Source organism: Streptomyces sp. NPDC001663, assembly GCF_042893105.1.
Classification (GTDB): domain Bacteria; phylum Actinomycetota; class Actinomycetes; order Streptomycetales; family Streptomycetaceae; genus Streptomyces.
The window spans coordinates 848039-903299 of the sequence record NZ_JBIAUR010000002.1; the positions used below are offsets into that span (position 1 = coordinate 848039).

Below are 55261 nucleotides of genomic sequence, written 5' to 3' on the forward strand. Positions count from 1 at the left end.
GACACGGGGTCTTCGACCACAGCTTCAGAACTTCAGGCAGGCCCTTGACGGCAGGTCCTTGAAACGGATCTCTCCGTGTGCCCCCATGAAAGTAGGGCCCGCACACCCTCAGCGGGCGTACGGGCCCTTCATCCCCAGGCTCGGACGTTCATGGGCTCGGGTCAATGGGCCGAGAAAGTCCGTTCCTGAAAGGGGACGGCTGACAGAAAAGGGGTGTTGTCAGGCCGCCGCCTCGGGGTTCTTGGAGAGACGGGGAGCGGGAACGGTGTCCGCCGTCTCCGGGTAGTGGCAGGCCGTCAGATGGCCGGGCTTGTTGCCCTCGACCTGGACCAGCGGCGGGGCCTCGCTCGCGCACTTGTCCGTCGCCTTCCAGCAGCGGGTGCGGAAGCGGCAGCCGGAGGGCGGGGAGATGGGGGACGGGACGTCGCCGACCAGGCGGATGCGCTCGCGGGCCGGTGTCTCGTCCACCGTGGCCTCGGGTACGGCGGACAGCAGGGCCCGCGTGTAGGGGTGGCGCGGGTTTTCGTACAGGTCGTCGCGGTCGGCGATCTCCACGATCTTGCCGAGGTACATGACCGCCACGCGCTGCGAGAAGTGCCGTACGACGGCGAGGTCGTGGGCGATGAAGACGAAGGCGATGCCCAGGTCCTGCTGCACCTTCTGGAGCAGGTTCACGACCTGCGCCTGAATGGAGACGTCGAGGGCCGAGACCGGCTCGTCCGCCACGATCAGCTTCGGCTCCAGGGCCAGGGCGCGGGCGACACCGATGCGCTGGCGCTGGCCGCCGGAGAACTCGTGCGGGAAGCGGTTGAAGTGCTCGGGGTTCAGGCCGACGATCTCCAGGAGTTCGCGTACGCGCTTCTCGCGGCCGCCGGCCGGGGTGATGTCGTTGATCTCCATCGGGCCGGAGATGATCTTGCCGACCGTCTGGCGGGGGTTCAGGGACGCGTACGGGTCCTGGAAGATCATCTGGATCTCGGACCGGATCGGCGCCAGCTGCTTGCGGCCGGCGTGCGTGATGTCCTGGCCGCGGTACAGGACCTTGCCGCCGGTCGGCTCCAGCAGCCGGGTGATCAGGCGGCCCGTGGTCGACTTGCCGCAGCCGGACTCGCCGACCAGGCCCAGGCTCTCGCCTTCGGCGACCTGGAAGTCGAGTCCGTCGACCGCCTGCACGGCGCCGACCGTGCGCCGGATCGGGAAGCCGCCCTTGATCGGGAAGTGTTTGGTCAGCCCGGAGACGTCCAGGAGGGGGGTGGTGTTGCTCATGGTCGTGAAATCCCGTCTCTTGTCCGTCAGTTGTGCCGGGACACGGCAAGGTCGGCGAAGAACTCCGCACGCTGGTCCGGTGAGAGGTGGCAGGCCGAACCCCGGCCCTCCAGCACCTTCAGCACCGGCTGTTCGGTGGAGCACAGGCCGCCGGAGACCTTCTCGGCGAAGGTGCAGCGCGGGTGGAAGCGGCAGCCGGACGGCGGGTTGAGCAGCGAGGGCGGCGAGCCCGGGATCGGGTTCAGCGGCACGTCGACCGGACCGTCGAGGCTCGGCATCGAGCTCAACAGGCCGAGTGTGTACGGGTGTTGCGGGGTGCGCAGCACCTCCTGCTTCGTACCGCGCTCCACGCACCGGCCGCCGTACATCACCAGCACGTCGTCCGCGATGTCGGCGATGACACCGAGGTCGTGCGTGATGAAGACGATCGCGGTGCCGAATTCCTGCTGCAGATCCTTGAGCAGGTCCATGATCTGCGCCTGGACGGTGACGTCGAGCGCGGTCGTCGGTTCGTCGGCGATCAGCAGCTCGGGGTCGCAGACCAGCGCCATGGCGATCATCGCGCGCTGGCGCATACCGCCGGAGAACTGGTGCGGGTAGTCGTCCACGCGGATGTCCGGCTGCGGGATCCCGACCCGCCTCAGCATCTCGATCGCCCGGTCCCGGGCCTCCTTCTTGGAGGCACCGGTGTGCTTGCGGTACGTCTCGCCGATCTGCGCGCCCACGGTGTGGTACGGCGACAGCGAGGCCAGCGCGTCCTGGAAGATCATGGACATCTTGTTCCCGCGCAGCTGCTCCAACTCCCGCTCCTTGGCGGTGAGCAGGTCCTTGCCGTCGAGCAGGATCTCGCCGTCGATCGCCGTGCGGGCGCGGTCGTGCAGGCCCAGGATCGTCAGGTTGGTGACGGACTTGCCGGAGCCCGACTCGCCCACGATGCCGAGGGTCTTGCCCTTGGCCAGGTCGAAGGAGAGCCCGTCGACGGCCTTGACGGTGCCGTCCTCGGTGGAGAAGTGGACCTTCAGGTCCCTGACGGAGAGGAAGGGCTGCTGATCGGTGCTCGTCACGGAGACGCTCCTGGGGGGTGATGCGGAGGTAGGGGACAGGGCGGAGGTCAGGCGAGCCGGATCCGCGGGTCGATGAGGGCGTAGACGGCGTCGACGACGATGTTGAAGAGCACGATCGCGCCGGCCGACAGCATGGTCACGCCCACCAGCATGGGCAGGTCGCTCTTCTCCACGGACTGCACCGCGAGCCGGCCGACGCCCTGGAGGCTGAACGTGTACTCGGTGATCATCGCGCCACCGATGAGCGTGGCCAGGTCGATGCCGAAGATGGTGACGATCGGACCCATCGCGCCGCGCCAGGCGAACCGGAAGAAGACGTTGCGACGGGACAGACCCTTGGCCCGGGCCGTGCGGACGTAGTCCTCACTGAGCGTCTCGACCAGCTGGGAGCGCGTCATACGGGTGTAGTTGGCGGTCCAGATCAGGGACAGCACCAGCCACGGCAGCAGCAGGCCGGAGGCCCAGGCGGCCGGGTTCTCGGTGAGGGGCGTGTACGAGGGGTTGTCCAGGATGCCGAGCTTCGCGACGAAGAAGTACATCGCGATGTAGCCGACGAAGTAGATCTGCAGCGACGAGGCGACCAGCGACGCCGAACTGGCCACCTTGTCCTGCCACTTGCCCTGCTTGACGGCGGCCAGCATGCCCGCGCCGATGCCGAAGACGAGGAAGACGACGGACGAGCCGAAGGCGAGGGAGAGCGTCAGCGGCAGTCGGTCCAGGATCGTCCCGAGGACCGGCTCCCGGTTGGCGAAGGAGTAGCCGAGGCAGGGCGCGTCGCAGTGCCCGAAACCGGCGTAGTCGCGTCCGACGAAGAGGCCCTTGAGCCAGCCCCAGTACTGGACCGGGATCGGGTGGTCGATGCCCAGGTTGTGCCGGATCTGCGCGAGCATGTCGGGCGTGCAGTTCTTGCCGCAGGACATCGTGGCGGGGTCACGCGGTACGGCGTAGAAGAGCCAGTAGGTGACGGCGCTGATGATCAACAGGATGACCAGCGCGCCGAGGACTCGGCGGACAAGGAAGCGGAACATGGGGCGTGACTTTCCGGACGGGGCGCCGTCGCCGGGGAGTTGAGAGGGGGGTGGGCCGCAGGGGGCGGCCGTCGAAACGGCCGCCCCCGACGCGCTTACTTCTTGACGTAGAGCTTGGTGAGCGCGACGCAGGTGTTGCCGGCGTCGTACACCACGTTGCCGACCTTGGATCCGTACATCCAGTTGCGGATGGAGTGGTAGTCCGGGACGACCGCGGCCAGCTCCATGATCTGCTTGTCGATGGCGCCCCAGGCCTTGTTGGCCTTGGCCGTGTCAGCGATGGTGGAGGCCGTGTCGATCGCCTTGTTCACGCTCGGGTCGTTGAGCTGGGCGTAGTTGCTACGGCCGTCGCCGATGTTCTTGCCGCTCCAGCAGGGGTAGAAGACCGAGTAGCCGTTCGGCCAGTCCGGGCTCCAGCCCGCCGCGAACAGGTCGTAGTCGTTGTCGATCTTGCCGATCTGAGTGTAGAAGGTCGACTTGTCAACCTGCTTGTTGACCACCTTGAAGCCCGCCTCTTCCAGGGCGCTCTTGATGGCCACGGCCTGCTTCACGGCGTTGTCGGACTGCTGGTAGGCGATGACCAGCTTCTGGCCGACCTTGCCGGCTTCCTTCAGCAGGGCCTTGGCCTTCGCCGGGTCACCGCCGGGCTTCTTGTCCGTGCCGTAGAGGTCGAACTTCTCGTAGCCGGGGGTCACCGGGGAGAGGATCGTGGTGGCCAGCTCGCTGGTGGACGCGCCGCCGCGGATGGTCTGCAGCTGCTGGTGCGGCCAGGCGTAGTTGATGGCCTGACGGACCTTGACGTCCTTGATCCGAGTGGTGTTGATCGGCCAGTAGTAGGTGACCGTGTCGACCTGGGTGAGGACGCGCTTCTTCAGCGTGGCGTTGGTGAGCACCTGGGCGGTGCGCTCGGGGGCGACCTCGTTGAAGATCGACACCGTGTACTGGTCGTTGCCCTTGTCCGCGATGTAGCGGTCGGTGGAGGCGACCGGCTCGAAGCCGAACTGGAAGATGAACTTGTCCGGGTAGGCGTTGCGGATCGAGTCCGTCTTCGGGTCCCAGTGCTCGTTGCGCACGTACGTCAGCGACTTGCCGACCTGGCGGCTGTCGATCTTGTACGGGCCGAGGGAGTACGGACGCTTGTCGTACTTCTCCTTGGTGTCCTTCTTCTTCGGCACGAGACCGTAACCCGGCATGGCGAGCGTGTAGTTGAAGTCGGCGCGGGCCTCGGTGAGGCGGAAGGTGACGGTCTTGCCGTCGATCTCGATGGAGTCGAGGCTCTTGCCGTCGTAGGGGCCCTTGTACTTGTCGCCGCCGACCAGCCACTGCTGGACGTAGCGCGGACCCTCGGTGACGAAGGAGGCGAAGAGGCGCTCGAAGGTGTGGCGGACGTCGTCCATGGAGAGGTCGGCGCCGTCCTCCCACTTGATGCCGTCCTTGATCGTGAACGACCAGGTCTTGCCGCCGTCCTTCATGGTGCCGGCGTCGGTGGCGACGTCGCCGACCAGCGTGCAGCCACCCTTCTCGTCGATCTTGTAGCCGGTGAGCCCGCGCAGGATCGGCCGGGAGATGGCGCCCTCGGTCGAGACATAGATCTGCGCCGGGTCCAGGTGGTCCATGTCGAACTGGTCGAGCGAGTAGATCGTCCCGCCCTTGACCGCACCCTTGACCTCAGGCGCCGGACCCGTCGAGTCGGCCTTGGTGCCGACCGGGATGTTCATGGTCTTGGCGCCGGTGACCGAGGGGACCTTGTTGCTCGACGAACCGCTGCTGCTGCCGCTGCTGCAGGCACTCAGCACGGTGGTGCCGGCCGCGGCCACACCGGTGGCGATCAGGAAGTTTCTACGGGAAAAGGACATGCTGAGCCTGCCTCGTGGATTTTGTCGGGACGGACGTGACCAGCCGGACGGCGTCGATCCGGGCCGGGATGGGACTGGGGGTTACCGCTTGGACTTCGGGTCGAGCGCGTCGCGCACCGAGTCGCCGAGCAGGTTGAAGGCGAGGACGAAGATCACCATCGACAGGCCCGGGAAGAGCATGAAGGTGAAGTCCTCGGTGTAGAACTGGGCGCCTCGGCCGATCATGACGCCCCAGTCGGGGGTCGGGTCCGTGATGCCGACCCCGAGGAAGGCGAGGCCCGCCTCGGCGGTCACATAGGTCGGAAGCATGAGCGTGGACTGGATGATGATCGGGGTCCACAGGTTCGGCAGCAGCTCCTTGAACACGATGCGCATCGGTGAAGCGCCCGTGACCTTCGCGGCCTCGACGAACTCCCGCTCGCGCAGGCCGAGTACCTGGCCGCGCAGCAGTCGGGCGATCGATGCCCAGCCGAAGGCGGACAGCACGATGATCAAGGAGGCGGCGATCAGACCGGTCGGGATGTTGTCGTCGGCGGCGACGAAGAAGCCGTACACGACCGGCATGAACGCGATGAAGAACAGCGTGGACGGGAACGACAGCACGATGTCGATGATCCGGCCGACGAGGTAGTCGGTCCTGCCGCCCAGGTAGCCCGCCGTTACGCCGATGATGACGCCGAAGAGCGTGGTGAGCAGGGTCGCGGCGGTGGCGATGCCCAGCGAGGTACGGATGCCGTAGAGAAGGAACGTGAAGACGTCCCGGCCGAGCTGGGGCTCGATGCCGAACCAGAACTCGGAGCTGATGCCGCCGTTGGCGCCCGCCGGGTACGAGAACGCGTTCAGCAGGCTCGGGTCCTTGCTGGAGTACGAGGTGTACGGGTCCTTGCCGTACAGCTTGGCGATCAGCGGCGCGGCGATCGCGATCACGAAGAAGAAGATCACGATGTAGGCGGATATAACACCCGTGCGGTCACGCTTGAAGCGAGTCCAGGCCAGACGCCCGGGGGAGCGGCTCTCGTTGCCCTTAGGGGTGGAGGGCGAAGGTGACTTCTCGACGCTTGCGTCGGTCACCTCAAGCGGGGCAGCCGCCGATGGAGTTGGGGGGGTCATGGTGCTCCTGGCCCAAGGGAGGGTCTGATGACTCCGCAGGGCGCTCCCTACGGGCTACGCCGGACTTTTTCAACGCAATTCGTTCAAGGTCAATAAAATCTGGGTCGGCTTGGGTTTCTCTTTACCTTCTTGACTCGTGCTTGACTGTTCTGTAGCTACGCGTGTAGCACGTTGTAATCGATCCGTGTCCCGATTCGGGCCAACTACGCGAAACGGGCAACGAGTTCGATATGCGGATGCCTCCGTATCGAAATCCGTACATCTTGACGTAGCAATCCAACGGTTCGGCATCGGATGGTGAAGATCCATTGCGCTCCGCGTGGAAGATTCATTGTCGCGCAAGGCCGGCGGGTGATCTTCGTGGGGCCCCCGTGCGGCCGTCCGGATGGTGAGCCCCCTCGGAAGATCCCCTAATGGCCTCGGCGCGTATGCGACATGAACCTTTTGAGCCGATATTGGCCGGTAACGGAACCGGTAACGGACCGGCGGTCACGAGGAGGCACTCCATGCGCGGAGCCACGCACGCCAGATGGGTCGTGGGCGCGGCGGCGGTCGCGCTCGCCGCGACGGCCTGTGGAGGCGGCGGCAGCGACAGCGGCAGCGGCAGTGGGGACAGCGGCGCGGTGCTCAGCTCCTCCTGGGGTGACCCGCAGAATCCGCTGGAGCCGGCCAACACCAACGAGGTGCAGGGCGGCAAGGTCCTCGACATGATCTTCCGGGGGCTCAAGCGGTACAACTCCAAGACCGGCGCGGCCGAGGACATGCTCGCCGAGAAGATCGACACCACGGACTCGCAGAACTTCACGGTCACCGTCAAGAGCGGCTGGAAGTTCAGCAACGGCGAGGCCGTCACCGCCAAGTCCTTCGTCGACGCCTGGAACTACGGCGCCAGTCTCAAGAACAACCAGAAGAACGCGTACTTCTTCGGGTACATCGAGGGCTACGACAAGGTCCATCCGGAGAGCGGCAAGCAGACCGCCGACACGCTCTCCGGCCTCAAGGTCACCGGCGGCCAGACCTTCACCGTCAAGCTCACCCAGAAGTTCTCGACCTTCCCGGACACCCTCGGCTACCCGGCCTTCGCGCCGCTGCCCCAGGCCTTCTTCACGGACCACGCCGCGTGGATCAAGAAGCCGGTCGGCAACGGGCCGTACACAGTGGACTCGTACACCAAGGGCTCGCAGATGTCCCTGCGGAAGTGGGACGCCTACCCCGGCACGGACAAGGCGCAGAACGGCGGCGTCGACCTCAAGGTCTACACCGACAACAACACCGCCTACACCGACCTGATGGCCGGCAACCTCGACCTCGTCGACGACGTCCCGGCCGCCCAGCTCAAGAACGTCAAGAGCGACCTCGGGAACCGGTATCTGAACACGCCCGCCGGCATCATCCAGACGCTCGCCTTCCCCTTCTACGACCCGGACTGGAACAAGAGCGGCTCGGAGAAGGTCCGCCAGGGCCTGTCCATGGCGATCAACCGCGAGCAGATCACGAACACGATCTTCCAGAAGACCCGCACTCCGGCCACCGACTGGACCTCACCGGTCCTCGGTACGAAGGGCGGCTTCCAGGACGGGCTGTGCGGGGGCGCCTGCGAGTACAACCCCTCCGAGGCGAAGAAGCTGGTCAAGGAGGGCGGAGGGCTCCCCAACGGCCAGGTCAAGATCACGTACAACGCGGACACCGGCTCGCACAAGGAGTGGGTGGACGCCGTCTGCAACTCCATCAACAACGCGCTCGGCAACGACAAGGCGTGCGTCGGCAACCCGGTCGGCACCTTCGCCGACTTCCGCAACCAGATCACGCAGAAGAAGATGTCGGGCCCGTTCCGGGCGGGGTGGCAGATGGACTACCCGCTCATCCAGAACTTCCTGCAGCCGCTCTACTACACCAACGCCTCCTCCAACGACGGCCACTGGTCCAACAAGGACTTCGACAACCTCGTCAACCAGGCCAACACCGAGACCGACACCACCAAGGCGATCGGCATCTTCCAGAACGCCGAGAAGGTCGTCCGCGACAACATGGCGGCCATCCCGCTCTGGTACCAGAACGGCAGCGCCGGCTGGTCCGACCGGCTCTCGAACGTCGCGCTCAACCCGTTCAGCGTGCCGGTCTACAACGAGATCAAGGTCGGCTGACGGCCCATGGGACGGTACGTGGTCCGGCGTCTGCTCCAGATGATCCCGGTGTTCATCGGGGCCACGCTGCTGATCTTCCTGATGGTGAACGTGATGGGCGACCCCATCGCGGGCCTGTGCGGCGAGCGGCAGTGCGACGCGGCCACGGCCGCCCAGCTGAAGAAGGAGTTCGGCCTCGACAAGCCGGTCTGGCAGCAGTACCTGACCTACATGGGGAACGTCTTCACCGGCGACTTCGGTACGGCGTTCAACGGCCAGAAGGTCACCGAGCTGATGTCGACGGCGTTCCCCGTCACCATCCGGCTGACGATCGTCGCGATCCTCTTCGAGATCGTCATCGGCATCACGCTGGGCGTGATCACCGGCCTGCGGCGCGGGCGGCCCGTCGACACCTCGGTCCTGCTGACCACCCTCGTGGTCATCTCCGTACCGACCTTCGTCACCGGCCTGCTGCTCCAGCTGCTGCTCGGCGTCGAGTGGGGCTGGATCAAACCGTCGGTCTCCACGGAGGCCACGTTCGGCGAGCTGATCGTGCCGGGCCTGGTCCTGGCCTCGGTCTCCCTCGCCTACGTCACGCGGCTGACCCGCACCTCCATCGCGGAGAACCGCCGCTCCGACTACGTCCGTACGGCCGTCGCCAAGGGGTTGCCGCGCCGCCGGGTGATCGTCCGGCACCTGCTGCGCAACTCCCTGATCCCCGTGGTCACCTTCATCGGTACGGACATCGGGGCGCTGATGGGCGGCGCGATCGTCACCGAGCGGATCTTCAACATCCACGGCGTCGGCTACCAGCTCTACCAGGGCATCCTGCGCCAGAACACCCAGACCGTCGTCGGCTTCGTGACCGTACTCGTCCTCGTCTTCCTGGTGGCCAACCTGCTCGTCGACCTCCTGTACGCCGTACTCGACCCGAGGATCCGCTATGCCTGAGCAGTACGAGTCCGAGGGCGCCATCTCCTCCGCGGGCATGGGCGGCGCGATGGACCTGGCCGTGACCGAGGCGGAGACCCTGGAGAGGACACCCGGGGGACCGGACGGCACGGGCCCGGCGGGCAAGCCGCGCTCCCTGTGGTCCGACGCCTGGCGCGACCTGCGCCGCAACCCCGTCTTCATCATCTCGGGGCTGGTGATCCTCTTCCTCGTCGTCATCTCCATCTGGCCGTCGCTGATCGCGTCGGGAAATCCACTGAAGTGCGACCTCTCCAAGGCGCAGGAGGGCTCCCAGCCCGGCCACCCCTTCGGCTACGACGGCCAGGGCTGCGACGTCTACACGCGCACCGTGTACGGGACCCGCATCTCCATCAGCGTCGGCGTTCTGGCCACGGCCGGCATCGCGGTCCTCGGCTCGATCCTGGGCGGGCTCGCCGGGTACTTCGGCGGGGGCTGGGACTCGCTGTCGTCCCGGATCACCGACATCTTCTTCGCGATCCCGGTCGTGCTCGGCGGTCTCGTCCTTCTCTCCGTGGTGACCAGCAACACGATCTGGCCGGTCATCGGGTTCATGGTGCTGCTCGGCTGGACGCAGGTCTACCGCATCGCACGCGGCTCGGTGATCACCGCCAAGCAGAACGACTACGTTCAGGCCGCCCGCGCCCTGGGCGCTTCCGACTCCCGCATCCTGCTGCGCCACATCGCCCCGAACGCGGTCGCCCCGGTGATCGTCGTGGCGACCATCGCGCTCGGCACGTACATCGCCCTGGAGGCGACCCTGTCGTACCTCGGTGTCGGCCTGAAGCCCCCCACGGTCAGCTGGGGCATCGACATCTCGGCGGCCTCCGCCTACATCCGCAACGCCCCGCACATGCTCCTGTGGCCGGCCGGAGCGCTGGCGGTCACTGTGCTCGCCTTCATCATGCTCGGCGACGCGGTGCGCGACGCCCTCGATCCGAAGTTGAGGTGAGGGCGTGATGGTGCTGGAAGTGCGTGGTTGCCGTTGCACGCGCCGCGGACGGACCTCGGGACGCGGACCTGTCGTGCGCCCTGCCCGCCCGGTGGCGGCCCTGGAGTGTGCGGGCGCTCACGGTGTCCGCGCTCATCATGCTCGGCGACGCGGTGCGCGACGCCCTCGATCCGAAGTTGAGGTGAGCCGTCGTCATGTTGCTCGAAGTGCGTGATCTGCATGTGGAGTTCAGGACCCGGGACGGGGTCGCCAAGGCCGTCAACGGGGTCGACTACGGCGTGGACGCGGGGGAGACCCTTGCCGTGCTCGGGGAGTCCGGGTCGGGGAAGTCCGTCACCGCGCAGGCCGTGATGGGGATTCTCGACATGCCGCCCGGGAGGATCACGGGCGGCGAGATCATCTTCCAGGGGCGGGACCTGCTCGAGCTCAAGGAAGAGGAGCGGCGCAAGGTCCGCGGTGCCGAGATGGCGATGATCTTCCAGGACGCGCTGTCCTCCCTCAACCCCGTGCTCTCCGTCGGCGACCAGCTCGGCGAGATGTTCGTCGTGCACCAGGGGATGTCGAGGAAGGACGCGCGGGGCAGGGCCGTAGAGCTGATGGAGCGGGTGCGGATCCCGGCGGCGAAGGAGCGGGTCAGGGACTACCCGCACCAGTTCTCCGGCGGCATGCGCCAGCGCATCATGATCGCGATGGCCCTCGCCCTGGAGCCGGCCCTCATCATCGCCGACGAGCCCACCACCGCCCTCGACGTCACCGTCCAGGCCCAAGTCATGGATCTGCTCGCCGAGTTGCAGCGCGAGTACAACATGGGGCTCATCCTCATCACCCACGACCTGGGCGTGGTCGCCGACGTCGCCGACCGGATCGCCGTGATGTACGCGGGCCGGATCGTGGAGTCGGCGCCCGTGCACGACATCTACAAGGCGCCCGCACACCCGTACACCAAGGGCCTGCTGGAGTCGATCCCGCGGCTGGACCAGAAGGGCCGGGAGCTCTACGCCATCAAGGGCCTGCCGCCCAACCTCATGAACATCCCGCCCGGTTGCGCCTTCAACCCCCGCTGCCCGATGGCCCAGGACGTGTGCCGCACCGACGTACCGCCGCTGTACGAGGTGGACGAGGACCGGCGCAGCGCCTGCCACTTCTGGAGGGAGTGCCTGAATGACTGAGCCGATTCTGGAGGTCAGCGGGCTGTTCAAGCACTACCCGCTCACCCGGGGCATCGTCTTCAAGAAGCAGGTCGGCGCCGTGAAGGCCGTCGACGGCGTCGACTTCACGCTAGGCAAGGGCGAAACCCTGGGCATCGTCGGCGAGTCCGGCTGCGGCAAGTCGACGGTCGCCAAGATGCTGGTCAACCTGGAGAAGCCGACGGCAGGGCAGATCCACTACAAGGGCGAGGACATGGCCAGGCTCTCGGGCAAGGCCCTGCGCTCCGTCCGCCGCAACGTCCAGATGGTCTTCCAGGACCCGTACACCTCCCTCAACCCCCGTATGACCGTGGGCGACATCATCGGTGAGCCGTACGAGATCCACCCCGAGGTGGCCCCGAAGGGAGACCGGCGCAGGAAGGTCCAGGACCTGCTGGACGTCGTCGGCCTCAACCCCGAGTACATCAACCGCTATCCGCACCAGTTCTCCGGCGGCCAGCGCCAACGCATCGGCATCGCAAGGGGGTTGGCGCTGCGCCCGGAGGTCATCGTCGCCGACGAGCCGGTCTCCGCGCTCGACGTGTCCGTGCAGGCCCAGGTGGTCAACCTGCTCGACCGGCTGCAGAGCGAGTTCGAGCTGTCGTACATCTTCATCGCGCACGACCTGTCGATCGTGCGGCACATCTCGGACCGGGTCGGGGTGATGTACCTGGGCCGGATCGTGGAGATCGGCGGACACGAGGAGATCTACGACCATCCCACGCACCCCTACACCCAGGCGCTGCTGTCGGCCGTCCCCGTGCCCGACCCGGAGGCCCGCGAGCACCGGGAGCGGATCATCCTCTCGGGGGACGTGCCGTCGCCGACCAACATCCCCTCCGGGTGCCGCTTCCGCACCCGCTGCTGGAAGGCGCAGGAGCGGTGCGCGCTGGAGGTGCCGCTGCTCGCGGTCCCGGCCGAGTTCCGGCACACGAGCGGCCCGGCGGCTCATGACTCCGCTTGCCACTTCGCGGAAGAGAAGCAGGTGGTTCCCCCGGAGGGAGAAAGCAACGGACCGGGGTGACATGGCTGCACCCCGGTCCGTTTACGGCACCCGCACGGCCGTACGTTCTTTAGACTGACGCGTCCGTATATCGGGATCGGGTCGGTCAAGTTGCCTGCGTGTTAACGCGGTTGATGCGCATTTGTGTGGCTATGACAGCCCCAGGGAGCGCTTCAGGAAGTCCAGTTGGAGCAGTAGCAGGTTCTCGGCGACCGACTCCTGTGGCGTCATGTGCGTGACGCCGGACAGCGGCAGCACCTCGTGCGGACGGCCGGCGGCCAGCAGGGCCGAGGACAGCCGCAGGGAGTGGGCGACCACCACGTTGTCGTCCGCGAAGCCATGAATGACCATCATCGGGCGGTGCGGCTCGGCCGCGTCCACCAGACCCTCGTCGTCGATCACCGAGTTGCGGCGGTAGACCTCGGGCTGCTTGCCCGGGTGACCGATGTAGCGCTCCTGGTAGTGGGTGTCGTACAGCCGCAGATCCGTGACCGGGGCGCCGACCACGGCCGCGTGGAAGACGTCCGGGCGGCGCAGCGCCGCGAGCGCCGCCAGATAGCCGCCGAAGGACCAGCCGCGGATCGCGACCCGGCCCAGGTCGAGCGGGAAGTCGGCGGCGAGCGCCTGCAGCGCGTCCACCTGGTCCTGAAGGGTCACCGCCGCGACCTCGTCCCGGATCGCCTTCTCCCAGGCGGGGGAGCGGCCCGGTGTACCCCGCCCGTCGGCGACGATCACCGCGAAACCCTGGTCGGCGAACCACTGTGAGATCAGATGCGGATTGTGCGCGGCGACCACCCGCTGGCCGTGCGGACCGCCGTAGGGATCCAGCAGCACGGGCAGCGGCGTCTCGCCGTCGTGATCGCGGGGGAGCAGGACGGCGCACGGGATGCGCCGTGCGCCCCCTTCGGTGAGGATCACGCGCGGGGACATACCGGGATCTTCCGCGTACGAGGCAATGGTCGCCGTCTGCTTGCCGTCGTGCAGCACCTGCACACGGGCGCCCGGCCGGTCCGGGGTGGCGGACACCAGCACGGTCACGCCCCCGGAGCGCACCGCCGAGTGCACGCCGGGTTCCTGCGAGACGCGCTCCAGGCCGAGCTCGTTGACGCGGTAGACGTGTACCTCGCCGGTCTCCGGGGACTCGGCCTCTTCGCCCGCCGACGCGGAGATCAGTACGTCGTGGGCCGAGACGTCCAGTACCGCGCGGACGTGCAACTGCGGTCCGGTCAGCGGGCGTTCACCGACCGCGAGCACCCGCGCGCCGCCCTCGTCGGCGACACGCACGAGCTGCCCGGAAGGACTCCAGCAGGGCACCCCGGGGAAAAGATCAAGCCAAATTGGATCTTCGTCCGCGTGCACGAGCCGGGTCGCGCCCGTCTCGGTCTCGACGGCCAGGTACAGCTGACTGCGCTGGTCGCGCGCCTGTACGAGCAGCAGTGGCGCACCCGCCTCTGACCAGTGCACATGCGCCAGGTACGGGTAGGCCGCCCGGTCCCAGACCACCTCCGTGCGCAGCCCGTCCAGACCGATCACGAACAGTCGTACGTCCGCGTTGTCGGTGCCGGCCGCCGGGTAGGGGACGTGCTGTGGATCACGTTCCGGATGGGCGGGGTCGGAGATCCACCAGCGCTGCACCGGCGTGTCGTCCACGCGCGCGACCAGCAGCCGGTCCGAGGCCGGCGACCACCAGAAGCCACGCGAGCGGCCCATCTCCTCGGCCGCGATGAACTCGGCCAGTCCATAGGTGATGTTGGCCGACTCCGGCTCCGCGAGCGCCCGTTCACCCCCGCCCTCGGCCCCGACGACCCGCAGGGCACCCTGCGCGACGTACGCGACATGGCGGCCGTCGGGAGAGGGGCGCGGGTCGATCACCGGTCCCGGGACCGGGAGTTCACGTGCCGTGCCGGCCCGCAGCTCGGCCGCGAAAAGGCGCCCTGACAAGGCGAAAGACGCCAACTCCACGGCCGCGTCGGTGGCGTAGCCGACGATGCCGGCGCCGCCCTCGCGGCTGCGCTCGCGGCGCGCCCGCTCCTCGGGCGGGAGGTCCTCGGCCACCCCGCCGAGCAGGGCGCGCGGGTCGGCCGCGACGCGCTCCTGGCCGCCGGTCGCATCGAGAACCCACAGGGAACTCGCCCTGTCCGTACCGGAGGTGGAGCGCAGGAACACGACACGGGCACCGTCGGGCGCCACGGTGAACGCGCGCGGCGCGCCGAGCGTGAACCGCTGGGTGCGGGCGTGCCGGCGGGGGAAGGAGTCGGACGTCGTCGTCATGCCCCGACCATATTGGCCATGCGCCCCCTTGTGCGGCCGTGCGCCGATCGATGCGCGCGTACGGATAGTTATGATCACTAGCGCATAGTGGGTATGAACCTGCTGGTCCTTGTTGGTTTGTCTGCAGGGATTCGTTGCCCCTTGGTCCGACCCCCGCGTACTTGGGATCTTTGGAGGTGAGCCGCCGTGGCACTCTCGATTTCGGCGGTGGTGCTGCTGGCGATCATCGTCTTTCTGCTGATCAAGAAGTCAGGGTTGAAGGCCGGCCACGCGATCGTGTGCATGCTGCTCGGCTTCTACCTCGCCTCTTCGACGGTCGCTCCCACCATCAGCGAGCTGACGACGAACATCGCGGGGATGATCGGCAGCATCAAGTTCTGACCCGTCTAGGGTGGGCTCCATGACGGAACCACCCGCCCGGCGTCTGCTGCTGGTGCACGCGCACCCGGACGACGAGTCGATCAACAACGGCGCGACCATGGCCGCGTACGCAGCCGAGGGTGCCCGGGTGACGCTGGTCACGTGCACGCTCGGTGAGCGCGGCGAGGTCATCCCGCCCGAGCTCCAGCACCTGACCGGCACCGCCCTGGGCGAGTACCGGCTCGGCGAGCTCGGCGCCGCCATGCGCGAACTCGGCGTCGAGGACTTCCGTCAGCTCGGCGGCCCGGGCCGCTACCAGGACTCCGGGATGATGGGCATCCCCGACAACGACGACCCGGCCTGCTTCTGGCAGGCCGACGTCGACGAGGCGGCCCGGCACCTCGTCGAGGTGATCCTCGAGGTACGCCCCCAGGTCCTCGTCACCTACGACGACGACGGCGGATACGGCCACCCCGACCACATCCAGGCCCACCGCGTCGCCATGCGCGCCGCCGAACTGGCCGCCGCGGAGGGCTGGGAGATCCCCAAGATCTACTGGAACCGGGTGCCACGCTCCGTCGCCGAGGGTGCCTTCGCCCGGCTCGAGGCGGATCTGCCCGGTCTGTCCGCCGCCCCCTTCGCCGAGTCCGCGGCCGTCGGCGACGTCCCGGGTGTCGTGTCCGACGAGCGCATCACCGCCGAGATCGACGGCACCGCGTACGCCGCCGCCAAGGCCGCAGCGATGCGGGCGCACGCCACGCAACTCTACGTCGCCGAGCCGTACTTCTCGCTCTCCAACAAGCTGGGGCAGCCCCTGTTCACCACCGAGTACTACGAGTTGGTGCGCGGGGAGGGCGGAGCACCGCGGGAGACCGATCTGTTCGCCGGGCTCGACGTCGGCGCCGGCGTGAGGGAGGCGTCATGACCGAGCGTGGCTCCATGCTCGCCCAGCCGCTGCAGCGGCCCCCCGCCGGGCGGACGTTCCTGTACGTCGGCCTGTTCGTGCTCGGCGTGCTCGTCGGCGCCGCCGGTGCGCTGGTGCAGGCCGGCTGGTTCCCGGGCGGGCTGCTGCTCGCGCTCGCGGGCGAGGCCGGGCTGTGCCTCGGCGGCGGACGGGCCGTCGAGAGCCGCGGCGGGGCCATCGCGCCCGCCGCCGGCTGGGTGATCGCGGTCATCCTGCTCACCGCCAGCAGACCCGAGGGGGACTTCCTCTTCGGCGCAGGAGGCGGCTCGTACCTCTTCCTGCTCGGAGGCATGGCCGTCGCTGTGATCTGCGCCACCCTCGGTCAGGGGCGGCAACCAGGCGGCCGTGACGTCCGACTTGGCAAGTGACGTACCACTTCGCCGTTAAGCGCGCGTGCAAGTGCCGTGTGGGTTTCCCCGACGGTCGTGGGATACGCGCCAGAAGTGGCCAGTATGGTGGTGCGCGCCGCCGAGCCGCCCGCGTGTTCAGGTCGTGCGGGCGGCGGAGCCAACCGGGAGAACCTGCCTTGAGTCGTGAAACTGACACTCCGTCCTCCGGGCCCAACGGGCGCGGCCAAGCCGCATACCCGTCGGGCACGCCGCCGTACGGGACCCCCATGGCTTCCGACGCCGGTACGGATGCGGGCCGTTCGGCCGCGCAGCCCGAGGACCGAAAGACCGAGACCACGCTGACCACGCGGATCCGGATCAACATCCCCGGGTCGCGACCCATTCCGCCGGTCGTCGTGCGTACGCCCGTCGCGGACACCGAGAGTCCCGAGGAGACCGGCGAGACCGAGCTTCCGGCACCGGGCGCGACCCAGGCCATGAGCACCGTCGAGCCTCCCGCCGAGCCGACCCCGTCGGCCGAGGAGAAGACCAGCGACTGGTTCGCGCCCCGCAAGTCGGGCCCGGCCAAGGGCGGTCAGGGCGGCGGCACCACCAACGGGGCCGGTCTGCCCGGCGGTTCGGGCGCGGGCGCGCCCACCGGCGGCGCCGGGACGCCCGGCGGTGCGCGTCCCGCCGGTTCCGGCGCGGGTGCTCCCACTGGTGCGCGTCCGGGCACCGGCCGTCCCGGTGGCGTGGTCGGCTCCATGAGCGTGCCCGGTGGCCCCCGGTCCGGCGGGACGAACGGCGCGGGGCTCCCCGGCGCGACCGGCGGCCCGGTGGCCCCCGGCCATGGCGGCGGCACCGGTTCCTTCGACGTCACCGAGGCGCTGGCCGCGGGCCCGCTCGGCGGCGGTTCGCGTCCCGGCGGCGAAGCGCGCCGTGACGAGCTGCCGTACTTCTCGGAGGGCGAGCGCGGCGCACAGAACGGTCAGAACGGGCAGAACGGCCAAGGCGGTTACGGCGGCGCGAGCGGCTTCAACGGGCCGAACGGCCGTGGCGGTCAGGGCGGCGCCCAGGGCCCCGCGGGCCCGACCGGCGGCCCGGTCACCGGAGACGGCCCGCTGGCACCGCCCCTCGGCGGCGGACCCGCCGGACCCGGCGGCCCCTCCGGCATGGGCGGCCCGCACGGCGCCGGCCTCGGCCCCGGCGGCGGTCTCAGCGACGACACCGCGATCCTCACCCCGCAGAAGCCGGCCCCCGAGCCGGGCACGGGCGGCTACCCGGCGCCGGACAACGTCTCCGGGCACACCGTCACCAGCGGCATCCCGGTCGTGCCCCCGGGCGCCGGCTCGCCGTTCGGCCCCGGCACCCACAGCGACGGCCCGCTGCCGCACACGCCGCCGAAGCTGCCGGAGCCGGTCGCGCAGAACGTGCCGTCCTCCTCCGCGCCCAAGAAGAAAAAGAAGGGCCGCAACAAGCTGGTGCTGCTCGGCGGCGGCCTGTTCGTCATCGGCGTCGGTGCCTACGGCGCCGGGCTGCTGATGAACCACTCCGACGTGCCCAAGGGCACCACCGTGCTCGGCGTCGACATCGGCGGCGGCACCCGCGACGACGCCGTGAAGAAGCTCGACGAGGCCTTCGGCGGCAATGTGAACAAGCCGCTGAAGCTGTCCGTCGGCGGCAAGACCGTCACGCTCAAGCCGGACCAGGCGGGGCTGCAGTTCGACGAGCAGGCCACGGTCGCCGCGGCCGCGCACAGCGACTACAACCCGGTCTCCGTCATCGGCTCCCTCTTCGGCAACCACCGTGTCGTCGAACCGGACATGCCCGTCGACACGGAGAAGCTGACCGCTGCCCTGAAGGACACGGCCGGCGGCTCCGGCTCGATGACCGAGGGCACGATCCAGTTCAAGTCCGGCAAGGCCGTCGCCGTCTACGGCAAGGCGGGCAAGGGCATCGACGTCGCCAGGTCGACCGAGGCGGTCATCGAGGCGTACCGCAACCAGGTGGAGGCCGGTTCGACCTCCCCGGTGACGGTCGCGACGACGAACGAGCAGCCGACGATCACCAACGCCGAGGTCGACCGCGAGATGAAGGCCTTCGCGAAGCCCGCGATGTCCGGCCTCGTCACCGTGCAGACCGACGCAGCCCACAGCATCCCGTTCGGTCCCGTGTCACTGCCGAAGATCATCGGCTTCAAGGCCGTCAACGGCAAGCTCGTGGACACCTACGACCTCAAGGCGCTCAAGGAGGCGTACGGCACCACCTTCGACGGTGTGCTGATCACCCGGGGCACCGGGCAGAAGACGGCCGTCACCCCCCAGGACGTCGCCTCCGCGCTGCGCAGGGCTCTGCTGGGCAAGACGACGGCGGAGCGCACCGGAGTCATCGACACCAACCCGAGCTGACCCCCGGGCGGCACCGCCGCCGCGCCGGCGTGACCGCGCGAACGTGTGAAGGCCCGTCCAGGAGGACGGGCCTTCACGGGCTTCACGCGGTCAGGGACGCGTGATGCAGTACAGGGCCACGTAGCCCTTGATGCCCTGGTAGTTGATCCGAGGGCGGCCGAGCCGGTCGACTTCGACTGCCGGATCCGGACGCCCCGCGCCGCACGACATGACATCTGTCATCCGGTACTCCGGACCGCCGACACTGCCGGCCATGCGGCCCCCGCGGCCACGATGGATCACATGACGACGACAGCGGCGACGGCCACCACACCGGTGGTCGGATTCGACCAGGTGAGCAAGACCTACGGGAGCGTACGGGCCGTGGACGGCCTGACGCTCGCGCTGCACCCGGGGGAGACGGTGGCACTCCTGGGGCCCAACGGGGCGGGCAAGTCGACCACCCTCGACCTGCTGCTCGGCCTGAAGCACGCCGACAGCGGCACGGTCCGCGTCTTCGGCACCGGCCCGCGCGAGGCCATCGTCGCCGGGCGGGTCGGCGCCATGCTGCAGAGCGGCGGGCTGATGGACGAGGTGACGGTCGCCGAGCTGGTGAAGCTCGCCTGCGATCTGCACCCCAAGCCGTACAAGGCGAGCGACGTCCTCGCCCGCGCCGGCATCTCGCAGATCGCCGACCGCAAGGTCAACAAGCTCTCCGGCGGCCAGGCCCAGCGCGTCCGCTTCGCCCTCGCGACCGCGGGCGACAGCGACCTGATCGTCCTGGACGAGCCGACCACCGGCATGGACGTCTCCGCCCGCCAGGCCTTCTGGGCCACCATGCGCGAACAGGCCGACCAGGGACGGACGGTGCTGTTCGCCACCCACTACCTGGAGGAGGCGGACGCGATCGCCGACCGGGTGCTGGTGCTGCACCGGGGCCGGCTCCTCGCGGACGGTACGGCGGCCGAGATCAAGGCGAAGGCGGGCGCGCGGCGCGTCTCCTTCGACCTGGAGGGCGCCATCGACGAGGCCCCGCTGCGGGCGCTCCCCTTCCTGACGTCCATCGACATCAGCGGCCAGACCATCCGCATCCAGTCCTCCGACGCCGACGCGACCGTCCACGCCCTCTACGGCCTCGGCATCTACCCCCGCAACCTCGAAGTCGCCGGGCTCGGGCTCGAGCAGGCCTTCGTCGCCATCACCGAGGCCGAGGAGGCCAAGCAGCCATGAACAGCCTGATCAAGCTGGAGCTCGCGCGCGCCCTGCGCAACCGCAAGTTCCTCTTCTTCTCGGTGATCTATCCCTCGGTCATCTTCCTGCTCGCCTCCAGCCAGGGCGGGACCAACGGCAAGGTCGACGGCACCGGTCTGACCGTCGCGGCGTACGTCATGGTCTCCATGGCCTCCTTCGGCGCCCTGACCGCCGTACTGATGGGCAACAGCGAGCGCATCGCCAAGGAGCGGGAGAACGGCTGGGTACGGCAGCTGCGGCTGACCACGCTGCCCGGGCGCGGCTATGTCCTCGCCAAGACCGCCAGCGCAGCCGTGGTGAGCCTGCCGTCCATCGTGGTCGTCTTCCTGGTCGCCGCCGCCGTGAAGGGCGTACGGCTGGATGCCTGGCAGTGGCTCGCGCTCACCGGTGCGATCTGGGCCGGCAGCCTGGTCTTCGCCGCGCTCGGCGTCGCCATCGGCTACCTCGCCTCCGGAGACGCGGTCCGCCCGCTCACGATGATCGTCTACTTCGGCCTGTCCATCCTCGGCGGCCTGTGGTTCCCGTCCACCAGCTTCCCGCAGTGGCTCCAGGACATCGCGAAGTGGCTGCCCACGCACGCGTACGCTGCCCTCGGGCGGGCGATCGAACAGAGCCAGGCCCCGCACGCCCAGGACATCGCCATCCTCGCCGTCTTCTTCGTCCTGTTCGCGGGCGGCGCGGCCTGGCTGTACCGGAAGGACACGCTGAAGGCGTGAGCATCATGAGGGAAGACCCCGCGCCCGAAGAGGCCCGCGTGCAGCGTCTGATCCGCATCGGGGAGCCGCCCCGCAACCGCGCCGAGGCCTGGCGCAAGCTGGTGTGGATCCTGCCCTGGCTGGTCTTCCTCAGCTCCCCGCTGAACGACCTGGTCTCGGGCCACCACACGGCCGCCGCCACCGCGGCCGGCTGGGCGGGACTCCTCTTCTTCGTCGGGACCTACCTGGCGGTGGTCTTCCGCAACATGGGAAGGCCGTTCGCCGGCCGGATCGTGGTGGTCCTGGTCGCCGGTCTCACCGCGCTCGCCATCATCCTGCCCCTGACGCTCGGCGCCCCCTGGCTCGGTCTTTTCGTGTACGTCTCCGTCGTCTGCGGCGTGACTCTCCCGCTGCGGATCGCGTACTGGGCGATCCCGCTGAACACGGTCGCGTTGATCCTCGTGGGAATCCGCGCCGGGGAGGAGACCGCCTGGAGCCTGTTCCTCCTGGTGCTGCTGCTCGGCTTCTCGATGACGGGCGTGAAGCAACTGGTGCGCACGACCGTCGAGTTGCGCAAGGCCCGGGCGACGGTCGCCCAACTGGCCGCGAACGAGGAGCGCCTGCGCCTGGCCAGGGACCTGCACGACCTCCTCGGCCACTCCCTCTCCCTGATCACGCTGAAGAGCGAGCTGGCGGGCCGGATGCTCCCCGACCACCCCGACAAGGCGGCCCAGCAGGTCGCCGACATCGAACAGGTCAGCCGCCAGGCCCTGGTCGACGTCCGCGAGGCCGTCACCGGCTACCGCCGCCCGCGCCTGTCCGCCGAACTGGCGGGCGCCCAGGTCGCGTTGACGGCGGCCGGCGTCACCGCCGACGTACCCGACGAACCGGACCTCGCCCACGTCCCCGAGGAGAGCGAGTCGGCGCTCGCCTGGGCGCTGCGCGAGGCGGTCACCAACGTCGTACGGCACAGCGGCGCCGGGCGCTGCACGGTGGAGGTGCTCAAGCGGCAGACCCTCGACGGCCAGGTGCTCGAACTCTCCGTCGAGGACAACGGCTCGGGCGGCTCCGGCAAGGGTCCCGGCAACGGCCTGACCGGCCTCACCGAACGCCTGGAGAAGGCGGGCGGCACCCTCGAGGCGAGCCGTACCAAGCACGGTTTCCGCCTGGTCGCCCGTGTGCCCGCCGGTACCTCACCGGCCGTAGGATCCGGGGCATGAGCCCTACGATCAAGGTGCTGCTCGCCGAGGACCAGTCGATGGTCCGCGAGGCGCTGGCCGCGCTCCTCGGCCTCGAGGACGACATCGAGGTCGTCGCCCAAGTGGCGCGCGGCGACGAGGTGTTGGCGGCCGTGCGCGAGCACGACGTGGACGTGGCCCTGCTCGACATCGAGATGCCGGGCTGCACCGGAATCGAGGCGGCGGCCCGGGTCCACAAGGCCCACCCGGCGGTGAAGCTGGTCGTCCTCACCACCTTCGGCCGCCCCGGCTACCTCCGCAGCGCCATGGAGGCGGGCGCCGCCGCCTTCCTGGTCAAGGACGCGCCGGCTGCTCAACTGGCGGAGGCGGTACGCAAGGTGCTCGCGGGGGAGCGGGTCATCGACCCGACCCTGGCGGCAGCGGCACTGGCCGAAGGCGCCAACCCCCTCACCGACCGCGAACGCGAGGTCCTGCGCGCGGCGGCCGACGGCTCGACGAACGCGGAATTGGCAAAGACCCTGCACCTGTCCCAGGGCACGGTCCGCAATTACCTCTCGACGGCGATCCAGAAACTGGCGGTACGAAACAGGGCCGAAGCGGTGCGGATTGCCAGAGAAAAGGGCTGGCTCTGAAATGCGCAGGCGTGCCTAGTTGAGCATTGCCCTTGCCGACTGCGCCTGTCGTCGTACCCGCTGTGCCGCGGGTTCGTCCACCGCCGCCACCACATCGGCGTACGCCTCGAGCTCTGCCGCCCCGCTGAGGAATTCCCCCCGCTGCACCAACAGTTGAGCCCTCTCGTAACGCAGCCGCGCCGGATGCGAAGGCAGCAGCAGTGACAACTCCACCGCCCACAACCCCACATCGGAGCGCTCGGGCCGGGCGGCGGCCCACGCGCGGATGTTGTTGAGGATGCGCAGGACCACGTCCAGCGGATCCGCCGGCGTCAGCATCGACGGATCCAGCGGCGCCCCGGTCGCCCCCGCCACCAGCAGCTCCGCGTCGCCCCCGTTGAGCACCCGCCCTCCGTCGAACGGATCAACGAGCACCTGCCGCTCCTGGGGACCGAACCCGACCACGAAATGCCCGGGCAGCGCGACCCCGTACACCGGCGCCCCCGCCCGCCGCGCGACCTCCATCCACACCACCGACAGCAGGATCGGCAGCCCGCGCCGCCGCCGCAGCACCTCGTGCAGCAGCGACGACTCCAGGCGCTGGTAGTCGGCGGGGGAGCCGCGGAACCCGTCCCGCACGCCGAGCAGGTGGTGCAGCGCCGTCGCCCAGGCCATCGGGCCGCCCGGCCGGAACGGCAGCTGCCCCGCCAGCCGGTCCAGCTCCATCTGCGCGGCGTCCATGCCCGCCTCGTCCAGCCCCCCGTCCGCCTCCGCGCCCACCAGCAGGCACAGCATGGACAGGTCGGGCCGCTCGGACCGCGCCTCCTCGGCGAACCGCCGCCGCAGCTCGGCGGACCGCTCGGGCGATGGGGGATACGGGGGACGCATAGCAGGCTCGTGCCCTCTCACGGCGATCGGTACTACTGGCCGCTGCCGGGAGCCGCCGGTTCCCGGTAGTGGTGGTACGCGTGGTGCGCGGCGAAACCCATCCCGGCATACAGCGCCCGCGCCCCCGCGTTGTCGTCCTCGACCTGGAGCCAGGCCGCCGAGGCACCCTCGTCCAGCGCCCGCCGGGCCAGCGCCGCCATCACGGTGGTGGCAAGGCCCTGCCGCCGCAGCTCCGGGTCCACCTCGACCGCGGCGAAGGAGGCCCACCGCCCGTCCACGACACACCGCCCGATCGCCGCAGGCGCCTGCTCCCCGGGAACCGTCGCGAACCACACCGAGGGCCCGCTCCCCAGCACCTTCAGCGCCACCTCGCTCACCCCCTTGCGCTGGTACCGCGAAAGCCACGCCTCGTCCGCCTCCCGGGACAGCACGACATCCGCGCCCTCCGCCCGGTCGGCGACCGGAGCCAGCGGCCCGATCCACAGCTCGGCGGTCACCTCACGCACCCACCCGCGCCGCTCCAGCTCCGCGCACAGCAGCTCCTGCGTGCCCTCGGCGCCGGTCGCGGTCTGGACGTACGCGGGCAGCCCACGCTCGCCGTACCAGTGCCGTACGACGTCCAGCGCCTCGTCGAGCGGCAGGCCGGGGTCGCCGAGCGGCAGCACGGAGTTGGCCCGCCGCGTGAACCCGGAGGCCGCCCGCAGCTCCCACTCGCCCAGCCGCTCGCTCTCCACCGGCCGCCACGCGCGCGAGGTGACGTGCGCGAGCTCCTCGTACGAGGCGGCGGGACCCCTGCGGCGGGCCGGTGCGGAGGGCACGACCTTCCCCGCGACCAGCGCCGATTCCGGAATTCGGACGCTCTCGCCGCCCTTCCGTGTGATCAGCAGCACACCGTCGTCCCATGATGTGAGAACACCCACCGTGTCGGTGAACTTCTCTTCCGGGACTCCACCTTCGATCAAGCGCCGTACGGAGACTCGTTTCCCCACGTCAGCAGCGGTGATACGAACCTCGAGACGTCCGCCGGCCGAGATTTCCACAGGTCAGTTCACCCCTCCTGTTCGGATCATGCCCAAGAACGGAGATACTAGGGGCGGGCATCGACGACGCCGCGCTCCCGCGCGCCAGGCGGCGGAGCCTGAGGAGGCCCGCCGGCGCCCAATCGAGGAGGAACGACAGCGTGACCTACGTCATCGCGCAGCCTTGTGTCGACGTCAAGGACAAGGCGTGCATCGAAGAGTGCCCGGTCGACTGCATCTACGAGGGCCAGCGGTCCTTGTACATCCACCCGGACGAATGCGTCGACTGTGGTGCCTGTGAGCCGGTATGCCCGGTCGAGGCGATCTTCTACGAGGACGACACTCCGGAGGAGTGGAAGGACTACTACAAGGCGAACGTCGAGTTCTTCGACGAGCTCGGCTCCCCCGGCGGCGCCAGCAAGCTGGGCCTCATCGAGCGGGACCACCCCTTCATCGCCGCGCTGCCGCCGCAGGCCGAGTAATCACGCAAGCGGCCCGCACAGCGTGCCGCCTCGGTCCCGTACGGCCGGATCACCATGATCGCCGTACGGGACCGAGGCGTTTGCCGTACGACCTGAAAGTGAGCGACAGTCCCGTGTCCGCAGTCTCCGACCGCCTGCCCACCTTCCCCTGGGACAAGCTGGAGCCGTACAAGAAAACGGCCGCCGCGCACCCGGACGGCATCGTCGACCTCTCCGTCGGCACCCCGGTCGACCCGGTCCCCGACCTGATCCAGAAGGCCCTGATCGACGCGGCGGACTCCCCGGGCTACCCGACGGTCTGGGGCACCCCGGCACTGCGCGACGCGATCACCGGCTGGGTCGAGCGCCGGCTCGGCGCCCGCGAGGTCACCCACCGGCACGTCCTGCCGATCGTCGGCTCCAAGGAACTGGTCGCCTGGCTCCCCACCCAGCTGGGCCTCGGCCCCGGCGACAAGGTCGCGTACCCGCGCCTGGCCTACCCGACGTACGAGGTCGGCGCCCGCCTGGCCCGCGCGGACTACGAGGCCTACGACGACCCCACGCAGCTGGACCCGACGAACCTGAAGCTTCTCTGGCTCAACTCGCCGTCGAACCCGACCGGCAAGGTGCTGGGCAAGGAGGAGCTCACGCGGATCGTCGCCTGGGCACGCGAGCACGGCGTCCTCGTCTTCTCCGACGAGTGCTACCTGGAGCTGGGCTGGGAGGCGGACCCGGTCTCGGTCCTGCACCCGGACGTCAACGGCGGCTCGTACGACGGCATCGTCTCCGTCCACTCGTTGTCGAAGCGCTCGAACCTGGCGGGCTACCGCGCGGCCTTCCTGGCCGGCGACCCGGCCGTCCTCGGCCCCCTGCTGGAGATCCGCAAGCACGGCGGCATGATGACGTCGGCGCCCACCCAGGCGGCCGTGGTGGCGGCCCTGGGCGACGACACCCACGTCCGCGAGCAGCGGGAACGGTACGCGGCCCGCCGCAGGGCCCTGCGCGAGGCGCTCCTCGGCCACGGCTTCCGCATCGAGCACAGCGAGGCCAGCCTCTACCTGTGGGCGACGCTCGACGAGTCCTGCTGGGACACGGTGGCCCACCTCGCCGAGCTCGGCATCCTGGTCGCGCCGGGCGATTTCTACGGCCCCGCGGGCGAGAAGTTCGTACGGGTCGCACTGACGGCGACGGACGAGCGGGTGCGGGCGGCCGTGGCGCGCCTGTAGCCGCCGTACACGCGAAAAGAGGGCCCGGGACGCGTTGTCCCGGGCCCTTACTCGTTCAGGGTGCTCAGCCGGTGATCGGCAGGCCCGTCTTGACCGGCAGGGTCGCGGCCGGCGGCAGGGCGGCGCCCTTGGTCAGAGAGTCCGTCGCCAGACCGCCCTTGGTCGCCGACTTCGTGGTGGCGCCGACGAGGGTCCCGACGGTGCCCGCCGCTTCCCCGGCGGCCCGCTGCGCCGTCGGACCGGCCTTCTTCGCGACCTTGCCACCGGTCTTGCCCGCGGTCGGAACCGCCTTCTTGACCGCCTTGCTGCCGGCGTCGCCCGCGAGCCCGGTGACGTTCTGCGCCGCACCGTCGACGGTGTTGCCGACGCTCGCCCCGTCCAGGGCGGTCACGCCACCGACGTTCGGAGTGGCGGGCAGTTCGGGGGCCGCGCTCGCGGAGCCGGCCGCACCGACCCCGGCAGCCGCTCCCGCTGCGACGAGCAGCGCGGCACGGGCGATCCGACGGGTCAGGGGGAGAGACATGATGCTCCTTCGACTGAATGCTTGGTCGTCCGGGCTCGGACGCAGTAACTACCGCTCGAAGGCTGCGAAGGTTGCGGCGCCCAAACGTAAAGAGTTGGCAATGCGTCGCATTATCGGCTGCGGATAAAAACGGGCAAAGAGTGCCCGTTCTGAAAGTCTGCGGAATCCTTACAGCCCTTTGGTGCCAAGGGTTTTGACGGATGTTGGGGTGACGCCGCGAAAACCTGCCCCCGTTGTGGACCGTGCGGGACCGGTGTAACCCGCACGGGTTACCGCCCGCACTACTGCCCAGTGACAATTCGGACGGCGTCCGCGTCCTTCTCCGCCCCGGAGGTCCCCTGCGCGCCGGTCGTGCGCCACTGGCTGTCGGTGTTCCCGGCGGTCCACTCCCGGCCGCCGTAGGAGACGCGTTCGATGTGCAGGGCCGAGGAGTTGGCCACGGCCCAGTGCGCGAGCTGCCAGCCGCGCTGCCGGACGCTGCGGCCCTTGGCGACGCCCTTGCCGACGGGGACGGGGAGCGTGACGGTGCGCGAGCCCGCCTGCGTGCTCACGGTCGGGGACGGCGTCGGCTTCGACCCGGCGCTCACCTCGGCGCCGGCCGGCTGCAGCGCGTCCCGCCCGAAGTCCCGTACGAGCGCGGCCCGTACGGCGTCCGGGCCCGCCGCCTGCGTCGTGGTGGCGTCGACGCGGCCCTGGCAGGTCAGCGTGGCCGGCGAGTTCCCGGTGAGGGCGGCGGCCAGCAGGACCGCGTCCGGCTCGTGCTTGGCGTACGCCTCCGGGAAGCCGCTGCGCTGCACGCGCTGCGCGGCGACGGTGAGGGGCAGCTTCGTGTAGCCCTTCACCTTGGTCAGGTGCTCGTAGAAGATGCCCGCCGCGTACGTCGGATCCAGGATCTGCTTCTTCGTGCCCCAGCCCTGCGAGGGCCGCTGCTGGAACAGGCCGAGCGAGTCGCGGTCGCCGTGCCTGATGTTGCGCAGCCCGGACTCCTGGATCGAGGTCGCCAGCGCGATGGCCACCGCCCGCTCGGGCATGCCGCGCCCGGTCCCGACGGCGGCGATCGTGGCCGCGTTCACGGCCTGCTCGGGCGTGAACTCGTACGCCTCCTGGTCGGCCTTGCCCGAGACGACCTTGCAGCCCGGTTTGCCGGTGCCTCCGGTGACGTACTGCACCACGAGGTAGCCCGCGAGGGCGAGCAGGACGAAGAAGGCCGCCCCGGCACGGAAGAGGCGGCCACGACGCTTGAGGGTGGGTGACGGCTCTGGCACGCCGTACAAGGTAGCGGAGGGCGCTGTGGTGCCCGGGGTGGGTGTGGACAGTGGGCCGAGGGCTTGGCGGGTTAGGGTCGACGGCATGGCCGACACCCCGCTTGACCTCGCTCTGGACGCCGCCCGGCTCACCGCGCAGCTCGTCGACTTCCCTTCGGAGAGCGGCACCGAGAAGCCCCTCGCCGACGCGATCGAGGGCGCCCTGCGCGCCCTGCCGCATCTGACGGTCGAGCGGTACGGCAACAACGTGATCGCCCGCACGGACCTCGGCCGGCCGGAGCGGGTCATCCTGGCCGGGCACATCGACACCGTCCCGATCGCGGGGAACCTCCCGTCGAGGCTGGACGAGGACGGCGTCCTGTGGGGCTGCGGCACCTGCGACATGAAGGCGGGCGTGGCGGTACAGCTGCGCATCGCGGCCACGGTCCCGGCCCCCAACCGCGACCTGACCTTCGTCTTCTACGACAACGAAGAGGTGGCCGCCGAGCTCAACGGCCTCAAGCACGTGGCCGAGGCACACCCCGAGTGGCTGGAGGGCGACTTCGCGGTGCTGCTGGAGCCGTCCGACGGCGAGGTGGAGGGCGGCTGCCAGGGCACGCTGCGGGTGCTGCTGAAGACCAAGGGGGAGCGGGCCCACTCGGCGCGCAGCTGGATGGGCGCCAACGCGATCCACGCGGCCGCCCCGATCCTCGCGCGCCTCGCCTCGTACGAACCGCGCTACCCGGTGATCGACGGCCTGGAGTACCGCGAGGGCCTGAACGCGGTGGGCATCTCGGGCGGGGTGGCCGGCAACGTCATCCCCGACGAGTGCGTGGTGACCGTCAACTTCCGCTATGCGCCCGACCGCACGGAGGAGGAGGCGATCGCCCACGTCAGGGAGGTCTTCGCGGACTGCGGGGTGGAGGAGTTCGTGGTCGACGACCACAGCGGCGGCGCGCTGCCGGGCCTCTCCCACCCTGCCGCGGCGGCCTTCATCGAGGCGGTGGGCGGCACCCCGCAGCCGAAGTACGGCTGGACGGACGTGAGCCGCTTCTCCTCCCTCGGCATCCCGGCGGTCAACTACGGCCCGGGGAACCCACACTTGGCGCACAAGCGGGACGAAAGGGTCGAAACGGTCAGGATCCTTGCGGGTGAGGAGCGCCTGCGCAACTGGCTGACACGCTGAGGTCCCTCGTCCGTAACCCGCGTAGATCTACGCTGAGGTGGAAACACCCCGCAAGCGGAGGGAGCGCACATGGCTACCGGGAACCCCGAGGGCAAGAAGCAGCCACCGGAGGAGCAGCGCCTGGGACCGGTCCTCCGGCGGCGGAACCAGGTGACGGCGAGCACGACGGACCAGCGCCTGCTGGACGCCGGCGGCCCGTCGGACTGGGTGCACACGGACCCCTGGCGGGTCCTGCGCATCCAGTCGGAATTCATCGAGGGCTTCGGCACCCTCGCCGAACTCCCGCCCGCGATCAGCGTGTTCGGCTCGGCGCGCACCAAGGCGGACTCGCCTGAGTACGAGGCGGGGGTACGGCTCGGCCGCGGCCTGGTGGAGGCGGGCTGGGCGGTGATCACGGGCGGCGGGCCCGGTGCCATGGAGGCGGCCAACAAGGGCGCCCTGGAGGCGAAGGGCCTCTCCGTCGGCCTGGGCATCGAGCTGCCCTTCGAACAGGGCCTCAACCCCTACGTCGACATCGGCCTGAACTTCCGCTACTTCTTCGTCCGCAAGATGATGTTCGTCAAGTACGCGCAGGGTTTCGTGGTCCTGCCCGGCGGCCTCGGCACCCTCGACGAACTCTTCGAGGCCCTCACCCTGGTCCAGACCCAGAAGGTGACCCGCTTCCCCATCGTCCTGTTCGGCAGGGAGTACTGGGGCGGTCTGGTCGACTGGCTCAAGAACACCCTCATCGCCCAGGGCAAGGCCTCGGAGAAGGACCTCCTCCTGTTCCACGTCACGGACGACGTGGACGAGGCGGTCGCCCTGGTCTCCAAGGAGGCCGCCCGGTAGCGAGGCGCTACGCGAGCCCTCGGCGGGCGACCGCCGGGGGCCGGTGCCCCGCGATGGACGCGACCATGTCCAGCACCTGCCGGGTCTCCGCGACCTCGTGCACGCGGTAGACCTGCGCCCCGAGCCAGGCCGACACTGCGGTGGTCGCCAGCGTCCCGATCACCCGCTCCTTCACCGGCTTGTCCAGCGTCTCGCCCACGAAGTCCTTGTTGGACAGGGAGACGAGCACGGGCCACCCCGTCTCGACCATCTCCCCGAGCCGCCGCGTCGCCTCCAGACTGTGCCGGGTGTTCTTCCCGAAGTCGTGCCCGGGATCGATCAGCACGGACTCCCGGGGCACCCCGAGCGCCACGGCCCGCTCGGCCAGACCGAGCGTCACCCTCAGAATGTCGGCCACGACATCGTCGTACGTCACCCGATGCGGACGCGTCCGCGGCTCGGCGCCACCCGCGTGCGTGCACACCAGCCCGACCCCGTAACGCGCCGCGACCTCCGCCAGCCGCGGGTCCACCCCGCCCCACGCGTCGTTCAGCAGATCGGCCCCGGCCTCGCACACGGCCTCCCCGACCTCGGACCGCCAGGTGTCCACGCTGATGACGACGTCCGGGAAGCGCCGCCGCACCTCCGTGACGAACCCGACCGTCCGGCGCGCCTCCTCCTCGGCCGACACCTCTTCGCCCGGCCCCGCCTTCACCCCGCCGATGTCGATGATGGCAGCGCCCTCCGACACCGCCTGCTCCACGCGCGCGAGGGCGGGCTCGTCGCGGAAGGTCGCCCCTTGGTCGTAGAAGGAGTCAGGGGTCCGGTTCACGATCGCCATGATCACCGGCTCGTGCGCCTCGAACGAGCGCCTGCCCAGCCTGAGCATCCGCTGTGACCTCTCCTAGTACGTCCTGGGTGTCCTGGCCTTTCGGCCGCCTGCGACCCTAACTGTCAGACTCGCATGGCACGATCGGACCCTGACACATTCAGCTTCATCCAGCTTCCGAGCATCGAGCGTGGGGACCACAGCGATGGTTATGTTCTTGTTCCTGGTCGTCGCCCTCGCCGTCGTGGTCGCCGCCGTGACACTGGCCGTGGTGGGCGGCGGAGAGGGCGAGGGCCCGTTGCCCGAGGTGGCCCCCGAGCGGCTGCAGGACCCGCTGCCGCCGGACCGCCCGGTGGACCGCGCGGACGTCGACAGCCTCCGCTTCCCGCTCGCCGCCCGCGGCTACCGCATGGCGGACGTCGACGACGCGCTCAACCGCCTCGCCGCCGAGCTCGAGGAGCGCGACGCCCGTATCTCCGACCTGGAGTCCGCCCTGGCGGGCGCCCAGGCCGCCGTCCACGGCCACCACGCTCCCCACATCTCCATGGAGAAGCCGGCCCACGGCCCGGAGGACCAGCAGTGACCGACTCAGCCGCCCTTGCCGGCCCGGACGGCGCCCTGCGCTGCCCCTGGGCCCTGTCCACCGAGGACTACGTGGCGTACCACGACGAGGAGTGGGGCCGCCCGGTCCACGGCGACGACGCCCTCTACGAACGCCTCAGCCTCGAGGCCTTCCAGTCCGGCCTCTCCTGGATCACGATCCTGCGCCGCCGCCCCGGCTTCCGCGCCGCCTTCGCCGACTTCAGGATCGAGAAGGTCGCCGCCTTCACCGAAGCGGACCGGGACCGCCTCCTCGCCGACGCGGGCATCATCCGCAACCGAGCCAAGATCGACGCCACCCTCGCCAACGCGCGCGTGCTGGCCGACTGGGCCCCGGGCGAGCTGGACGAGCTGATCTGGTCCCACGCACCGAAACCGGGCCCGGCCCCGAAGACTCTCGGGGACGTCCCGGCGGTCACCCCGGAGTCGACGGCCCTGTCCAAGACCCTCAAGAAACGGGGCCTGCGCTTCGTCGGCCCGACAACGGCGTACGCCCTGATGCAGGCATGCGGCTTGGTGGACGACCACTTGGAGGCGTGCGTCGCACGCCTCTCGTGACGGTGCCGGTGCGGGTCAGCGACCCAGGTACTTCGGCTTCTCCTTGTTCACGAAGGCCTGCACCGCGATCGCATGGTCCTCGGAGGACCCGGCACGCGTCTGCAGCTCGTCCTCCTTGTCCAGCGTCTCGGCCAGTGAGTGCGACAACCCGTACGCCACCGCCTCCTTGATCGCCCCGTACGCCACCGTCGGCCCCTCGGCCAGCGCCCTCGCCACCTTCTCGGCCTCGGCACGCAGCTCGGCGGCCGGCACGAGCCGGTTCGCGATCCCCAGCTCGTACGCCTCCTGCGCCTTGATGCTCCGCGGGAAGAGCAGCAGATCGGCGGCGCGCCCCGGCCCGACGACCCGCGGCAGCGTCCACGAGATACCGGAGTCGGCGGTCAGCGCGACACCCGCGAACGACGTGTTGAAGGCGGCCGTGTCCGCCACCACCCGGTAGTCCGCCGCGAGCGCAAACCCGAAGCCGGCCCCCGCCGCAACCCCGTTCACCCCGGCCACCACCGGCTTCGGCATCTCCACCAGCGCCCGCACGATGGGGTTGTAGTGCTCCTTCACCGTGCTCATCGTCTGCCGCGACCCCGTCTCCCGGTCCTGCACCAGCAGCCCGATGTGCTCCTTGAGGTCCTGCCCCACACAGAACGCCCGGTCGCCCGCGGCGGTCAGCAGCACGGCCCGTACGGCGTCGTCACCGGCCGCCGACCGGACCGCGTCCCGCAGAGCGACCTTGGCCGCGACGTTCAGCGCGTTCATCGCCTCCGGGCGGTTCAGCGTGATCGTCGCGAGCCCGTCGCTCACCTCGTAGAGCACGGTGTCGGCCATGGTGTGTCCCCTCGGCTGTCGCGGTTCAGGCGTACCGGCCGGTACGCCCCTGTCCGTAGGACAGCATGGCGGAGAGAGACCGGAGTGGACGTGTGACCTGCGTCAAAGAATTCTGGACGGTTTCCGGTCGGCGGAAGTCCGTGCGGCGGCGCAGTATCGCAGTCACATCGCCGAATTGAGTGGTTTTGCTCGCGCGCGTTGCCCAAGCGATGCCGACTGATGTTGGTCATCGGGTCCTGAGATGCGGGATAATGGCTTGGAAGCAATGTGTTCGATGCCGGTGTCGCGTGTCCCACGCTAGACGCGTGTGCCCTCCCAGGGCCGTCGGCTTTGACGATGAGCTGGTTTCAGGAAGGGGAACGAGCATGGCGGCCATGAAGCCGCGGACGGGCGATGGCCCGCTCGAGGTGACCAAGGAGGGGCGGGGCATCGTCATGCGCGTTCCGCTCGAAGGCGGCGGTCGGCTCGTCGTCGAGCTGACCCCTGACGAGGCCGACGCGCTCGGCGACGCCCTCAAGAAGGTCGTCGGCTGACGCGGAACGCGACCATACCCTTTCAGCTGCCCCGGCATCCAAGTGGTGCCGGGGTTGCTGTTTTCCCGGGGATGCGTATGCGCTTCACGCATTCCGTCCCGGCGGGGTCACCGTTTGACGGCGCACAGCAGCCCGTCGCCCACCGGCAGCAGCGACGGCACCAGATCCTGGCTCTCGCGCACCGCGCGCAGCAGCTCCCGCAGCCGCAGGACCTCCGTCGGCTGCGGGCCCGAGTCGACCGTGCGGCCGTTGGCGAAGACGCCCTCGAAGACCACCAGGCCGCCCGGACGGAGCAGGCGCAACGATTCAGCGAGGTAGTCCATGACCTCCTGCCGGTCGCCGTCGCAGAAGACGAGGTCGTAGCCGGCGTCCGCGAGCCGGGGCAGGACGTCCAGGGCGCGGCCCGGGATGAAACGGGCGCGGTTGCTGGCGAAGCCGGAGGCACGGAAGGCCTGGCGGGCGAACTGCTGGTGCTCGGGCTCGGGGTCCACCGTGGTCAGCACACCGTCCGGGCGCATGCCGTGCAGCAGATGGATGCCGGAGACGCCGGTGCCGGTACCGATCTCCGCCACCGCCTTCGCGTCCACCGAGGCCGCCAGCAACCGCAGCGCCGCGCCCGTGCCGGGCGACACCGAGCGCAGCCCCGCCTCACGGGCCCGGTCGCGGGCCCAGCGCAGGACTTCGTCCTCGGCGACGTAGGCGTCGGCGAACGCCCAGCTCGTCTGCCGGTTGCCGGTAATGGCCCTCTCCTGTCCCCGTGGTTGCCTGGGCGTGACTGTATCCGTTGGGGCCGGGAACCCGCAGATGGGACCGGGCGTTTAGAGGGGTAGGTGACGGCACGGGGGGACACAGTTGGATCACGAAGAGGGGCAGGGGCCCGAGCAACTGCAGACGCAGCGGCCAGAGGGGTATCAGCCCAGATCAAATTCTCGTAAAACCGCTTATCCGGAGCTAACGGGCGAGGTGGCTATGGTAGGGGCTCCACTGGACACCACCAGAGCTGACAGGGGAGGTGCGGCTGCGCCTGTGGATCGGGGAGGAGTGCTGCGGCGCTTTCTCGGATCGGCGGGCAGGCCGAAATCCGTGAACGACACCGCAGCTGACCACAGCCACGCCGCCGACCAGGCCCAGACCGCGACTTTCTCCACCGACGCGGACGGGCAGGCGTGGACTCCGCCCACCTGGGAGGAGATCGTCAGCACCCACAGCGGCCGCGTCTACCGGCTGGCGTACCGCCTGACCGGTAACCAGCACGACGCCGAGGACCTCACCCAGGAGGTCTTCGTCCGCGTCTTCCGCTCCCTGTCCACCTACACGCCGGGCACCTTCGAGGGCTGGCTGCACCGCATCACCACCAACCTCTTCCTGGACATGGTCCGCCGCAAGCAGCGCATCCGCTTCGACGCCCTGGGCGAGGACGCGGCCGAGCGGCTGCCCAGCCGTGAGCCGTCCCCGCAGCAGGTCTTCAACGACGCGCACTTCGACGCGGACGTCCAGCAGGCCCTCGACACCCTCGCGCCCGAGTTCCGCGCCGCGGTCGTCCTGTGCGACATCGAAGGACTGTCGTACGAGGAGATCGCCGCAACCCTCGGCGTCAAGCTCGGCACGGTCCGCTCGCGCATCCACCGCGGCCGCTCGCAGCTGCGCAAGGCCCTCGCGCACCGTGCGCCCCAGACCCGGACGACCGAGCGCCGTTCCCTGGTGCCACGGGTGCCCGCTCTGGGGGGAGGGGGCGCGACCGCGTGAGTGGATCACGACCCAGCCCCGCCGAGAGGCGTCTGGCAGAGCAGCACCTGGGAGACCGACTCTCCGCCCTGGTGGACGGAGAGCTGGGTCATGAGTCGCGCGATCGGGTCCTCGCCCACCTGGCCACCTGCGCCAAGTGCAAGGCGGAGGCCGACGCACAGCGACAGCTGAAGAACGTCTTCGCGGAGGCGGCCCCGCCGCCGCCCTCCGAGAGCTTCCTGGCCCGACTCCAGGGGCTTCCGGGGGGAGGTGACGATCCGGACGACGGCTCGCCGTTCGGAGGGGGAAGACTCCCCGGCTCGGCCTCCGGGAAGTTCGGCACCACCGGAGTGTTCGGGCTGAAGCGCGGTGACCGCTTCGAGTTCGACTACGTCCCCTCGGCACCGCACGCCCCGGCTTCCGTCCTCCCCGACTCCGGCCGTGGCTTCCGCATACACGACGTCAGCCGCCATGAGGCCGAGCGGTCGGCCTCGCGCGGGATGCGGTTCGCGTTCGTCGCCGCCGGGGCGGTGTCGCTCGCCGCGATCGCGCTGGGCGGCGTCACGACCGGCACACCCACCGACACCGCGGATGCGCGTGGCGGTTCGGGGGCCGGCAGCAATGTGACCCCGATGCGTACGCAGGGGACGAGCGCCGCGACGGCCCCCGACGCCCAGCGGCGCCGTGGCACCGGCCCGCTGCTCGCGCAGGGCCGCCAGTCGCTCGGCGACACCCCGGTGGCCCCGACCGAGGTGTCCGCGCCGCTGCTGCCGGGCGTGCCGAGCCCTGTCACCGCCGGACAGGTGGAGCAGGCCGTGGACACGCTGACCACCCCTGTGGTGGCCGGTGCCGCCGTGATGTCCCCGCTGATACGTCCGCTCACGGCGACCCCGCCGCTGACCCTGACCTCGTGGTCCTCGACCCCCGAGGTCTCGTCCCCCGGCCTTCTGGCCGCCCCGATCCCCGACACCACTTCCGCTCCCTCCTCCCCCTCTCGCACCACCCCCTGACCGGCCTCTGCGCGACGGCGCGCGAACCTGGTTGAATCCAGGGTGAACCGCGCCCACGGCAGGGAGCCGGGCGCGGAGTCGACAAACTGGGGCCGCCGCCGACGAGTCGTGCCGTGGTCAGCTGTGGGGAGAGCATGAACGAGGGGAAGCCCACGAAGCCGAAGTGGTGGAGCCGTCCACGTCCGCAGGGCCCTGCGGACACGGATCCCGCCTCGACGGAGTCTGCGGAGACGGCATCGGGGGACGACGGAGCGGACAGGGTTCGTGGTGGCGACGGCGACTTCGAGCTGGTGCCGCCTGCCGCGGTCGGTGGCGGCGAGGCGGTTTCTCCCGACGGCGACTACGAGTTGAGGCATCCGCAGGACGTGGCGGGTTCGGAGCCCGCTGATGCCTCGGAGCGGGTCGCATCCGGGGCAGGGGCTCCGGGAGGTGCCGCCGAGGTCGGTGCTGCTGAGCGGGCGTCAGGGACGGGGGTTCCGGAACAGTCCCGCCACGAGGGCGACTTCGAGCTGGAACGGCCGGCTGTGCCCGCCGTTGGACCGGCAGACCTGTCTCCCACGCCCACCACCACCCGCCTCAAGCCCCTCCACGACCCCGACCCGTACAGCACCCCGCCCTACGGTGAACCCGGCCCCTGGGCACCCGCTCCGCCGGTGCAGCACCCCGCGGCCACACCCGCGCAGGGCACGGCGGCGCCGACGCCACCCGCGGCACACGGCATGCCCTCCGCGCCGCACGTCTCCGGCGAGCCGGTGGGACCCGCGCCCCATGACCCGCCGGCCCCGGCACCGTCGCCTGCCGTGCCGTCCCCCGCGCCTACTGCCCCGGCGCCGTCGGCCCCCGCACCGTCCCACGCCACCCCCACCCCGATACCGGCCCCCGCGCCCCTCGCCCCCGGCCATGCAGGCCCCGTTCCCGTCAGCGACCCCCCACCCCCCTCCACCCCCTGGCAGAACTACGACCCCTGGGCCCCCGCCCCCCTCCAGCAGAACGGGGCGGCCATCGCCGACAAGGACACGCGACGTAGGCGGGTCCGCAGGGCCCTCGTCGGCGGAGCCGTAGCGCTGGCGCTTGTGTCCGGTGGTGTCGGTGGGGCCCTCGGGGCCTATCTCGAGCGCAACGGTGGTGTGGGGGCCGTAGAGCTGCCGCAGGCCGGGAAGGAGCCCGTCGGGAGGGCTCCGGACAGTGTGGCCGGGATCGCCGCACGAGCCTTGCCCAGCGTGGTGACCCTGCATGTCACCGGGGCCGACGAGTCCGGCACCGGCACCGGGTTCGTGCTCGACGACCGCGGACACATCCTCACCAACAACCACGTCGTCGAGCCCGCCGGGACCGGCGGGACGATATCCGTCACCTTCAACAGCGGGGACACCGCCAAGGCGACCGTCGTCGGGCGGGACAGCGGGTACGACCTCGCCGTCGTGAAGGTGAGCGGCGTGACCGGCCTCAAGCCCATGGCGCTCGGCAACTCCGACAACGTCCAGGTCGGCGACCCCGTCGTCGCCATCGGCGCCCCCTTCGACCTCGAGGGCACCGTCACCTCCGGCATCATCAGCGCCAAGGAACGGCCCATCACCGCCGGCGGCGACAGTTCCGACGGGAGCGACGTGTCGTATGTGGATGCGCTGCAGACCGACGCGCCGATCAATCCGGGCAACTCCGGCGGACCCCTCCTCGACTCCAAGGCCCGCGTCATCGGCATCAACTCCGCCATACGCTCCGCCGACGACGGCTCGGACTCCGGCGGCGGTCAGGCGGGTTCGATCGGCCTCGGCTTCGCCATACCCGTCAACCAGGCCAAGCGCGTCGCAGAGGAGCTCATCAACACCGGCAAGGCCACCCACCCCGTCATCGGCGTCACCCTCGACATGGACTACACCGGCGACGGCGCCCGCGTCGGCGCGAAGGCCACCGGCGGCGGCCCCGCCGTCTCCGCGGGCGGCCCCGGAGACAAGGCCGGCATCAAGGCGGGCGACATCATCACCGAGGTCGACGGCCAGCGCATCCACTCCGGCGAGGAACTGATCGTCAAGACCCGCGCCCACCGCCCGGGCGACCGTCTGGAGCTGACCGTGAAGCGCGACGGCAAGGAGAAGAAGATCTCCCTGGTGCTCGGTTCCGCCGACGGCAACTGATCGAACCGATTGACACGAACCTCACAGGTGCACCCCCCAACCCCCGCCCCACAAGGCAAACAACCCCCAAAACCGCACACGCGGCCCCACTCGGAGGCCTCGGGACAGTACCGGTTGCACGGGATCGCCGGGTACCGTGGATCCGGCCCGGACCACGGAAGACCCGCACAGACCACCGAGGGCCGAGGACCGAGGACATCGCAAGGAGCTTCAGGTGTTCAATGACATAGGACCGCTCGAGCTTGTCACGCTCGTTGTCCTCGCCGTGCTCGTCTTCGGTCCGGACAAGCTCCCGAAGGTCATCCAGGACGTCATGCGGACCGTGCGCAAGATCCGGGAGTTCTCGGAGAGCGCCAAGCAGGACATCCGGTCGGAGCTCGGCCCGGAGTTCAAGGACTTCGAGTTCGAGGACCTCAACCCCAAGACGTTCATCCGCAAGCAGCTGGACAACGACGAACTGGGGCTCAAGGAGATCCGCAACGGCTTCGACCTGAAGAAGGAGATGGCCGAGGTGACGGACGCGGTCCACAGCCGCGAAACCGACTCGCCGAGCTCTTCTTCCTCTTCGTCCGGCTCCTCCGGCGGCCGCGTCGACATGACGAAGAAGCCCGAGGAGGACGACCGTCCGCCCTTCGACGCGGACGCCACCTGAGCCGTACGCCCCGCTGCTCACCTGCGCCGTACGTGACGCACTTCATACTCCACGGCGCCTCCGCACGGCCTGAACCCGCCTCCCGGCGCGCCCCACGCGCCGGTGGGTTTCCCGGCTGCCCTCACAGGTGTGGCTATGCTGCCGAGTTGTTGTGCGGACCGGACGAGTACGCCCGAAGGGGGGCGGGCCGCTCCGATCCGACGAGAGCGAGGAGGCGTCCGGGCACATGGAGACGACGAGTCAGGCAGTCGCGCAGGCGCCGGCCGCGGAGGGCGGACCACAGGACCCCTCCGCCCGGCGCACGGCCGACGGCTACCTGCAGGCGCCCTTCCCGTGGTACGGCCTCGACGAGGCCTTCACGGGGCCGCGCCGGCTGATGCAGGTCGGGACGGCGGCCGACGGAGCCGTCGAACACGGTTCGATCGGGTTCGGCGACGAGCCCTCCGTGAAGAACGAGTACGCGGTCGGTGCGACCGGCGAGCCCAAGGAGAAGTTCGCGGTCGTGGTCACGGTCGCGGCCAACCCCGTACGGCGCAGCGCCGACGGCACGGGGCTCCTGGAGGCCACCTCGGTGTCCTCGGCGGCCTGGCTCGCGGGTGTGGGGCTGCTGTCCTTCACCTGGCCCGGTCAGATGGACCACTCCCTGCGCGACGACTGGCTGGAGCAGCAGACGGAGACGGCGTGGGCCCTGGCCGACGACCTGTCCGGCCCGGCCTGGTCGACGCTCTCCCTGCCGGTGGACGGCGTCCCGACGTCGTTCCACTACCGCGAGTCCGAGTTCGGCTGGGTCCTCGCGGGCTCCACGCAGGAAGGGGTGCACGTGGGGGCGTACGGGAGAGGGATGAGCGCATACGGCCTGGGCTTCGCCGTGATCAAGGACATCTCGGCCTACGCCTAGTCGGGGTTACGACAAAGGGGGCGCCGTCTCTTCCGGACGGCGCCCCCTCGATCGTACGAAGCCTGGAAAGCCGTACGAGCCTAGAACTTGTTCTTCGGCGTGATCCCAAGCGACAGGCCCGACAGACCCCGCTGGCGTCCGCCGAGCTTGCCCGCGATGCCGCGCAGGGCCGCGCCCGCCGGGGAGTCCGGGTCGGACAGGACGACCGGCTTGCCGTCGTCGCCGCCTTCGCGCAGGCGGACGTCGATCGGGATGGAGCCGAGGACCGGGACCGTCGCACCCGTCGTACGGGTCAGGCCGTCCGCCACCGACTGGCCGCCGCCCGTGCCGAACACGTCGACCATCTCGCCGCAGTGCGGGCAGGGCAGGCCGGACATGTTCTCGACCACGCCGACGATCTTCTGGTGGGTCTGTACGGCGATGGAGCCGGCCCGCTCGGCGACCTCCGCGGCCGCCTGCTGGGGCGTCGTCACGACCAGGATCTCGGCGTTCGGGACCAGCTGGGCGACGGAGATGGCGATGTCGCCGGTGCCGGGCGGGAGGTCCATCAGCAGGACGTCCAGGTCGCCCCAGTACACGTCCGCCAGGAACTGCTGCAGCGCGCGGTGGAGCATCGGGCCGCGCCACACGACCGGGGCGTTGCCCGGCGTGAACATGCCGATGGAGATCACCTTCACGCCGTTCGCCGACGGCGGCATGATCATGTTCTCGACCTGGGTCGGACGGCCGTCCGCACCGAGCATGCGCGGCACGCTGTGGCCGTAGATGTCGGCGTCGACGACACCGACCTTCAGGCCGTCGGCCGCCATCGCCGCTGCCAGGTTCACCGTCACCGACGACTTGCCGACGCCGCCCTTGCCGGACGCGACCGCGTACACGCGCGTGAGCGAGCCGGGCTTGGCGAAGGGGACCTCGCGCTCGGCCGTGCCGCCGCGCAGCGCGGTCGCCAGCTCCTTGCGCTGCTCGTCGCTCATGACGTCCAGCGTCACGTCGACGCGGGTGACGCCCTCGACCCGGGAGACCGCATCGGTCACGCGCTGCGTGATCGTCTCCCTCATCGGGCAGCCGGAGACCGTCAGGTACACGGTGACCGCGACCGCTCCGTCCGCTGCGATGTCGACCGACTTGACCATCCCGAGCTCGGTGATGGGTCGGTTGATCTCGGGGTCGTTCACCGTCGCCAGTGCCTCGCGCACCGCGTCTTCGCTAGCCATAAGGACGATGGTACGGCGCCGCACAGGCCCCCCGGGATGCCTGTCAGCGGTCTTCTACGTCACGTCCGCGGGACCGTTCTGCCCGGAATACGACGTGCTGGTGGTGGCCGTTCTGCCGCTCCTCCAGCTCCTTGACCACGTCCTGCAGCTCGGAGCGGATCCAGTCGCGGGTGGCGACCTCGCCGAGGCCGATGCGCAGGGCGGCGATCTCGCGGGTCAGATACTCGGTGTCGGCGATGGACCGCTCGTTCTGCTTGCGGTCCTGCTCGAGGTTGACCCGGTCGCGGTCGTCCTGCCTGTTCTGCGCGAGCAGGATCAGCGGGGCCGCGTAGGAGGCCTGGAGCGACAGCATCAGGGTCAGGAAGATGAACGGGTAGTTGTCGAAGCGCAGGTCGTGCGGGGCGAAGACGTTCCACAGCACCCAGGCGATGATGACGACCGTCATCCAGACGATGAACCGTCCGGTGCCCAGGAACCGCGCGATGCGCTCCGAGAGCCGTCCGAAGGCCTCCGGGTCCCACTCGGGCAGCAGCCGCCTGCGCGGCGGGCGCGGCTGGTCCAGACGGGCACGCGTGCGCGTGGCGGCCGTCGCCCCCGCCGGGGTGCGCTCGCGGCTGGTCTCGCGCTCAGGAGCCATGGGCGGTCGCCCCCTCGTCCTCCTCGAGGTGGAACTCGGTCTCCCGCCAGTCCTCGGGCAGCATGTGGTCCAGTACGTCGTCCACGGTCACCGCGCCGAGCAGCGCCCCGGCCTCGTCGACGACGGGCGCAGCGACCATGTCGTACGTCGCGAAGAACCCGGCGACGACGGGCAGCTGGGCGTCGGGGTCCAGCGTCTGCAGGTCGTCGTCGACGACCGCGCTGACCAGCGTGTACGGCGGCTCGCGCAGCAGCCGCTGGAAGTGGACCGTGCCGAGGTACTTGCCGGTCGGGGTCTCGTCGGGCGGGCGGCAGACGTAGACCTGGGCGGCGAGGGCGGGGGAGAGGTCGCGGTTGCGCACGCGCGCGAGGGCGTCGGCGACGGTGGCGTCCGGGCGCAGGACGATCGGCTCGGTGGTCATGAGACCGCCGGCGGTCTTCTCCTCGTACGCCATGAGCCGGCGCACGTCGGCCGCCTCGTCCGGCTGCATCAGCGTCAGCAGCCGCTCCTTGTCCTCCTCGGGGAGCTCGGCGAGCAGGTCGGCCGCGTCGTCCGGGTCCATGGCCTCCAGGACGTCGGCGGCACGCTCCTCCTTCAACTTGCCGAGGATCTCGATCTGGTCGTCCTCCGGCAGCTCTTCGAGCACGTCGGCCAGGCGGTCGTCGTCGAGGGCCGCGGCGACCTCGGCGCGACGCTTGGCGGAGAGGTGGTGCAGGACGTTCGCGAGGTCGGCGGGGCGCAGCTGCTCGAAGGTGGCGAGGAGGCTCTCGGCGCCCTGTCCGTGCTCCTCCAGGGAGAAGCCGGTGACCGCGGACCACTCCACCGTCAGCGTCTCGCCCTTGGCCCGCCTGAAGGCCCCGCCCTTCCCCTTGCGTACGAAGACCCGGCCGACCTCCCAGTCCCGGCGGGCCGGCAGCTGCTGCACCGACACGTCGAGGACGGTGACCTCCTCGCCGGTCTCGACGAGGGTGACGCGCCGGTCGAGGAGTTCCCCGAAGACCAGCCGCTCGGTGGGGCGTTGCTCGAAGCGGCGGACGTTGAGCACACCGGTGATGATGACCTGGCCGGACTCGATGCCGGTCACCCGGGTCATGGGCAGGAAGATCCGGCGCCGGGTGGACAGTTCGACGACCAGCCCGAGCACGCGCGGGGGCCGTCGCCCGACGCGCAGCATGACGACCAGGTCGCGCACGCGGCCCACCTGGTCGCCGTTGGGGTCGAAGGCGGCGACACCGGCGAGGTGCGAGACGAAGATCCGGGGGGCGCCCGCTCCCATGGCTGCGCCTCCTTTTCCGTACGGGGTGTTTCGTAGTGCTTTTCGCTGCTCGTGTCTTTGCTGTGCCTGTATTCCGAATTGCCCGCTCGGGTGGGCTTCAGGCTAGCCCGTGCCGATCGGATCCGCGCTGGTGGCGGGTCCGGACGGACTGGCTCCGCCGGGCCGACGCGACCCCGGTACGCTGCCGTACGCGCAGGGGCGCCGTCGTCGCCTTCCCGCCTGGCCGGCGGCGTCAGCGCCCACGTCCCTCCACAGAAAGGCAGCCCCGCCTGTGACCGCGATCCCTCTGGGCCGAACCCGCCGGACCGCGCTGGTGAGCGCGATGTGCACGCTGGTGGTGACGGGGACGGGGTTGCTCTCGGGCTGCAGCGAGGATCCGGACGCGGGCACCAACGGGGTCGGCAAGCTGCCGGCCGGCCAGATCCAGTCGAAGACCCGGGCGGCCGCCGAGTCCGCCGACTCCGTACGTCTCTCAGGAAACGTGGTCACCAATGGGCGCACGTACAAACTCGACATGCGCCTGAAGTCCGACGGCGCCACCGGCACGGTCACCGCCAAGGGCGGGGCCTTCGGGCTGCTGCGGATCGGTGAGCAGCTGTATCTGAAGGCCGACTCGGCGTTCTGGAACCACGCGGACGGCGACAAGGACGCCTCGGCCGCGGGCAAGCTCGACGGCAAGTACGTGAAGGTCCCGCAGGGAGACCCCTCGTACAAGAAGTTCGTCGGCTTCACGGACATGGACGTCCTCCTCGACGGGCTGTTGACGCTGCACGGTTCGCTCGGGACGGACGGCCACCACGAGCAGGCTGGTACCCCCACCATCCGGATCACCGGCGACGAGGGCTCCGGCGGCACCCTGGACGTCTCCCTCGAGGGCAGGCCCTACCCGCTCCTGCTGGTCCGCGCGGGCGGCGCCGGAACCCTCTCCTTCTCGTCCTGGGGCAAGGACTTCGCGCTGACGAAGCCGAAGCAGAACGAGACGGTCGACTACGGGAAGCAGCTGCCGACGTCGTGAGACCTCAGCGGCGGCGCTTCTTCTTCTTCTTGAGCAGCAGTCGCGGAAGGCCCGCGGGGATCGGCTGACGCGTCGTCGCCGGCGAGGGCAGCGGCGCCTCGGCGAGCGAACCCTCGGGCAGCGGCTCGGTGGTTCCCGCGGGCTCCAGGCGCAGCACCCGGCACTCGCGCGACCAGCGCTCCGTCATGGCCTCGCCGTCGGGGGCGTTGAGGCGCTTGCCCTTCAGTTCGGCCACCGTCGCCGTCCATTCCTCGGACCCGGGCGCGAGCTCCACGACCTTCGCCGGCCAGGTCACCAGCCGGCCGCCCTTGTCCTTGCTGCGGACCGTGACCTCGGCGCCGGCCCCGTCGGCCAGCCCCGGCAGCGGCTGCTCGCCCGGCCCGTCGCCGACGACGCACGCGGCACCCTCGTGCCACACGTGCCACAGCGCACGCGCCGGGACGCCGGGGCCCTTGACCCAGACGAGGCCGGACTTCTTAGTGGCCTCCTCGACGAGGGCCTGCTCGAGCAGCTCGCTTGTCATGCGCCCAGCCTATCGAGGCGTCGCGCGGCGCCCGGGGCCCTCACAGCCAGCCGTTTCGCTTCAGCGTGCGGTGGATGCCGAGGCAGAGGCAGACCGTGATGCCCATGATCACCGGGTATCCGTACTTCCAGTGCAGCTCCGGCATGTACTTGAAGTTCATGCCGTACACCCCGCACACCATCGTCGGTACGGCGATGATCGCGGCCCAGGCGGTGATCTTCCGCATGTCCTCGTTCTGTGCGACGGACGCCTGCGCGAGGTTGGCCTGGAGGATCGAGTTGAGCAGTTCGTCGAAGCCGACGACCTGCTCCTGGACCCGGGCGAGGTGGTCGGCGACGTCCCGGAAGTACTTCTGGATGTCCGGGTCGATCAGCCGCATCGGCCGCTCGCTCAGCAGCTGCATGGGGCGCAGGAGCGGCGAGACCGCGCGCTTGAACTCCAGGACCTCGCGCTTGAGTTGGTAGATCCGCGCCGAGTCCACACCGCGCGAGACACCGCCCCGGCCGGGCGAGAAGACCTCTGTCTCCACCTCGTCGATGTCGTCCTGCATGGCGTCGGCGACCGCGAGATAGCCGTCGACCACGTGGTCGGCGATCGCGTGCAGCACCGCCGAGGGGCCCTTGGCGAGCAGCTCGGGGTCGTCCTGCAGCCGGTGCCTGAGCGCCCGCAGCGAGCCCTGCCCGCCGTGCCGGACGGTGATGAAGAAGTCCCGTCCGGTGAAGCACATGACCTCACCGGTCTCGACGACCTCGCTGCTGGCGGTGAGTTCGTCGTGCTCGACGTAGTGGACGGTCTTGAAGACGGTGAACAGGGAGTCGTCGTACCGCTCCAGCTTGGGCCGCTGGTGGGCTTGGACCGCGTCCTCCACGGCCAGCGGGTGTAGCCCGAACTCGCCCGCGATACCGGCGAATTCGGCCTCGGTCGGCTCGTGCAGCCCGATCCACACGAAGCCGCCGTCGCGGCGCACCAGGCGCATCGCCTCGTGCGGGGTCAGCGGCTTGCCGGTGTCGACGCGGCTGCCGTCGCGGTAGACGGCGCAGTCGACGACGGCCGAAGGCGTCGAGGGATCGCGAGTCGTGTCGTACACGCCGGTGTCCTTGCGCAGGGAGATGCGGGACGGGCGGACCGCGGCGCGGAGGTCACGGATCATCGACATGGCTGGCTCCTTCGTGACGGGCAGCGAAGAGGGCGCCGACGACGGGTGGAACTACCCGGAATGGGGACGTCCTGACAAGGGGATCCCCGCCCTTGAGGCAGGAAAGGTGTTTGGCACGTCCGCAAAGCGGGGAGCACCGCACCATCGCGGTGGCGAGCTTCGCTACTGATTCAGATCAGACAGATCAGGCAAAACGAAACGAAGTGCTCTTCCGCGTGAAGACGTGAGCGTGAAAGGCGGCGGTCAGCCAGAGCCGGATCAGCTGTATCAGCGGCGGGAAGAGCGAGTGGTACTGCACGGGTGACTTCGATCCATGACAGCCCCACCTCCTCCGGCCGGTCCCTCGTAAGGGACGATCCATTCCCGTAAGGGAGTCTCACTCGCGTCGGGACTCGATCGCGACGCTTCTGCGTGCTGCCCGAACGACCGGGTCAGACTATCAGCAGCCCAAAGTGTCAAGCCGCCGCTTTGCCCGGTACTGACGAGTTCTATGCTCGCCGCATGGTTGATGTTCTTGCTCTGGTCGAGGCCCGGTTGCGCACCGCGCTGGGCGAACCGGACGCGCGCGCGGCGGTCACGTTCCTGGGCACGGACCGTATCGAGGTGCTCCGTTTCCGCCAGGACGACATCGTCCGCTACGCCACGCTCGGCATGTCCGCGCAGCCGATGAGCGACCCCACCGCGGTGCTCGCCGACCCGGTCCAGGGCCCCCGCGCCGAGCTGGTCCTCTCGGTACGAGGCGGCCTCGCCGACACCGACAAGGCGCTCCGCCCGCTCGCCGTACTCGCCGCGTCCCCGCAGGTCGAGGGCGTGATCGTGGCCCCTGGCGCCTCGCTCGACATCGGTGAACCCCTGTGGCCCGGCGCGCCCTTCAGCTCGGTCCTGGTCGCCGAGCCGGGCGGACTGGTCGAGGACCTCGAACTCGACGAGCCCCTCGACCCGGTGCGTTTCCTGCCCTTGCTGCCGATGACCCCGAACGAGGCCGCCTGGAAGCGTGTGCACGGCGCCCAGGCCCTCCAGGAGCGCTGGCTGACGAACGGGACGGATCTCCGGGACCCGTCCCGGAGATCCGTCCCGCTGGACTGACCGGCGAGTGAGGAAGCTCACCAACCGGTGGCCGGAAAGCGTCAGTTGGCAAAGACGGTGACGCCGTCCTCGGTCGCGTGCTGCGGCTCCAGCTCCTCGGCCTCGTGCGTGAGCGCGTTCCGTCGTACGAGGACCACGACCGCACCCAGCACCGCGGTGACCGCCGCGACCACGAACGGGATGTGGATGTCGGTCCACTCCTCGATCTTCGGCGCGAAGTAGGGAGCCGCGGCCGCGGCGAACCAGCGCACGAAGTTGTAGCCCGCACTCGCCACCGGGCGGGGCGCGTCCGAGACGCCGAGGGCCAGCTCCGTGTACACGGTGTTGTTCACGCCGATGAAGGCGCCGGACAGGATCGTGCAGACGACGGCGGTCGTGTGGTCGCCGTAGCCGAGGACGAGCACGTCGGCGGCGAGCAGTACCAGCGAGCCGCCGAGCACCTTCAGCGAGCCGAACCGCGCCTGCATGCGCGGCGCCACGATCACCGAGAAGACGGCGAGCAGCACACCCCAGGCGAAGAACACGGCGCCCGACTTGTACGGGGTCATGTTCAGCACGAACGGGGTGAAGGCCAGCACGGTGAAGAACGTGTAGTTGTAGAAGAACGCCGAGACGGCGGCGGAGGCGAGGCCGCCGTGGCCGAGGGCCTTGAGGGGGTCGAGCAGCGAGGTCTTTCGCGCCGGCTTCGGCTGTTCCTTCAGGAATGCCGTGATGCACAGGAAGCCGACCGCCATGAGGAACGCGGTGCCGAAGAACGGGTAACGCCAGCTCTGGTTGCCGAGCAGTGCGCCCAGGAGCGGGCCGCAGGCCATGCCCAGGCCGAGTGCGGACTCGTAGAGCAGGATCGCGGCCGCGCTGCCGCCCGCCGCCGCGCCGACGATGACCGCGAGGGCCGTGGAGACGAAGAGCGCGTTGCCCAGGCCCCAGCCGGCGCGGAAGCCGACGAGTTCGGCGACGGAGTTCGACGTGCCCGCGAGGCCCGCGAAGACCACCACGAACGCGAGACCGAGCAGCAGCGTCTTGCGGCCGCCGATGCGGCTGGAGACGAAGCCGGTGACCAGCATCGCCACGGCCGTGATCAGGAAGTACGAGGTGAAGAGGAGGGAGACCTGGCCGGCCGTGGCGTCGAGGCCCTTGGCGATGGACGGCAGGATCGGGTCGACGAGTCCGATGCCCATGAAGGCGACGACGGACGCGCCGGCCGTCGCCCACACGGCCTTCGGCTGCCGCAGGATGCTGCCCGCCCCCGCGTCGAAGGGGTCCTGACTTGCTCCCATCGTGTGCTCCCATCCCGACGTAGATAGTTGGTGTATGCACATAGTAAGTTAGGGTGGCTAATTAATGCAAGATGCATCTAGTTATGCCTGGTGAGGGTTCCGGTGAAGGGTTCCGTCCGGACGGGTGATCGTCCTTGACGTGGGGGAGCCGGGGTAGGACCGTGGGGCCCTATGAGGGGCGAACCCAGTTGCCCGAAGTGTGGTGGCCGGGTCAGGGCTCCCGGACTCTTCGCCGATTCGTGGCAGTGCGATGTGCACGGCACCGTGCATCCGGTGCAGCCCGTGATCCCGCCCAGCGTCGAGGCCCTCGGCGTCGTGGTGCACCGCACGCAGGTACCGGTGTGGATGCCGTGGCCGCTGCCGGTCGGCTGGCTGCACACGGGCGTGGCCTGCGCCGGTGACGACCGCCACGGCGGTCGCGCGACCGCCGTGGCCTGCTCGGGGCCGGGGCCGCTCGGCGGTATAGGAGAGCTGATCCTCGTCGCCGAGGAACTCGGCGTCGGGCTCGGCGCGCGGTACGCGGGCATCGACGGTCCGGACCCGGGGCCGTACATGAACGTAGAGAAGCCGCCCCAGGCCAAGGTGCTGGCCGGCGGCCGCCCCACTCCGCTCTGGCATGTCACCGGCTCCCCCGACGACCGCGCGGTCTTCGCGGGCGAGGCGCGCGGGCTGTGGCTGTGGGCCGTGGTGTGGCCCGAGCAGTCGGGGCTGTTGATGTACGACGAGCTGGTGCTGACGGACCTGCGGGATGCGGGCGCGGAAGTGGAGCTGGTCCCCTGCGGGGCGCTGTCGCCCAGGCTGTTGGAACCCTGAGCGTTCGCTGTAGGGGGCACATCACAGTTTCGGGTGTGACAGGGCACCACTGGATTCCCGCTATCCTTGGGTGTCCTCTTCCGTCCCGTCACCGCCTGGAGTCCGCGTCGTGCGCATCGATCTGCACACCCACTCCACCGCTTCCGACGGTACGGACACCCCGGCCGAGCTGGTGCGCAATGCCGCCGCTGCCGGGCTGGACGTCGTCGCGCTGACCGATCACGACACCACCCGCGGGCATGCCGAGGCGATCGCCGCGCTGCCCGAGGGGCTCACGCTCGTCACCGGCGCCGAGCTGTCCTGCCGTATCGACGGCATCTCGATGCACATGCTGGCCTACCTCTTCGACCCCGAGGAGCCGGCGCTGCTCGCCGAGCGCGAGCTGGTGCGGGACGACCGGGTGCCCCGCGCCCACGGCATGATCGCCAAGCTGAACGAGCTGGGGGTGCCGGTCACCTGGGAGCAGGTGAAGCGGATCGCCGGTGACGGTTCCGTCGGACGTCCGCATGTCGCCTCCGCGCTGGTCGAGCTGGGCGTCGTGCCCACCGTGAGCGACGCGTTCACCGCGGACTGGCTCGCCGACGGCGGCCGGGCCTTCGTCGAGAAGCACGAGACGGACCCCTTCGAGGCGATCCGGCTGGTCAAGGCCGCGGGCGGGGTCACGGTCTTCGCCCACCCGGGTGCCAGCAAGCGCGGCCGTACGGTCCCGGAGTCCGCGATCGCCGAGATGGCCGCCGCCGGGCTGGACGGCATCGAGGTCGACCACATGGACCACGACCTGGAGACCCGCGCCCGGCTGCGGGGCCTGGCCAAGGAGCTGGGGCTGCTGACCACCGGGTCCAGCGACTACCACGGCAGCCGGAAGACCGTCCTGCTCGGCGAGTACACGACGGATCCCGAGGTGTACGGCGAGATCACGCGGCGGGCGACGGGTGCGTTCCCGGTGCCGGGGACCGGCGGGGCCTGAGGTCCGCCCGCACCTCACCGTCGTATTCGCACCTCTTCCTGCAAGGCCTCCTCAGTCATGTTCGACGTCGCCGTCTTCGGCTCCCTCTTCCTGACCCTCTTCGTCATCATGGATCCCCCCGGGATCACCCCGATCTTCCTCGCCCTGACCGCCGGACGCCCCGGCAAGGTGCAGAAGCGGATGGCCTTCCAGGCCGTCTGTGTGGCGGGCGGTGTGATCACCGTGTTCGGGCTCCTGGGGCACCAGATCCTCGACTACCTGCATGTTTCCGTGCCCGCCCTGATGATCGCGGGCGGACTGCTGCTCCTGCTGATCGCCCTCGACCTGCTCACCGGCAAGACGGACGAGCCGAAGCAGACCAAGGACGTCAACGTCGCCCTCGTACCGCTGGGCATGCCGCTGCTGGCCGGCCCGGGTGCCATCGTGTCCGTCATCCTCGCCGTGCAGAAGGCCGACAGCGTCGCCACCCAGGTGTCGGTGTGGGCGGCGATCCTCGCCATCCATGTGGTGCTCTGGCTCGTGATGCGGTACTCGCTGCTGATCATCCGGGTCATCAAGGACGGCGGTGTGGTCCTGGTGACGAGGCTCGCGGGCATGATGCTCTCCGCGATCGCCGTGCAGCAGATCATCAACGGCATCACGCAGGTGGTCCGGGCGAGCTGATCCCCCAAGCGCAGAGCCCCCGTACGGCGTCGATGCCGTACGGGGGCTCTGAAGCTTTGGCGGTGATCCGCGTCTGTGGTGATCCGCGTCTGTTACGCGGCCGACTCCTCGGCCGGCCTGATCCAGAGGCGCTGCCCGATGGCGGCGGCCTGCTGAACGATCCGGTTGACGGAGGCGGCGTCCACGACCTTGCTGTCCACGGTCGTGCCGTTGACCTCGTCGAGTCGCATGATTTCGAAGCGCACGGCCTCTCCCTTCGTCTCGCTGTGTATGTAGTAGTCAACGGGCTGCGTGTTACAAACATTCCCTACGCTAAGGAAATTTTTCGAACGGCTAATTACTGAGTGGTAAGAAGTTCGGATGGGCCCGCCGGGAGACTGACCGGGACCGGTTGTGTTCGCAGCGTGACCGCCGGGACAATGGAGGCGATGAACGACGACCTCGCGGCCCTCAGTGCCCGCATCGACCGCACGAACGAGCTGCTGCAGCGCATGCTCGCCGAGGTGGCGAAGACGCCCTCGACGCATGCGATCTTCGTCGACGCGGGATATCTGTATGCGGCCGCGGGGCGGCTGGTGGCCGGGACGGAGGACCGACGCGCCTTCGACCTGGACGCCGAGGGGCTGATCGAGGCGCTCATCGACAAGGCCCGCACGATCTTCGCGGACAGCCGGCTGCTCCGCGTCTACTGGTACGACGGCGCCAGACGCCGCATCCACACCGCCGAGCAGCAGTCCATCGCCGAACTGCCGGACGTGAAGGTCCGGTTGGGCAACCTGAACGCCAACAACCAGCAGAAGGGCGTCGACTCACTGATCAGGACGGATCTGGAGTCCCTCGCCCGGCACCGGGCGATCAGCGACGCGGCACTGCTGGGCGGCGACGAGGACCTGGTGTCGGCGGTCGAAGCGGCGCAGGGGTACGGGGCGCGCGTCCACCTGTGGGGCATCGAGGCCCCCGAGGGGCGCAACCAGGCGGAGCCGCTGCTCTGGGAGGTCGACAGCCAGCGCACCTTCGACCTCGACTTCTTCAAGCCGTACGTGTCCCGGCGCACCGCTCCCGCCTACGAGGCCGGCGCCTCCCGGCCGACCCGCGAGGACGTCCGCTTCGTCGGCGCGCAGATCGCGGCGAAGTGGCTGGCGGCGCGGGGCCGAGACTCCCTGGGGGAACTGCTGCCCGGCCACCCGTATCTGCCGGGTTCGGTGGACCAGGACCTGCTGGTGGAGGCGGAGGGCCTGCTGCAGTACTCCCTGCGGGGGCAGGCGGACCTGCGGCGGGCGTTGCGGGACGGCTTCTGGGAGCACCTGCAGACGCAGTACTAGGCCGAACTGGAGCGCTATTGCGGCCTGCGGGCCTGTGTCCCGTCCCAGAAGCCGGCGAAGGCGCGGGCCGTTTCGAGGGGCTTGTCGGTATTGGGGGAGTGCTCGGCGCCCTGGACGACCGTGCGGTGGGCCTGCAGCCGTAGAGCCATGTCGTCGAGCAGTGTCACCGGCCACGTGTCGTCGCGGGAACCCGACAGGACGTGGAACGGCATCGGTACGGCGGCGAGTTCCGCCACGCGGTCCGGCTCGACGCACAACTGGCGGCCGGTGGCGATGAGTTGCGCGGGCTTGTTGCCCAGCCAGCGGCGGCGCAGGTCCTCCCGGTCGTCGAGCCCCTCGTCCAGTTCCCCTGTGTCGGTCTCCTCCGGCGGCTCCATGGCCTGGATCGCGTCCCACACCTCGGGCATGCTCATCACGGCGAGCGCGTCCCGGAGCAGCTTGACGCGCTGCTGCTGGGAGCTGGAGATCTGGGCGGGGCCGGAGGCCATGAGGGTGAGGGAGCGGAAGGGGGCGTGGTCGAGCAGGACCGCGGCCCGCGCGATCTGCCCGCCGAGGGAGTGCCCGACGAGGTGCACGGGGGTGCCGATCGCCTCGGCCTGCGCGAGCACGTCCCGCGCCAACTCGTCCTGCGCGTAGGCCGATTCGTCGTTCTCCGGCCCGTCGGACTCGAACTGTCCCCGCCCGTCCACCGCCACGGTCCGGTAGCCGCGCGCCGCGAGCGACACGTGCAGCGGATTGAAGTCCTCCTTGCTGCCGGTGAACCCGGGCAGCAGCAGCGCGGTACCCCGCGGGGCGACACCGTCCGCCACGGGCGCGTCGACGACGGCGAACTCTCCACGCGCAGTCCGCAGGGCGTACGCGCGGGCGCCGGGGGGCGGGGTGAAGCTCGGGGGACGGCTCATGGGGTGAGGTTATCTGGCGGGAGTGTGGGGGCGGTCGAGGAGGGGGACGGGGTGGGGCGCGAGGGGTGGCGGGGGGTTGTGGTGTGGGAGGGGCGGTGGCTGGGTTCTGGGGAGGGGGTGCAGGGGTGCAGGGGGTGCGGGTGCGGCTGGGTGTTGCGGTGCTGGAAGGCGGATGGCTGGGCTCGGGTGAGGCGGGCGCGGGGTGCCGGGTGCGGGGATTGCCGGGTGTTCCGGTGTTGGAAGGCGGGCGGTCGGGGTCTGGTGGCGTGGGTGAGTGGGGGACGTGGGGCGGACGGGTGTTGCGGTGTTGGAGGGTCGGTGGCCGGCTCAGGTGAGGTGAGGTGAGGTGGCGGGTGGGTGGGTGAGGGGGTAGCCGGGCTCTGGTGGCGTGGGTGAGTGGGGGGCGCGGGGCGGACGGGTGTTGCGGTGTTGGAGGGCCGGTGGCCGGCTCAGGTGAAGCGGGGCGCGGGGTGCGGGGATTGCCGGGTGTTCCGGTGCCGGAAGGGCGATGGCCCGGGCTCATGTGAGGTGGGGCGGGTGGGGTGGGCTGGTTGGGCGGGTTCCGGTGTCGGAAGGCCGACGGCCGGGTTCCGGTGATGCGGGGTGCGTGGAGTGGCCCGGTGCTGGGTGTCGGAAACGCCGACGGCCCGGCCCACGTGAGGTGGGCCGGGCCGTCGGGTGAGTGAGCGGTCAGCTCTCCGCGGGCTCCGCGGTGGCCGTGGCCTTCCGCGTGCGACGTGCCCTGGGCTTTGTCTCGGCCGCGTCGGCGCTGGTCTCGGCGGGTGCCGTGACCTTGCGGGCGCGGGTGCGGGGCTTGGCCTCCGGCTCGTCGGCGGCCTGCGCCGGGATCTCGGCGACGGCGGCCGTCTTGCGCGTACGGCGCGGCTTGGCCTCCGTGGCCTCGGCCGTGTCGACGGCGGCGGTCGCTGCCTTCCGTGTGCGGCGGGGCTTGGCCTCCTCGGTGGTTTCCGAGGCGGCGGCGGCCGTCTTGCGGGTGCGGCGCGGCTTGGCTTCCGTGCCCTCGGCGGTGTCCACCGCGGCTTCGGCGGCGGCCGTCGCCTTGCGGGTACGGGTGCGCGGCTTGGCCTCGGCGGCCTCCGGCGCCACAGCGGCGTCGACGGACTCGGCGACCTTGCGCGTACGCCTACGGGGCGCGGCCTCGGTGGTTTCCGAAGCGGCGGCCGTCTTACGGGTACGGGTGCGCGGCTTCGCCTCCGTGCCCTCGGCGGTGTCCACCGCGGCCTCGGCGGCAGCCGTCGCCTTGCGGGCGCGGGTGCGGGGCTTGGCCTCGGGCTCCTCGGCGGCCTGCGCCGGGATCTCGGCCGCGGCGGCGGCCTTGCGCGTACGGCGGGGCTTGGCCTCCGTGGCTTCGGCGGTGTCCACCGCGGTCTCGGCGGCGGCCGTCGCCTTGCGGGTACGGGTGCGCGGCTTGGCCTCGGCGGCCTCCGCCGTGTCCACCGCGGCCTCGGCCGCAGCCGTGGCCTTCCGGGTACGGCGGCGCGGTGCGGCCTCCGTCGGCTCCGGAGCGGTCTCGGTGGTGCCCTCGGCCGTGTCGACCGCGGTCTCGGCGGCCTTACGGGTACGGCGGCGGGGCTTGGCGGGAGCCTCGGGCTCCACGATCGCCGGGGCTTCGACGACTGCCTGAGCCTCCTGGACGACCGTCTCTGCTGTCGTCGCCTCGGCCGAAGTCACCGTCGTCTCCGCGGACTTGCGGGTCCGGCGGCGGCGCGGCTTCGCCGGGGCCTCGGGGGCGTCCAGGGCGGGGCCCTCCGCCGTCGTGACGGCGGCTTCCGCGGACTCGGACACCGCTGCCGCGGCGGCCACCGGCTCGCCTGCCGCACCGCCGCGGGTGCGGCGACGGCGGCGCGGGGTGCGCGGGCCAGACGTCTCCTCGGTCGACGAGACCTCCGTCGCGGCTTCCGGGGTGGCCGTCGCGTCCAGGTCCGTTCCACCGCGGGTACGGCGACGGCGACGCGGCGTACGGGCCGAGTGCTCGCGGTCGGCGGTTCGGGGCTCGCCCCGGCCGCCCCGCTCGCCGCCCCGGCCACCGTGACCGCGTCCACCGCGGCCGCCGGTCTCGCCCAGGTCCTCGAGCTCCTCCGCGTCGAGGCCCGCACGCGTGCGCTCGGCACGCGGCAGGACACCCTTGGTGCCCGCGGGGATGTTCAGCTCCTCGAAGAGGTGCGGGGAGGTGGAGTACGTCTCCGGCGGGTCGTTGAACGACAGCTCCAGCGCCTTGTTGATCAGCTGCCAGCGCGGGATGTCGTCCCAGTCGACGAGCGTGATCGCGATGCCCTTGGCGCCCGCGCGGCCGGTGCGGCCGATGCGGTGCAGGTACGTCTTCTCCTCTTCGGGAGACTGGTAGTTGATGACGTGCGTCACGCCCTCGACGTCGATGCCGCGGGCGGCGACGTCGGTGCAGACGAGGACGTCCACCTTGCCGTTGCGGAACGCGCGCAGCGCCTGCTCGCGGGCGCCCTGGCCGAGGTCGCCGTGGACCGCGCCGGCCGCGAAGCCGCGCTGCTTGAGCTGGTCGGCGAGGTCGGCCGCGGTGCGCTTCGTACGGCAGAAGACCATGACCAGACCGCGGCCCTCGGCTTGCAGTATGCGCGCGACCATCTCGGGCTTGTCCATGTTGTGCGCGCGGTAGACGAACTGGGCCGTGTTCGCGA

Annotated in this window: 56 protein-coding genes (2 of these 56 cut by a window edge); 33 read left to right on the forward strand and 23 right to left on the reverse strand. The window is 70.2% G+C overall.

Features of this window, described 5'->3' with window-relative positions; all coding sequences use genetic code 11:
- Window positions 1–48, forward strand: the 3' portion of a protein-coding gene (locus ACFY1L_RS10190) for an MFS transporter (RefSeq protein WP_388821186.1). The gene continues 1179 nt to the left of window position 1, outside the view; 48 of the gene's 1227 nt are visible here — the last part of the coding sequence; its start codon lies off the left edge, out of view; its stop codon occupies window positions 46–48.
- Window positions 49–219: 171 nt separating this feature from the next.
- On the opposite strand, the gene ACFY1L_RS10195 is transcribed toward ACFY1L_RS10190, so the two are convergent.
- The 5 genes from ACFY1L_RS10195 to ACFY1L_RS10215 all read right to left on the reverse strand — a co-directional run bounded on the left by ACFY1L_RS10195 (window position 220) and on the right by ACFY1L_RS10215 (window position 6285).
- Window positions 220–1266: an ABC transporter ATP-binding protein gene (locus ACFY1L_RS10195; protein WP_388820948.1), complete on the reverse strand. Its 1047-nt coding sequence runs from the start codon at window positions 1264–1266 to the stop codon at window positions 220–222.
- Window positions 1267–1292: 26 nt separating this feature from the next.
- Entirely contained in the window at window positions 1293–2330 is a 1038-nt protein-coding gene (locus ACFY1L_RS10200) for an ABC transporter ATP-binding protein (RefSeq protein ID WP_388820951.1), read from the reverse strand.
- Between the two features lie 47 nt (window positions 2331–2377).
- Window positions 2378–3358, reverse strand: coding sequence for an ABC transporter permease (locus ACFY1L_RS10205; RefSeq protein ID WP_388820954.1), 981 nt, complete (start codon window positions 3356–3358; stop codon window positions 2378–2380).
- A 95-nt stretch (window positions 3359–3453) separates the two neighbouring features.
- Window positions 3454–5214, reverse strand: coding sequence for an ABC transporter substrate-binding protein (locus tag ACFY1L_RS10210; RefSeq protein ID WP_388820957.1), 1761 nt, complete (start codon window positions 5212–5214; stop codon window positions 3454–3456).
- Window positions 5215–5295: 81 nt separating this feature from the next.
- Entirely contained in the window at window positions 5296–6285 is a 990-nt protein-coding gene (locus ACFY1L_RS10215; protein WP_388820960.1) for an ABC transporter permease, read from the reverse strand.
- A gap of 545 nt (window positions 6286–6830) precedes the next feature.
- Here ACFY1L_RS10215 and ACFY1L_RS10220 point away from each other — a divergent pair.
- Genes ACFY1L_RS10220 through ACFY1L_RS10245 form a run of 6 tightly spaced genes read left to right on the forward strand, consistent with a single transcriptional unit; the run spans window position 6831 to window position 12579 of the window.
- Entirely contained in the window at window positions 6831–8468 is a 1638-nt protein-coding gene (locus ACFY1L_RS10220) for an ABC transporter substrate-binding protein (protein ID WP_388820962.1), read from the forward strand.
- Window positions 8469–8474: 6 nt separating this feature from the next.
- Complete coding sequence (locus ACFY1L_RS10225; RefSeq protein ID WP_361265821.1) at window positions 8475–9398, forward strand: ABC transporter permease; 924 nt, start codon at window positions 8475–8477, stop codon at window positions 9396–9398.
- Complete coding sequence (locus ACFY1L_RS10230) at window positions 9391–10368, forward strand: ABC transporter permease (RefSeq protein WP_388820965.1); 978 nt, start codon at window positions 9391–9393, stop codon at window positions 10366–10368. The genes ACFY1L_RS10225 and ACFY1L_RS10230 overlap by 8 nt, the downstream gene beginning before the upstream one ends.
- A 23-nt stretch (window positions 10369–10391) precedes the next feature.
- The gene (locus ACFY1L_RS10235) at window positions 10392–10553 is read left to right on the forward strand and encodes a hypothetical protein (RefSeq protein ID WP_388820968.1); all 162 of its coding nucleotides are present in this window, start codon (window positions 10392–10394) and stop codon (window positions 10551–10553) included.
- Between the two features lie 9 nt (window positions 10554–10562).
- On the forward strand, window positions 10563–11537 hold the full coding sequence (locus ACFY1L_RS10240; protein ID WP_388820971.1) for an ABC transporter ATP-binding protein: 975 nt from the start codon (window positions 10563–10565) through the stop codon (window positions 11535–11537).
- Window positions 11530–12579 carry an ABC transporter ATP-binding protein gene (locus tag ACFY1L_RS10245; protein ID WP_388820974.1) on the forward strand — a complete coding sequence of 350 codons (1050 nt, stop codon included), beginning with the start codon at window positions 11530–11532 and terminating at the stop codon, window positions 12577–12579. Before ACFY1L_RS10240 ends, ACFY1L_RS10245 begins: the two co-directional genes overlap by 8 nt.
- A gap of 129 nt (window positions 12580–12708) precedes the next feature.
- On the opposite strand, the gene ACFY1L_RS10250 is transcribed toward ACFY1L_RS10245, so the two are convergent.
- The gene (locus ACFY1L_RS10250; protein WP_388820977.1) at window positions 12709–14829 is read right to left on the reverse strand and encodes a prolyl oligopeptidase family serine peptidase; all 2121 of its coding nucleotides are present in this window, start codon (window positions 14827–14829) and stop codon (window positions 12709–12711) included.
- A gap of 186 nt (window positions 14830–15015) precedes the next feature.
- Here ACFY1L_RS10250 and ACFY1L_RS10255 point away from each other — a divergent pair, with 186 nt between their 5' ends.
- The 4 genes from ACFY1L_RS10255 to ACFY1L_RS10270 all read left to right on the forward strand — a co-directional run bounded on the left by ACFY1L_RS10255 (window position 15016) and on the right by ACFY1L_RS10270 (window position 18890).
- Complete coding sequence (locus ACFY1L_RS10255) at window positions 15016–15210, forward strand: hypothetical protein (protein WP_003992731.1); 195 nt, start codon at window positions 15016–15018, stop codon at window positions 15208–15210.
- Between the two features lie 19 nt (window positions 15211–15229).
- On the forward strand, window positions 15230–16114 hold the full coding sequence (mshB, locus tag ACFY1L_RS10260; RefSeq protein ID WP_388820980.1) for an N-acetyl-1-D-myo-inositol-2-amino-2-deoxy-alpha-D-glucopyranoside deacetylase: 885 nt from the start codon (window positions 15230–15232) through the stop codon (window positions 16112–16114).
- Complete coding sequence (locus tag ACFY1L_RS10265; protein WP_388820983.1) at window positions 16111–16521, forward strand: DUF6113 family protein; 411 nt, start codon at window positions 16111–16113, stop codon at window positions 16519–16521. The genes mshB and ACFY1L_RS10265 overlap by 4 nt, the downstream gene beginning before the upstream one ends.
- 158 nt (window positions 16522–16679) lie before the next feature.
- Complete coding sequence (locus ACFY1L_RS10270; RefSeq protein ID WP_388820986.1) at window positions 16680–18890, forward strand: hypothetical protein; 2211 nt, start codon at window positions 16680–16682, stop codon at window positions 18888–18890.
- Window positions 18891–18980: 90 nt separating this feature from the next.
- On the opposite strand, the gene ACFY1L_RS10275 is transcribed toward ACFY1L_RS10270, so the two are convergent.
- The gene (locus ACFY1L_RS10275; protein ID WP_388820989.1) at window positions 18981–19112 is read right to left on the reverse strand and encodes a hypothetical protein; all 132 of its coding nucleotides are present in this window, start codon (window positions 19110–19112) and stop codon (window positions 18981–18983) included.
- Between the two features lie 60 nt (window positions 19113–19172).
- Here ACFY1L_RS10275 and ACFY1L_RS10280 point away from each other — a divergent pair, with 60 nt between their 5' ends.
- Genes ACFY1L_RS10280 through ACFY1L_RS10295 form a run of 4 tightly spaced genes read left to right on the forward strand, consistent with a single transcriptional unit; the run spans window position 19173 to window position 22646 of the window.
- Entirely contained in the window at window positions 19173–20099 is a 927-nt protein-coding gene (locus ACFY1L_RS10280; RefSeq protein ID WP_388820992.1) for an ABC transporter ATP-binding protein, read from the forward strand.
- Entirely contained in the window at window positions 20096–20836 is a 741-nt protein-coding gene (locus ACFY1L_RS10285; RefSeq protein WP_388820995.1) for an ABC transporter permease, read from the forward strand. Before ACFY1L_RS10280 ends, ACFY1L_RS10285 begins: the two co-directional genes overlap by 4 nt.
- A gap of 5 nt (window positions 20837–20841) precedes the next feature.
- The gene (locus ACFY1L_RS10290; RefSeq protein WP_388821189.1) at window positions 20842–22035 is read left to right on the forward strand and encodes a sensor histidine kinase; all 1194 of its coding nucleotides are present in this window, start codon (window positions 20842–20844) and stop codon (window positions 22033–22035) included.
- The gene (locus ACFY1L_RS10295) at window positions 22032–22646 is read left to right on the forward strand and encodes a response regulator transcription factor (RefSeq protein WP_388820998.1); all 615 of its coding nucleotides are present in this window, start codon (window positions 22032–22034) and stop codon (window positions 22644–22646) included. The genes ACFY1L_RS10290 and ACFY1L_RS10295 overlap by 4 nt, the downstream gene beginning before the upstream one ends.
- A 15-nt stretch (window positions 22647–22661) precedes the next feature.
- On the opposite strand, the gene ACFY1L_RS10300 is transcribed toward ACFY1L_RS10295, so the two are convergent.
- Together ACFY1L_RS10300 and ACFY1L_RS10305 are read right to left on the reverse strand one after the other, a co-directional pair.
- Complete coding sequence (locus ACFY1L_RS10300) at window positions 22662–23513, reverse strand: tetratricopeptide repeat protein (RefSeq protein WP_388821000.1); 852 nt, start codon at window positions 23511–23513, stop codon at window positions 22662–22664.
- A gap of 32 nt (window positions 23514–23545) precedes the next feature.
- Window positions 23546–24553 (reverse strand): GNAT family N-acetyltransferase, encoded by a 1008-nt coding sequence (locus ACFY1L_RS10305; protein WP_388821001.1) that lies wholly within the window; start codon window positions 24551–24553, stop codon window positions 23546–23548.
- Window positions 24554–24693: 140 nt separating this feature from the next.
- On the opposite strand from ACFY1L_RS10305, the gene fdxA reads away from it, so the two are divergent.
- Window positions 24694–25014: a ferredoxin gene (gene fdxA, locus ACFY1L_RS10310; RefSeq protein WP_030929316.1), complete on the forward strand. Its 321-nt coding sequence runs from the start codon at window positions 24694–24696 to the stop codon at window positions 25012–25014.
- 113 nt (window positions 25015–25127) lie between these two features.
- Window positions 25128–26219: a bifunctional succinyldiaminopimelate transaminase/glutamate-prephenate aminotransferase gene (locus ACFY1L_RS10315; protein WP_388821192.1), complete on the forward strand. Its 1092-nt coding sequence runs from the start codon at window positions 25128–25130 to the stop codon at window positions 26217–26219.
- 64 nt (window positions 26220–26283) lie between these two features.
- On the opposite strand, the gene ACFY1L_RS10320 is transcribed toward ACFY1L_RS10315, so the two are convergent.
- Together ACFY1L_RS10320 and ACFY1L_RS10325 are read right to left on the reverse strand one after the other, a co-directional pair.
- Entirely contained in the window at window positions 26284–26742 is a 459-nt protein-coding gene (locus ACFY1L_RS10320) for an ATP-binding protein (RefSeq protein WP_388821004.1), read from the reverse strand.
- Between the two features lie 281 nt (window positions 26743–27023).
- Window positions 27024–28007, reverse strand: coding sequence for a heavy metal transporter (locus tag ACFY1L_RS10325; protein WP_388821007.1), 984 nt, complete (start codon window positions 28005–28007; stop codon window positions 27024–27026).
- A gap of 85 nt (window positions 28008–28092) precedes the next feature.
- Here ACFY1L_RS10325 and dapE point away from each other — a divergent pair, with 85 nt between their 5' ends.
- Together dapE and ACFY1L_RS10335 are read left to right on the forward strand one after the other, a co-directional pair.
- Complete coding sequence (dapE, locus tag ACFY1L_RS10330; RefSeq protein WP_388821010.1) at window positions 28093–29172, forward strand: succinyl-diaminopimelate desuccinylase; 1080 nt, start codon at window positions 28093–28095, stop codon at window positions 29170–29172.
- Window positions 29173–29241: 69 nt separating this feature from the next.
- A complete protein-coding gene (locus ACFY1L_RS10335; RefSeq protein ID WP_388821013.1) occupies window positions 29242–30000 on the forward strand; it encodes a TIGR00730 family Rossman fold protein in 759 nt (252 codons plus the stop codon).
- Between the two features lie 7 nt (window positions 30001–30007).
- Here the strand turns inward: ACFY1L_RS10335 and folP are convergent, their stop codons facing one another.
- Window positions 30008–30868 carry a dihydropteroate synthase gene (gene folP / locus ACFY1L_RS10340; RefSeq protein WP_388821016.1) on the reverse strand — a complete coding sequence of 287 codons (861 nt, stop codon included), beginning with the start codon at window positions 30866–30868 and terminating at the stop codon, window positions 30008–30010.
- A gap of 151 nt (window positions 30869–31019) precedes the next feature.
- Here folP and ACFY1L_RS10345 point away from each other — a divergent pair, with 151 nt between their 5' ends.
- Entirely contained in the window at window positions 31020–31391 is a 372-nt protein-coding gene (locus tag ACFY1L_RS10345) for a DivIVA domain-containing protein (RefSeq protein WP_388821195.1), read from the forward strand.
- Entirely contained in the window at window positions 31388–31966 is a 579-nt protein-coding gene (locus ACFY1L_RS10350; protein ID WP_388821019.1) for a DNA-3-methyladenine glycosylase I, read from the forward strand. The genes ACFY1L_RS10345 and ACFY1L_RS10350 overlap by 4 nt, the downstream gene beginning before the upstream one ends.
- Window positions 31967–31981: 15 nt before the next feature.
- Here ACFY1L_RS10350 and ACFY1L_RS10355 read toward each other — a convergent pair whose 3' ends face one another.
- On the reverse strand, window positions 31982–32785 hold the full coding sequence (locus ACFY1L_RS10355) for an enoyl-CoA hydratase/isomerase family protein (RefSeq protein ID WP_388821022.1): 804 nt from the start codon (window positions 32783–32785) through the stop codon (window positions 31982–31984).
- Between the two features lie 365 nt (window positions 32786–33150).
- Here ACFY1L_RS10355 and ACFY1L_RS10360 point away from each other — a divergent pair, with 365 nt between their 5' ends.
- The gene (locus tag ACFY1L_RS10360; protein ID WP_003966491.1) at window positions 33151–33318 is read left to right on the forward strand and encodes a DUF3117 domain-containing protein; all 168 of its coding nucleotides are present in this window, start codon (window positions 33151–33153) and stop codon (window positions 33316–33318) included.
- 107 nt (window positions 33319–33425) lie between these two features.
- Here ACFY1L_RS10360 and ACFY1L_RS10365 read toward each other — a convergent pair whose 3' ends face one another.
- A complete protein-coding gene (locus ACFY1L_RS10365) occupies window positions 33426–34058 on the reverse strand; it encodes an O-methyltransferase (RefSeq protein ID WP_388821198.1) in 633 nt (210 codons plus the stop codon).
- Between the two features lie 301 nt (window positions 34059–34359).
- On the opposite strand from ACFY1L_RS10365, the gene sigE reads away from it, so the two are divergent.
- The 5 genes from sigE to ACFY1L_RS10390 all read left to right on the forward strand — a co-directional run bounded on the left by sigE (window position 34360) and on the right by ACFY1L_RS10390 (window position 39738).
- Window positions 34360–35064: an RNA polymerase sigma factor SigE gene (sigE, locus tag ACFY1L_RS10370; RefSeq protein WP_361265759.1), complete on the forward strand. Its 705-nt coding sequence runs from the start codon at window positions 34360–34362 to the stop codon at window positions 35062–35064.
- A complete protein-coding gene (locus ACFY1L_RS10375) occupies window positions 35061–36053 on the forward strand; it encodes an anti-sigma factor family protein (RefSeq protein WP_388821025.1) in 993 nt (330 codons plus the stop codon). The genes sigE and ACFY1L_RS10375 overlap by 4 nt, the downstream gene beginning before the upstream one ends.
- 134 nt (window positions 36054–36187) lie before the next feature.
- A complete protein-coding gene (locus ACFY1L_RS10380; RefSeq protein ID WP_388821028.1) occupies window positions 36188–38188 on the forward strand; it encodes a trypsin-like peptidase domain-containing protein in 2001 nt (666 codons plus the stop codon).
- A 214-nt stretch (window positions 38189–38402) separates the two neighbouring features.
- Window positions 38403–38840, forward strand: a complete 438-nt coding sequence (locus tag ACFY1L_RS10385; RefSeq protein ID WP_388821031.1) for a sec-independent translocase — start codon at window positions 38403–38405, stop codon at window positions 38838–38840.
- Window positions 38841–39066: 226 nt separating this feature from the next.
- On the forward strand, window positions 39067–39738 hold the full coding sequence (locus ACFY1L_RS10390; protein ID WP_388821034.1) for a hypothetical protein: 672 nt from the start codon (window positions 39067–39069) through the stop codon (window positions 39736–39738).
- An 80-nt stretch (window positions 39739–39818) separates the two neighbouring features.
- Here the strand turns inward: ACFY1L_RS10390 and ACFY1L_RS10395 are convergent, their stop codons facing one another.
- The 3 genes from ACFY1L_RS10395 to ACFY1L_RS10405 are packed head-to-tail and all read right to left on the reverse strand — an operon-like array spanning window position 39819 to window position 42865.
- Window positions 39819–40952, reverse strand: coding sequence for an Mrp/NBP35 family ATP-binding protein (locus tag ACFY1L_RS10395; protein ID WP_388821036.1), 1134 nt, complete (start codon window positions 40950–40952; stop codon window positions 39819–39821).
- Window positions 40953–40995: 43 nt separating this feature from the next.
- Entirely contained in the window at window positions 40996–41589 is a 594-nt protein-coding gene (locus tag ACFY1L_RS10400) for a DUF1003 domain-containing protein (protein ID WP_388821039.1), read from the reverse strand.
- Complete coding sequence (locus tag ACFY1L_RS10405; protein ID WP_388821042.1) at window positions 41579–42865, reverse strand: magnesium transporter MgtE N-terminal domain-containing protein; 1287 nt, start codon at window positions 42863–42865, stop codon at window positions 41579–41581. Before ACFY1L_RS10405 ends, ACFY1L_RS10400 begins: the two co-directional genes overlap by 11 nt.
- A gap of 271 nt (window positions 42866–43136) precedes the next feature.
- Here ACFY1L_RS10405 and ACFY1L_RS10410 point away from each other — a divergent pair, with 271 nt between their 5' ends.
- Entirely contained in the window at window positions 43137–43880 is a 744-nt protein-coding gene (locus ACFY1L_RS10410) for a hypothetical protein (RefSeq protein WP_388821044.1), read from the forward strand.
- A gap of 4 nt (window positions 43881–43884) precedes the next feature.
- Here ACFY1L_RS10410 and ACFY1L_RS10415 read toward each other — a convergent pair whose 3' ends face one another.
- Window positions 43885–44403, reverse strand: a complete 519-nt coding sequence (locus tag ACFY1L_RS10415) for a hypothetical protein (RefSeq protein ID WP_388821047.1) — start codon at window positions 44401–44403, stop codon at window positions 43885–43887.
- Window positions 44404–44443: 40 nt separating this feature from the next.
- Window positions 44444–45559: a magnesium and cobalt transport protein CorA gene (locus ACFY1L_RS10420; RefSeq protein ID WP_388821050.1), complete on the reverse strand. Its 1116-nt coding sequence runs from the start codon at window positions 45557–45559 to the stop codon at window positions 44444–44446.
- Window positions 45560–46060: 501 nt separating this feature from the next.
- Between ACFY1L_RS10420 and ACFY1L_RS10425 the strand changes: the two genes are divergently transcribed.
- Window positions 46061–46645 carry a suppressor of fused domain protein gene (locus tag ACFY1L_RS10425; protein ID WP_388821053.1) on the forward strand — a complete coding sequence of 195 codons (585 nt, stop codon included), beginning with the start codon at window positions 46061–46063 and terminating at the stop codon, window positions 46643–46645.
- A gap of 41 nt (window positions 46646–46686) precedes the next feature.
- Here ACFY1L_RS10425 and ACFY1L_RS10430 read toward each other — a convergent pair whose 3' ends face one another.
- On the reverse strand, window positions 46687–47922 hold the full coding sequence (locus ACFY1L_RS10430; protein ID WP_388821056.1) for an MFS transporter: 1236 nt from the start codon (window positions 47920–47922) through the stop codon (window positions 46687–46689).
- Between the two features lie 171 nt (window positions 47923–48093).
- Here ACFY1L_RS10430 and ACFY1L_RS10435 point away from each other — a divergent pair, with 171 nt between their 5' ends.
- The 3 genes from ACFY1L_RS10435 (at window position 48094) to ACFY1L_RS10445 (ending at window position 50365) form a co-directional block, all read left to right on the forward strand.
- A complete protein-coding gene (locus ACFY1L_RS10435; protein ID WP_388821059.1) occupies window positions 48094–48735 on the forward strand; it encodes a DUF6758 family protein in 642 nt (213 codons plus the stop codon).
- A 109-nt stretch (window positions 48736–48844) separates the two neighbouring features.
- Window positions 48845–49702, forward strand: coding sequence for a PHP domain-containing protein (locus ACFY1L_RS10440; protein WP_388821061.1), 858 nt, complete (start codon window positions 48845–48847; stop codon window positions 49700–49702).
- A gap of 57 nt (window positions 49703–49759) precedes the next feature.
- Window positions 49760–50365, forward strand: coding sequence for a MarC family protein (locus ACFY1L_RS10445; protein WP_388821064.1), 606 nt, complete (start codon window positions 49760–49762; stop codon window positions 50363–50365).
- A 92-nt stretch (window positions 50366–50457) separates the two neighbouring features.
- Here the strand turns inward: ACFY1L_RS10445 and ACFY1L_RS10450 are convergent, their stop codons facing one another.
- Window positions 50458–50610, reverse strand: coding sequence for a hypothetical protein (locus tag ACFY1L_RS10450; RefSeq protein ID WP_185124170.1), 153 nt, complete (start codon window positions 50608–50610; stop codon window positions 50458–50460).
- 174 nt (window positions 50611–50784) lie between these two features.
- Here ACFY1L_RS10450 and ACFY1L_RS10455 point away from each other — a divergent pair, with 174 nt between their 5' ends.
- Entirely contained in the window at window positions 50785–51687 is a 903-nt protein-coding gene (locus ACFY1L_RS10455; RefSeq protein ID WP_388821201.1) for an NYN domain-containing protein, read from the forward strand.
- Window positions 51688–51701: 14 nt separating this feature from the next.
- Here the strand turns inward: ACFY1L_RS10455 and ACFY1L_RS10460 are convergent, their stop codons facing one another.
- Both ACFY1L_RS10460 and ACFY1L_RS10465 read right to left on the reverse strand, forming a co-directional pair.
- A complete protein-coding gene (locus tag ACFY1L_RS10460) occupies window positions 51702–52589 on the reverse strand; it encodes an alpha/beta fold hydrolase (RefSeq protein WP_388821067.1) in 888 nt (295 codons plus the stop codon).
- Window positions 52590–53279: 690 nt separating this feature from the next.
- Window positions 53280–55261: the 3' portion of a DEAD/DEAH box helicase gene (locus tag ACFY1L_RS10465; protein ID WP_388821070.1), read on the reverse strand. It continues 592 nt past the right edge of the window; the window shows 1982 of its 2574 coding nt (coding positions 593–2574); its start codon lies beyond the right edge, outside the window — the gene reads right to left on this strand; it ends in the stop codon at window positions 53280–53282.

Coding starts and splice junctions, on each gene's coding strand:
- ACFY1L_RS10400 (WP_388821039.1), bottom strand. CDS start 41,589: ATGGCTCCTGAGCGCGAGACCAGCCGCGAGCGCACCCCGGCGGGGGCG.
- ACFY1L_RS10300 (WP_388821000.1), bottom strand. CDS start 23,513: ATGCGTCCCCCGTATCCCCCATCGCCCGAGCGGTCCGCCGAGCTGCGG.
- ACFY1L_RS10390 (WP_388821034.1), top strand. CDS start 39,067: ATGGAGACGACGAGTCAGGCAGTCGCGCAGGCGCCGGCCGCGGAGGGC.
- ACFY1L_RS10210 (WP_388820957.1), bottom strand. CDS start 5,214: ATGTCCTTTTCCCGTAGAAACTTCCTGATCGCCACCGGTGTGGCCGCG.
- ACFY1L_RS10285 (WP_388820995.1), top strand. CDS start 20,096: ATGAACAGCCTGATCAAGCTGGAGCTCGCGCGCGCCCTGCGCAACCGC.
- dapE (WP_388821010.1), top strand. CDS start 28,093: ATGGCCGACACCCCGCTTGACCTCGCTCTGGACGCCGCCCGGCTCACC.
- ACFY1L_RS10265 (WP_388820983.1), top strand. CDS start 16,111: ATGACCGAGCGTGGCTCCATGCTCGCCCAGCCGCTGCAGCGGCCCCCC.
- ACFY1L_RS10220 (WP_388820962.1), top strand. CDS start 6,831: ATGCGCGGAGCCACGCACGCCAGATGGGTCGTGGGCGCGGCGGCGGTC.
- ACFY1L_RS10460 (WP_388821067.1), bottom strand. CDS start 52,589: ATGAGCCGTCCCCCGAGCTTCACCCCGCCCCCCGGCGCCCGCGCGTAC.
- ACFY1L_RS10355 (WP_388821022.1), bottom strand. CDS start 32,785: ATGGCCGACACCGTGCTCTACGAGGTGAGCGACGGGCTCGCGACGATC.
- ACFY1L_RS10360 (WP_003966491.1), top strand. CDS start 33,151: ATGGCGGCCATGAAGCCGCGGACGGGCGATGGCCCGCTCGAGGTGACC.
- mshB (WP_388820980.1), top strand. CDS start 15,230: ATGACGGAACCACCCGCCCGGCGTCTGCTGCTGGTGCACGCGCACCCG.
- ACFY1L_RS10250 (WP_388820977.1), bottom strand. CDS start 14,829: ATGACGACGACGTCCGACTCCTTCCCCCGCCGGCACGCCCGCACCCAG.
- ACFY1L_RS10455 (WP_388821201.1), top strand. CDS start 50,785: ATGGAGGCGATGAACGACGACCTCGCGGCCCTCAGTGCCCGCATCGAC.
- ACFY1L_RS10280 (WP_388820992.1), top strand. CDS start 19,173: ATGACGACGACAGCGGCGACGGCCACCACACCGGTGGTCGGATTCGAC.
- ACFY1L_RS10275 (WP_388820989.1), bottom strand. CDS start 19,112: ATGACAGATGTCATGTCGTGCGGCGCGGGGCGTCCGGATCCGGCAGTC.
- ACFY1L_RS10230 (WP_388820965.1), top strand. CDS start 9,391: ATGCCTGAGCAGTACGAGTCCGAGGGCGCCATCTCCTCCGCGGGCATG.
- ACFY1L_RS10195 (WP_388820948.1), bottom strand. CDS start 1,266: ATGAGCAACACCACCCCCCTCCTGGACGTCTCCGGGCTGACCAAACAC.
- ACFY1L_RS10425 (WP_388821053.1), top strand. CDS start 46,061: ATGGTTGATGTTCTTGCTCTGGTCGAGGCCCGGTTGCGCACCGCGCTG.
- ACFY1L_RS10420 (WP_388821050.1), bottom strand. CDS start 45,559: ATGTCGATGATCCGTGACCTCCGCGCCGCGGTCCGCCCGTCCCGCATC.
- ACFY1L_RS10335 (WP_388821013.1), top strand. CDS start 29,242: ATGGCTACCGGGAACCCCGAGGGCAAGAAGCAGCCACCGGAGGAGCAG.
- ACFY1L_RS10295 (WP_388820998.1), top strand. CDS start 22,032: ATGAGCCCTACGATCAAGGTGCTGCTCGCCGAGGACCAGTCGATGGTC.
- ACFY1L_RS10225 (WP_361265821.1), top strand. CDS start 8,475: ATGGGACGGTACGTGGTCCGGCGTCTGCTCCAGATGATCCCGGTGTTC.
- ACFY1L_RS10345 (WP_388821195.1), top strand. CDS start 31,020: ATGTTCTTGTTCCTGGTCGTCGCCCTCGCCGTCGTGGTCGCCGCCGTG.
- ACFY1L_RS10240 (WP_388820971.1), top strand. CDS start 10,563: ATGTTGCTCGAAGTGCGTGATCTGCATGTGGAGTTCAGGACCCGGGAC.
- ACFY1L_RS10445 (WP_388821064.1), top strand. CDS start 49,760: ATGTTCGACGTCGCCGTCTTCGGCTCCCTCTTCCTGACCCTCTTCGTC.
- ACFY1L_RS10290 (WP_388821189.1), top strand. CDS start 20,842: ATGAGGGAAGACCCCGCGCCCGAAGAGGCCCGCGTGCAGCGTCTGATC.
- ACFY1L_RS10405 (WP_388821042.1), bottom strand. CDS start 42,865: ATGGGAGCGGGCGCCCCCCGGATCTTCGTCTCGCACCTCGCCGGTGTC.
- ACFY1L_RS10395 (WP_388821036.1), bottom strand. CDS start 40,952: ATGGCTAGCGAAGACGCGGTGCGCGAGGCACTGGCGACGGTGAACGAC.
- ACFY1L_RS10320 (WP_388821004.1), bottom strand. CDS start 26,742: ATGTCTCTCCCCCTGACCCGTCGGATCGCCCGTGCCGCGCTGCTCGTC.
- ACFY1L_RS10435 (WP_388821059.1), top strand. CDS start 48,094: ATGAGGGGCGAACCCAGTTGCCCGAAGTGTGGTGGCCGGGTCAGGGCT.
- ACFY1L_RS10205 (WP_388820954.1), bottom strand. CDS start 3,358: ATGTTCCGCTTCCTTGTCCGCCGAGTCCTCGGCGCGCTGGTCATCCTG.
- ACFY1L_RS10245 (WP_388820974.1), top strand. CDS start 11,530: ATGACTGAGCCGATTCTGGAGGTCAGCGGGCTGTTCAAGCACTACCCG.
- folP (WP_388821016.1), bottom strand. CDS start 30,868: ATGCTCAGGCTGGGCAGGCGCTCGTTCGAGGCGCACGAGCCGGTGATC.
- ACFY1L_RS10430 (WP_388821056.1), bottom strand. CDS start 47,922: ATGGGAGCAAGTCAGGACCCCTTCGACGCGGGGGCGGGCAGCATCCTG.
- ACFY1L_RS10380 (WP_388821028.1), top strand. CDS start 36,188: ATGAACGAGGGGAAGCCCACGAAGCCGAAGTGGTGGAGCCGTCCACGT.
- ACFY1L_RS10415 (WP_388821047.1), bottom strand. CDS start 44,403: ATGACAAGCGAGCTGCTCGAGCAGGCCCTCGTCGAGGAGGCCACTAAG.